Annotated in this window: 66 protein-coding genes (1 of these 66 running past the window's edge); 22 read left to right on the plus strand and 44 right to left on the minus strand. The window is 68.3% G+C overall.

The window, feature by feature from the left end:
• Positions 1-276 precede the first annotated feature (276 nt).
• A complete protein-coding gene (locus tag ACIBG6_RS21315) occupies positions 277-1,899 on the minus strand; it encodes an ABC-F family ATP-binding cassette domain-containing protein (RefSeq protein WP_399224152.1) in 1,623 nt (540 codons plus the stop codon).
• A gap of 56 nt (positions 1,900-1,955) precedes the next feature.
• Between ACIBG6_RS21315 and ACIBG6_RS21320 the strand changes: the two genes are divergently transcribed.
• Positions 1,956-2,951, plus strand: coding sequence for a hypothetical protein (locus ACIBG6_RS21320; RefSeq protein WP_399224153.1), 996 nt, complete (start codon positions 1,956-1,958; stop codon positions 2,949-2,951).
• Here the strand turns inward: ACIBG6_RS21320 and truA are convergent.
• The 38 genes from truA to ACIBG6_RS21510 form a co-directional block, all read right to left on the minus strand.
• Positions 2,922-3,779 (minus strand): tRNA pseudouridine(38-40) synthase TruA, encoded by an 858-nt coding sequence (truA, locus tag ACIBG6_RS21325; RefSeq protein WP_399224154.1) that lies wholly within the window; start codon positions 3,777-3,779, stop codon positions 2,922-2,924. The genes ACIBG6_RS21320 and truA overlap by 30 nt on opposite strands.
• 92 nt (positions 3,780-3,871) lie before the next feature.
• Positions 3,872-4,336, minus strand: a complete 465-nt coding sequence (gene rplQ / locus ACIBG6_RS21330; protein WP_024755424.1) for a 50S ribosomal protein L17 — start codon at positions 4,334-4,336, stop codon at positions 3,872-3,874.
• A 177-nt stretch (positions 4,337-4,513) separates the two neighbouring features.
• A complete protein-coding gene (locus ACIBG6_RS21335) occupies positions 4,514-5,536 on the minus strand; it encodes a DNA-directed RNA polymerase subunit alpha (protein WP_003966937.1) in 1,023 nt (340 codons plus the stop codon).
• Positions 5,537-5,670: 134 nt separating this feature from the next.
• Positions 5,671-6,075 (minus strand): 30S ribosomal protein S11, encoded by a 405-nt coding sequence (gene rpsK / locus ACIBG6_RS21340; protein WP_006376016.1) that lies wholly within the window; start codon positions 6,073-6,075, stop codon positions 5,671-5,673.
• A 66-nt stretch (positions 6,076-6,141) separates the two neighbouring features.
• Positions 6,142-6,522 carry a 30S ribosomal protein S13 gene (gene rpsM / locus ACIBG6_RS21345; RefSeq protein ID WP_017239590.1) on the minus strand — a complete coding sequence of 127 codons (381 nt, stop codon included), beginning with the start codon at positions 6,520-6,522 and terminating at the stop codon, positions 6,142-6,144.
• 205 nt (positions 6,523-6,727) lie between these two features.
• Entirely contained in the window at positions 6,728-6,841 is a 114-nt protein-coding gene (gene rpmJ / locus ACIBG6_RS21350; RefSeq protein WP_003956441.1) for a 50S ribosomal protein L36, read from the minus strand.
• A gap of 63 nt (positions 6,842-6,904) precedes the next feature.
• The gene (gene infA / locus ACIBG6_RS21355) at positions 6,905-7,126 is read right to left on the minus strand and encodes a translation initiation factor IF-1 (protein WP_003956442.1); all 222 of its coding nucleotides are present in this window, start codon (positions 7,124-7,126) and stop codon (positions 6,905-6,907) included.
• Positions 7,127-7,496: 370 nt separating this feature from the next.
• The gene (gene map, locus ACIBG6_RS21360; protein WP_399224155.1) at positions 7,497-8,348 is read right to left on the minus strand and encodes a type I methionyl aminopeptidase; all 852 of its coding nucleotides are present in this window, start codon (positions 8,346-8,348) and stop codon (positions 7,497-7,499) included.
• Between the two features lie 96 nt (positions 8,349-8,444).
• Positions 8,445-9,092 carry an adenylate kinase gene (locus ACIBG6_RS21365; protein ID WP_317598409.1) on the minus strand — a complete coding sequence of 216 codons (648 nt, stop codon included), beginning with the start codon at positions 9,090-9,092 and terminating at the stop codon, positions 8,445-8,447.
• Positions 9,092-10,411, minus strand: coding sequence for a preprotein translocase subunit SecY (gene secY / locus ACIBG6_RS21370; protein WP_399224156.1), 1,320 nt, complete (start codon positions 10,409-10,411; stop codon positions 9,092-9,094). Before secY ends, ACIBG6_RS21365 begins: the two co-directional genes overlap by 1 nt.
• A gap of 213 nt (positions 10,412-10,624) precedes the next feature.
• The gene (gene rplO / locus ACIBG6_RS21375) at positions 10,625-11,080 is read right to left on the minus strand and encodes a 50S ribosomal protein L15 (protein WP_024755416.1); all 456 of its coding nucleotides are present in this window, start codon (positions 11,078-11,080) and stop codon (positions 10,625-10,627) included.
• A 1-nt stretch (position 11,081) separates the two neighbouring features.
• Positions 11,082-11,264, minus strand: coding sequence for a 50S ribosomal protein L30 (rpmD, locus tag ACIBG6_RS21380; RefSeq protein ID WP_024755415.1), 183 nt, complete (start codon positions 11,262-11,264; stop codon positions 11,082-11,084).
• Positions 11,264-11,866 carry a 30S ribosomal protein S5 gene (gene rpsE, locus ACIBG6_RS21385; RefSeq protein WP_017239585.1) on the minus strand — a complete coding sequence of 201 codons (603 nt, stop codon included), beginning with the start codon at positions 11,864-11,866 and terminating at the stop codon, positions 11,264-11,266. Before rpsE ends, rpmD begins: the two co-directional genes overlap by 1 nt.
• A 45-nt stretch (positions 11,867-11,911) precedes the next feature.
• Entirely contained in the window at positions 11,912-12,295 is a 384-nt protein-coding gene (rplR, locus tag ACIBG6_RS21390; protein ID WP_329621704.1) for a 50S ribosomal protein L18, read from the minus strand.
• 3 nt (positions 12,296-12,298) lie between these two features.
• Positions 12,299-12,838: a 50S ribosomal protein L6 gene (rplF, locus tag ACIBG6_RS21395; RefSeq protein WP_024755414.1), complete on the minus strand. Its 540-nt coding sequence runs from the start codon at positions 12,836-12,838 to the stop codon at positions 12,299-12,301.
• 21 nt (positions 12,839-12,859) lie between these two features.
• The gene (rpsH, locus tag ACIBG6_RS21400; RefSeq protein WP_399224157.1) at positions 12,860-13,258 is read right to left on the minus strand and encodes a 30S ribosomal protein S8; all 399 of its coding nucleotides are present in this window, start codon (positions 13,256-13,258) and stop codon (positions 12,860-12,862) included.
• A 222-nt stretch (positions 13,259-13,480) separates the two neighbouring features.
• Positions 13,481-13,666 (minus strand): type Z 30S ribosomal protein S14, encoded by a 186-nt coding sequence (locus ACIBG6_RS21405; RefSeq protein ID WP_003948630.1) that lies wholly within the window; start codon positions 13,664-13,666, stop codon positions 13,481-13,483.
• Positions 13,667-13,671: 5 nt separating this feature from the next.
• The gene (gene rplE, locus ACIBG6_RS21410; RefSeq protein ID WP_267048073.1) at positions 13,672-14,229 is read right to left on the minus strand and encodes a 50S ribosomal protein L5; all 558 of its coding nucleotides are present in this window, start codon (positions 14,227-14,229) and stop codon (positions 13,672-13,674) included.
• On the minus strand, positions 14,226-14,537 hold the full coding sequence (rplX, locus tag ACIBG6_RS21415) for a 50S ribosomal protein L24 (protein ID WP_024755412.1): 312 nt from the start codon (positions 14,535-14,537) through the stop codon (positions 14,226-14,228). The genes rplE and rplX overlap by 4 nt, the downstream gene beginning before the upstream one ends.
• 2 nt (positions 14,538-14,539) lie before the next feature.
• Positions 14,540-14,908, minus strand: a complete 369-nt coding sequence (gene rplN / locus ACIBG6_RS21420) for a 50S ribosomal protein L14 (RefSeq protein WP_003956455.1) — start codon at positions 14,906-14,908, stop codon at positions 14,540-14,542.
• A gap of 106 nt (positions 14,909-15,014) precedes the next feature.
• A complete protein-coding gene (gene rpsQ, locus ACIBG6_RS21425; RefSeq protein ID WP_030214021.1) occupies positions 15,015-15,299 on the minus strand; it encodes a 30S ribosomal protein S17 in 285 nt (94 codons plus the stop codon).
• Positions 15,299-15,523, minus strand: a complete 225-nt coding sequence (gene rpmC, locus ACIBG6_RS21430; protein ID WP_030214018.1) for a 50S ribosomal protein L29 — start codon at positions 15,521-15,523, stop codon at positions 15,299-15,301. Before rpmC ends, rpsQ begins: the two co-directional genes overlap by 1 nt.
• Entirely contained in the window at positions 15,523-15,942 is a 420-nt protein-coding gene (gene rplP / locus ACIBG6_RS21435; protein ID WP_015035580.1) for a 50S ribosomal protein L16, read from the minus strand. The genes rpmC and rplP overlap by 1 nt, the downstream gene beginning before the upstream one ends.
• Positions 15,943-15,947: 5 nt before the next feature.
• Entirely contained in the window at positions 15,948-16,796 is an 849-nt protein-coding gene (gene rpsC / locus ACIBG6_RS21440; RefSeq protein ID WP_017239578.1) for a 30S ribosomal protein S3, read from the minus strand.
• Positions 16,796-17,143 (minus strand): 50S ribosomal protein L22, encoded by a 348-nt coding sequence (rplV, locus tag ACIBG6_RS21445; protein ID WP_024755410.1) that lies wholly within the window; start codon positions 17,141-17,143, stop codon positions 16,796-16,798. The genes rpsC and rplV overlap by 1 nt, the downstream gene beginning before the upstream one ends.
• A gap of 43 nt (positions 17,144-17,186) precedes the next feature.
• Entirely contained in the window at positions 17,187-17,468 is a 282-nt protein-coding gene (gene rpsS, locus ACIBG6_RS21450; RefSeq protein WP_024755409.1) for a 30S ribosomal protein S19, read from the minus strand.
• A gap of 12 nt (positions 17,469-17,480) precedes the next feature.
• Complete coding sequence (gene rplB / locus ACIBG6_RS21455) at positions 17,481-18,317, minus strand: 50S ribosomal protein L2 (protein ID WP_329621705.1); 837 nt, start codon at positions 18,315-18,317, stop codon at positions 17,481-17,483.
• A gap of 40 nt (positions 18,318-18,357) precedes the next feature.
• On the minus strand, positions 18,358-18,681 hold the full coding sequence (gene rplW / locus ACIBG6_RS21460; protein ID WP_024755407.1) for a 50S ribosomal protein L23: 324 nt from the start codon (positions 18,679-18,681) through the stop codon (positions 18,358-18,360).
• Entirely contained in the window at positions 18,681-19,331 is a 651-nt protein-coding gene (gene rplD / locus ACIBG6_RS21465) for a 50S ribosomal protein L4 (RefSeq protein WP_399224158.1), read from the minus strand. Before rplD ends, rplW begins: the two co-directional genes overlap by 1 nt.
• 7 nt (positions 19,332-19,338) lie before the next feature.
• Positions 19,339-19,983 carry a 50S ribosomal protein L3 gene (gene rplC / locus ACIBG6_RS21470; protein ID WP_024755405.1) on the minus strand — a complete coding sequence of 215 codons (645 nt, stop codon included), beginning with the start codon at positions 19,981-19,983 and terminating at the stop codon, positions 19,339-19,341.
• A gap of 11 nt (positions 19,984-19,994) precedes the next feature.
• Entirely contained in the window at positions 19,995-20,303 is a 309-nt protein-coding gene (gene rpsJ, locus ACIBG6_RS21475) for a 30S ribosomal protein S10 (protein ID WP_003948644.1), read from the minus strand.
• Between the two features lie 432 nt (positions 20,304-20,735).
• Positions 20,736-21,974, minus strand: a complete 1,239-nt coding sequence (locus ACIBG6_RS21480; protein WP_399224159.1) for an RNA polymerase sigma factor — start codon at positions 21,972-21,974, stop codon at positions 20,736-20,738.
• The gene (locus ACIBG6_RS21485; RefSeq protein ID WP_399224160.1) at positions 21,971-22,333 is read right to left on the minus strand and encodes a YciI family protein; all 363 of its coding nucleotides are present in this window, start codon (positions 22,331-22,333) and stop codon (positions 21,971-21,973) included. The genes ACIBG6_RS21480 and ACIBG6_RS21485 overlap by 4 nt, the downstream gene beginning before the upstream one ends.
• Positions 22,334-22,582: 249 nt before the next feature.
• Positions 22,583-23,776, minus strand: coding sequence for an elongation factor Tu (tuf, locus tag ACIBG6_RS21490; protein ID WP_317598385.1), 1,194 nt, complete (start codon positions 23,774-23,776; stop codon positions 22,583-22,585).
• Positions 23,777-23,926: 150 nt separating this feature from the next.
• Positions 23,927-26,056 carry an elongation factor G gene (fusA, locus tag ACIBG6_RS21495; protein ID WP_399224161.1) on the minus strand — a complete coding sequence of 710 codons (2,130 nt, stop codon included), beginning with the start codon at positions 26,054-26,056 and terminating at the stop codon, positions 23,927-23,929.
• A 39-nt stretch (positions 26,057-26,095) separates the two neighbouring features.
• Positions 26,096-26,566, minus strand: coding sequence for a 30S ribosomal protein S7 (rpsG, locus tag ACIBG6_RS21500; protein ID WP_024755400.1), 471 nt, complete (start codon positions 26,564-26,566; stop codon positions 26,096-26,098).
• Between the two features lie 2 nt (positions 26,567-26,568).
• Positions 26,569-26,940, minus strand: coding sequence for a 30S ribosomal protein S12 (gene rpsL / locus ACIBG6_RS21505; protein ID WP_003948652.1), 372 nt, complete (start codon positions 26,938-26,940; stop codon positions 26,569-26,571).
• Between the two features lie 357 nt (positions 26,941-27,297).
• Positions 27,298-27,747 carry a helix-turn-helix transcriptional regulator gene (locus ACIBG6_RS21510; RefSeq protein ID WP_329621710.1) on the minus strand — a complete coding sequence of 150 codons (450 nt, stop codon included), beginning with the start codon at positions 27,745-27,747 and terminating at the stop codon, positions 27,298-27,300.
• Positions 27,748-28,001: 254 nt separating this feature from the next.
• Here ACIBG6_RS21510 and ACIBG6_RS21515 point away from each other — a divergent pair, with 254 nt between their 5' ends.
• Genes ACIBG6_RS21515 through ACIBG6_RS21525 form a run of 3 tightly spaced genes read left to right on the plus strand, consistent with a single transcriptional unit; the run spans position 28,002 to position 29,306 of the window.
• Complete coding sequence (locus ACIBG6_RS21515) at positions 28,002-28,277, plus strand: WhiB family transcriptional regulator (protein WP_329621711.1); 276 nt, start codon at positions 28,002-28,004, stop codon at positions 28,275-28,277.
• Positions 28,270-29,100, plus strand: coding sequence for a hypothetical protein (locus ACIBG6_RS21520; RefSeq protein ID WP_399224162.1), 831 nt, complete (start codon positions 28,270-28,272; stop codon positions 29,098-29,100). Before ACIBG6_RS21515 ends, ACIBG6_RS21520 begins: the two co-directional genes overlap by 8 nt.
• Positions 29,094-29,306 (plus strand): hypothetical protein, encoded by a 213-nt coding sequence (locus ACIBG6_RS21525; protein WP_329621712.1) that lies wholly within the window; start codon positions 29,094-29,096, stop codon positions 29,304-29,306. Before ACIBG6_RS21520 ends, ACIBG6_RS21525 begins: the two co-directional genes overlap by 7 nt.
• A 51-nt stretch (positions 29,307-29,357) precedes the next feature.
• Here ACIBG6_RS21525 and ACIBG6_RS21530 read toward each other — a convergent pair whose 3' ends face one another.
• Entirely contained in the window at positions 29,358-30,185 is an 828-nt protein-coding gene (locus tag ACIBG6_RS21530; RefSeq protein ID WP_399224163.1) for a hypothetical protein, read from the minus strand.
• 260 nt (positions 30,186-30,445) lie between these two features.
• Between ACIBG6_RS21530 and ACIBG6_RS21535 the strand changes: the two genes are divergently transcribed.
• From ACIBG6_RS21535 to ACIBG6_RS21550, 4 genes are all read left to right on the plus strand, one after another.
• On the plus strand, positions 30,446-30,856 hold the full coding sequence (locus ACIBG6_RS21535) for a hypothetical protein (RefSeq protein ID WP_399224164.1): 411 nt from the start codon (positions 30,446-30,448) through the stop codon (positions 30,854-30,856).
• A 162-nt stretch (positions 30,857-31,018) separates the two neighbouring features.
• Entirely contained in the window at positions 31,019-31,630 is a 612-nt protein-coding gene (locus tag ACIBG6_RS21540; protein ID WP_399224165.1) for a phage tail protein, read from the plus strand.
• A gap of 86 nt (positions 31,631-31,716) precedes the next feature.
• A complete protein-coding gene (locus ACIBG6_RS21545; protein WP_329621716.1) occupies positions 31,717-32,007 on the plus strand; it encodes a hypothetical protein in 291 nt (96 codons plus the stop codon).
• Between the two features lie 113 nt (positions 32,008-32,120).
• Entirely contained in the window at positions 32,121-32,438 is a 318-nt protein-coding gene (locus ACIBG6_RS21550) for a hypothetical protein (protein WP_329625600.1), read from the plus strand.
• A gap of 27 nt (positions 32,439-32,465) precedes the next feature.
• Here the strand turns inward: ACIBG6_RS21550 and ACIBG6_RS21555 are convergent, their stop codons facing one another.
• A complete protein-coding gene (locus ACIBG6_RS21555) occupies positions 32,466-33,254 on the minus strand; it encodes a hypothetical protein (protein WP_399224166.1) in 789 nt (262 codons plus the stop codon).
• A gap of 302 nt (positions 33,255-33,556) precedes the next feature.
• Here ACIBG6_RS21555 and ACIBG6_RS21560 point away from each other — a divergent pair, with 302 nt between their 5' ends.
• From ACIBG6_RS21560 to ACIBG6_RS21625, 14 genes are all read left to right on the plus strand, one after another.
• Positions 33,557-33,769 carry a hypothetical protein gene (locus ACIBG6_RS21560; RefSeq protein ID WP_399224167.1) on the plus strand — a complete coding sequence of 71 codons (213 nt, stop codon included), beginning with the start codon at positions 33,557-33,559 and terminating at the stop codon, positions 33,767-33,769.
• A 91-nt stretch (positions 33,770-33,860) separates the two neighbouring features.
• On the plus strand, positions 33,861-34,832 hold the full coding sequence (locus ACIBG6_RS21565; RefSeq protein ID WP_399224168.1) for a hypothetical protein: 972 nt from the start codon (positions 33,861-33,863) through the stop codon (positions 34,830-34,832).
• Positions 34,833-34,863: 31 nt separating this feature from the next.
• Positions 34,864-36,063, plus strand: a complete 1,200-nt coding sequence (locus tag ACIBG6_RS21570; RefSeq protein ID WP_399224169.1) for a phage tail protein — start codon at positions 34,864-34,866, stop codon at positions 36,061-36,063.
• Positions 36,060-37,313 carry a tape-measure protein gene (locus ACIBG6_RS21575; RefSeq protein WP_399224170.1) on the plus strand — a complete coding sequence of 418 codons (1,254 nt, stop codon included), beginning with the start codon at positions 36,060-36,062 and terminating at the stop codon, positions 37,311-37,313. Before ACIBG6_RS21570 ends, ACIBG6_RS21575 begins: the two co-directional genes overlap by 4 nt.
• Positions 37,314-37,470: 157 nt before the next feature.
• A complete protein-coding gene (locus ACIBG6_RS21580) occupies positions 37,471-38,394 on the plus strand; it encodes a phage distal tail protein (protein WP_399224171.1) in 924 nt (307 codons plus the stop codon).
• A gap of 70 nt (positions 38,395-38,464) precedes the next feature.
• Entirely contained in the window at positions 38,465-39,661 is a 1,197-nt protein-coding gene (locus tag ACIBG6_RS21585; protein WP_399224172.1) for a hypothetical protein, read from the plus strand.
• A gap of 49 nt (positions 39,662-39,710) precedes the next feature.
• Positions 39,711-41,006: a hypothetical protein gene (locus ACIBG6_RS21590; protein WP_399224173.1), complete on the plus strand. Its 1,296-nt coding sequence runs from the start codon at positions 39,711-39,713 to the stop codon at positions 41,004-41,006.
• A gap of 33 nt (positions 41,007-41,039) precedes the next feature.
• Positions 41,040-42,188, plus strand: a complete 1,149-nt coding sequence (locus ACIBG6_RS21595) for a hypothetical protein (RefSeq protein ID WP_399224174.1) — start codon at positions 41,040-41,042, stop codon at positions 42,186-42,188.
• 12 nt (positions 42,189-42,200) lie between these two features.
• Positions 42,201-43,301, plus strand: coding sequence for a hypothetical protein (locus ACIBG6_RS21600; RefSeq protein ID WP_399224175.1), 1,101 nt, complete (start codon positions 42,201-42,203; stop codon positions 43,299-43,301).
• On the plus strand, positions 43,301-44,008 hold the full coding sequence (locus ACIBG6_RS21605; protein WP_399224176.1) for a hypothetical protein: 708 nt from the start codon (positions 43,301-43,303) through the stop codon (positions 44,006-44,008). Before ACIBG6_RS21600 ends, ACIBG6_RS21605 begins: the two co-directional genes overlap by 1 nt.
• Positions 44,009-44,039: 31 nt before the next feature.
• Positions 44,040-44,591 (plus strand): ATP-binding protein, encoded by a 552-nt coding sequence (locus ACIBG6_RS21610; protein WP_399224177.1) that lies wholly within the window; start codon positions 44,040-44,042, stop codon positions 44,589-44,591.
• Between the two features lie 85 nt (positions 44,592-44,676).
• Entirely contained in the window at positions 44,677-45,588 is a 912-nt protein-coding gene (locus tag ACIBG6_RS21615) for a peptidoglycan-binding protein (protein WP_399224178.1), read from the plus strand.
• A gap of 25 nt (positions 45,589-45,613) precedes the next feature.
• On the plus strand, positions 45,614-45,847 hold the full coding sequence (locus ACIBG6_RS21620; protein WP_384147964.1) for a hypothetical protein: 234 nt from the start codon (positions 45,614-45,616) through the stop codon (positions 45,845-45,847).
• Complete coding sequence (locus ACIBG6_RS21625) at positions 45,834-46,097, plus strand: hypothetical protein (protein ID WP_056651295.1); 264 nt, start codon at positions 45,834-45,836, stop codon at positions 46,095-46,097. The genes ACIBG6_RS21620 and ACIBG6_RS21625 overlap by 14 nt, the downstream gene beginning before the upstream one ends.
• Positions 46,098-46,178: 81 nt before the next feature.
• Here ACIBG6_RS21625 and ACIBG6_RS21630 read toward each other — a convergent pair whose 3' ends face one another.
• From ACIBG6_RS21630 to rplL, 3 genes are all read right to left on the minus strand, one after another.
• Positions 46,179-50,093, minus strand: a complete 3,915-nt coding sequence (locus ACIBG6_RS21630) for a DNA-directed RNA polymerase subunit beta' (protein ID WP_399224179.1) — start codon at positions 50,091-50,093, stop codon at positions 46,179-46,181.
• Between the two features lie 100 nt (positions 50,094-50,193).
• Positions 50,194-53,676 (minus strand): DNA-directed RNA polymerase subunit beta, encoded by a 3,483-nt coding sequence (rpoB, locus tag ACIBG6_RS21635; RefSeq protein WP_329621731.1) that lies wholly within the window; start codon positions 53,674-53,676, stop codon positions 50,194-50,196.
• A 549-nt stretch (positions 53,677-54,225) separates the two neighbouring features.
• On the minus strand, positions 54,226-54,547 hold the 3' portion of the coding sequence (rplL, locus tag ACIBG6_RS21640) for a 50S ribosomal protein L7/L12 (protein ID WP_399224180.1). 62 nt of this gene lie beyond the right edge of the window; only the last 322 of its 384 coding nucleotides appear in the window; its start codon lies off the right edge, out of view; the stop codon is at positions 54,226-54,228.

Here is a 54,547-nt window from a genome sequence, read left to right on the forward strand (position 1 = left end):
CCCCACGCCGCACTCGCACGACTCGGCCCCAAAGGGCCTCCCCGGCATCGCACGGCCGCGCCGGACTCCGTCCGCCGACCGAAGCCCGAACCCGCCACCGACCGCCCGAGGTCACCGCGCCCGCTCGACCCGCCGCTCGTCCCACACCGGCCCCGTCGACCTCTCCCCCACGCCGCACTCGCACGACTCGGCCCCAAAGGGCCTCCCCGGCATCGCACGGCCGCGCCGGACTCCGTCCGCCGACCGAAGCCCGAACCCGCCGCCGACCGCCCGAGGTCACCGCACCCGCTCGACCCGTCGCTCGTCCCACACCGGCTCCGTCGTCTCCCGTACGACCCCGTCCGAGCCGAAGACCAGGAACCGGTCGAAGCTCTTCGCGAACCAGCGGTCGTGCGTGACGGCCATCACGGTCCCGTCGTACGACTCCAGGCCGTCCTGGAGCGCCTCGGCCGACTCCAGGTCCAGGTTGTCCGTGGGCTCGTCGAGGAGCAGCGCCGTCGTCCCCGCCAGCTCCAGGAGCAGGATCTGGAACCGGGCCTGCTGCCCGCCGGAGAGCTTGTCGAAGGGCTGGTCGCCCTGCCGCTCCAGCTCGTACCGCCGCAGCATCGACATCGCCGCGCCCCGGTCCTTGGCGTGCTCGGTCCACAGGATGTCGACGAGCGGACGCCCGGCCAGCTCCGGGTGCGCGTGGGTCTGCGCGAAGTGCCCGGGCACGACCCGCGCGCCCAGCTTCCAGTCGCCCGTGTGGGCGACCGTCGGGTCCCCCGCGAGCAGCCGCAGGAAGTGCGACTTCCCGGAGCCGTTCGACCCGAGGACCGCGACCCGCTCCCCGTAGAAGATCTCCAGCGAGAACGGCTTCATCAGGCCGGTCAGCTCGAGGTTCTCGACGGTCACCGCCCGCACGCCGGTCCGGCCGCCGCGCAGCCGCATCCGGATGTCCTGCTCGCGCGGCGGCTCCGGCGGCGGCCCCGCCTCCTCGAACTTCCGCAGCCGGGTCTGCGCCGCCGCGTACCGCGAGGCCATGTCGTGGCTGACCGACGCCGCCTGCCGCAGGTTGAGGACGAGCTTCTTCAGCTGGGCGTGCTTCTCGTCCCAGCGCCGCTTCAGCTCCTCGAAGCGGGCGAAGCGCTCGCGCCGGGCCTCGTGGAAGGTGGCGAAGCCGCCACCGTGCACCCACACGTCCGAGCCGGCCGGGCCGGGCTCGACCGCGACGATCTTCTGGGCGCCCCGGGAGAGCAGCTCCCGGTCGTGGGAGATGAAGAGCACGGTCTTACGGGTCTCCCGCAGCCGCTCCTCCAGCCATCGCTTGCCGGGCACGTCGAGGTAGTTGTCCGGCTCGTCCAGGAGCAGCACCTCGTCGGGGCCGCGCAGCAGGTACTCCAGGACCAGCCGCTTCTGCTCGCCGCCGGAGAGCGTCCGCACCTCCCGGAACTGCGCCTTCTCGTACGGGACGCCCAGCGCCGCCATGGTGCACATGTCCCAGAGGGTCTCGGCCTCGTACCCCTGCACCTCGGCCCAGTCGCTGAGGGCCTGCGCGTACGTCATCTGCGCGGCCTCGTCGTCGACCGTCATGATCAGGTGCTCGGCCGCGTCGACCGCCTTCGCGGCCTCCCGGATCCGCGGCTGCGCCACCGAGACCAGCAGGTCGCGCACCGTGGACGCGTCCCGTACGGAGCCGACGAACTGCGGCATGACGCCCAGGCCGCCGCTGACGGTGACCGAGCCGCCGTGCGGCTGGAGCTCCCCGGAGATCAGCCGGAGCAGTGTGGTCTTGCCGGCGCCGTTGGCCCCGACCAGGGCGACGACCGCGCCCTCCCCGACCCGGAAGGAGGCGTCCCCGAGCAGGACCCGCCCGTCCGGAAGGTAGTACTCAAGATGTGCGGCCTCGACATGTCCCATGAGGTGCATTGTCACCGCACGCGTCCCCTTCGCCCAACCGGATTAGGATGCGCGGCATGAGCTTTGGGGGACCGCAGTGGCCACAGGAGCCGCAGCAGCAGGGGCAGGGACAGCAGGGCCACGGACAGCAGCCGGGGTACGGGCAGCAGCCGGAGTACGGGCAGCAGCCCGGCTACGGCGGGCAGCAGCCGTACGGCGGGCAGCCGGGCCAGGGACAGCAGCAGCCGAACCCCTTCCCGGGGGCGCAGGGCGGCGGGCCCACCCCTGACTGGGGCGCCCTCGCCGACGCCTCGGCCAGCAGCAACCGCCGCAGGCGCTGGCTGCTGATCGGCGGCGGGGCGCTGGCGACCCTCGCCGTGGGCGCGATCGTCGCCACGGCCGTCGTCTCCACGAACAAGACGAACGACGAGTCGAAGAACGGCGGGATCCCCACCGCCTCGGTCTCCCCCACCGGCTCCCCCACGCCCGAGCCGACGTTCTCCTCGGTCGCGCCGCCGCCCCCGCCGAACCCGAAGGACTACATCTCGGACCCGAAGAAGGACAAGGCCCCGCTCACCGTGGACGGCCTCTTCCCGGGCAAGAAGATGTCCATGAACGGCCGCCCGTACAAGAAGGGCGCCACCTCCGCCACGACGAACTGCGCGTCCGTCACCCAGGGCGGCCTCGGCGCCGTCCTCAAGAAGAACGGCTGCCAGAAGGTCCTGCGCGCCACCTACGTGAAGGACGGCGTGGCGATCACCGTCGGCGTGGCCGTCTTCCCCTCCGAGGCGGCGGCCCTCAAGGCGAAGGCCCAGGCCGACGGAGGCATCGCGCCACTCGCGGGCGCCGGCGTGAAGGAGTTCTGCCGCGCCACGGTCTGCCTGCGCCGCTCGAACTCCGTCGGCCGCTACGCCTACTTCACGCAGGCCGGCTTCGCCAACGGCAAGAAGGTCACCAAGGCCGACAAGCCGATCTTCCAGGCCAGCGACGACCTCGGGACCTTCGTCTTCAACCAGATCTACGCCCGCGGCCGGGCGCAGGCCTCAGCAGCAGCCAACGCTCCCGGGGAGTGACCGCTTGTTACGGGCCTCCTTGCTGCGCGCGGCAAGGAGGGCGTCCTCCGGGTAGCCGACCTCTTCGAGGGTGAGGCCGTGCGGCCGTACGACGTGGACGGCCGAGTCCCGTACCCCGGCGGCGAGCACCTTGCCGGGCCAGTCGACCGGCCGGTGGCCGTCGCCGACGAAGAGCATCGCGCCGACGAGCGAGCGGACCATGTTGTGGCAGAAGGCGTCCGCCTTCACGGTCGCTTCGAGGATGCCGTCGGGCCGCCGCTCCCACCGCAGCACCTGAAGGGTGCGGATGGTCGTGGCCCCTTCGCGCTTCTTGCAGTACGCCGCGAAGTCGTGCTCGCCGACGAGCGCGGTCGCTGCCTCGTTCATGGCGTCCATGTCGAGGGCCCAGTCGTGCCACAGGACGTGCCCGCGCAGGAGCGGGTCGACACCCCCGGGGTTGTCGGTGACGCGGTAGGCGTAGCGACGCCAGATCGCCGAGAAACGGGCGTTGAAGCCGGCGGGGGCCTCTTCCACCCTCCACACCCGTACGTCATGGGAGAGCCGCCCCGCGAGCCGCCTGAGCAGCTTGTCCCGGTGCTCCTCCCACAGCTCGACGGGCAGGTCGACGTGGGCGACCTGCCCGCGCGCGTGCACCCCGGAGTCGGTCCGGCCGGCGACGGTCAGCTCGTACGTCTCCGTGGCACGCGTCACGGTCCGCAGCGCGGCCTCGATATCGCCCTGCACGGTGCGCCGGCCCTGGGGCTGCTTGGCCCAGCCGGAGAACTCCTTGCCGTCGTACGAAAGGTCAAGGCGTACCCGTACGAACCCGTCCTGCACGTCATCGCTCACGCGGAACAATCCTCTCGAACCATCAACACACGGGAACGGGCCCGCACCCCCAGAGGGGTACGGGCCCGCACACGAGAAACTCGTCGGAACGCTTACGCGTCCTTCGACTCCTCGGCCGGAGCCTCGGCGGCCGCGTCGGCCTCCTTGACGGCGCGCACGGTGGCGGCCTCGGCCTCGGCGACGGTCGCCTTCTTGGCGATCTCGCCCTCGACCAGCTCGATCACGGCCATCGGGGCGTTGTCGCCACGACGGTTGCCGATCTTGGTGATACGGGTGTAACCACCCGGACGCTCCGAGTAGCGCGGGGCGATCTCGGTGAAGAGGGTGTGGACGATGCCCTTGTCGGTGATCGTCTGCAGCACCAGGCGACGGTTGTGGATGTCGCCCTTCTTCGCCTTGGAGATCAGGCGCTCGGCGACGGGACGCAGGCGACGGGCCTTGGCCTCGGTCGTCGTGATGCGGCCGTGCTCGAAGAGGGACTTCGCCAGGTTGGCGAGCAGCAGACGCTCGTGAGCGGCGGAACCGCCGAGGCGGGCACCCTTCGCGGGACGCGGCATGGTGTTTCTCCTTGGTGTCTGCCCCGGCCGTATCAGGTACCGAGGTCAGTATCCGAGCGGGCGGTCACCCGTCGGAGATCCGGACGCCCCCGAAGGGGCGCCCGGAGGGGGCGCGGGGAACTGCGCGACAAGCCACAGCGCTCCCGCACCAAGGGACCGGCAAGCGGCCCCGAGCTCTTAGTACTGCTCGGTCTCGACGAAACCGGCATCCGCGTCATCGTCCGCGCCGAAGGCGTCGGCCGCGGCGGTCGGGTCGAATCCGGGCGGCGAGTCCTTCAGCGCGAGGCCCATACCGGCCAGCTTCGCCTTGACCTCGTCGATCGACTTCGCACCGAAGTTGCGGATGTCGAGCAGGTCCGCCTCGGAACGCGCCACGAGCTCACCCACGGAGTGGATGCCCTCGCGCTTGAGGCAGTTGTACGAACGAACGGTGAGCTCGAGCTCCTCGATCGGCAGCGCCAGATCAGCGGCGAGCGCGGCGTCGGTCGGGGACGGGCCCATGTCGATGCCCTCGGCGTCGATGTTGAGCTCGCGCGCCAGACCGAACAGCTCGACCAGGGTCTTACCGGCGGACGCCATGGCGTCACGCGGACGCATGGCCTGCTTGGTCTCGACGTCGACGATCAGCTTGTCGAAGTCGGTGCGCTGCTCGACACGGGTCGCCTCGACCTTGTACGTGACCTTGAGCACCGGCGAGTAGATGGAGTCGACCGGAATGCGACCGATCTCCTGGCCCACCTGCTTGTTCTGGACGGCGGAGACGTAGCCGCGACCGCGCTCGACGGTCAGCTCCATCTCCAGCTTGCCCTTGCCGTTGAGCGTGGCGAGGACGAGGTCGGGGTTGTGCACCTCGACACCGGCCGGGGGCGCGATGTCGGCGGCGGTGACCAGACCCGGGCCCTGCTTGCGCAGGTACATCACGACCGGCTCGTCGTGCTCCGAGGAGACGACCAGCTGCTTGATGTTCAGGATGAGGTCGGTGACGTCCTCCTTGACGCCCGGCACGGTGGTGAACTCGTGCAGGACACCGTCGATGCGGATGCTGGTGACAGCGGCACCCGGGATCGAGGAGAGGAGGGTACGGCGGAGGGAGTTGCCGAGGGTGTAGCCGAAGCCCGGCTCCAGCGGCTCGATCACGAACCGGGAGCGGAACTCGTCGACGACCTCTTCGGTCAGCGACGGACGCTGAGCGATCAGCATGTCGTTATGTCCTTCTGTCGTGGACGCCCACTATTTGACGCCCGACGGGATGTAGCACCTACAAGGGTACGGGCGGCACGGCCCGAAGAGCCGTACCGCCCGAAGTCCTGGTCAAGCAGCCGTGCGTCGGAAGATCAGACGCGGCGGCGCTTGGGCGGACGGCAGCCGTTGTGCGGCGTGGGGGTGACGTCCTGGATCGAACCGACCTCGAGGCCCGTGGCCTGGAGGGAGCGGATCGCGGTCTCGCGGCCGGAGCCCGGACCCTTGACGAAGACGTCGACCTTGCGCATGCCGTGCTCCTGCGCGCGGCGAGCGGCCGACTCGGCGGCCATCTGCGCGGCGAACGGGGTGGACTTGCGCGAGCCCTTGAAGCCGACGTGGCCGGCGGAGGCCCAGGAGATCACGTTGCCCGCGGGGTCCGTGATCGAGACGATCGTGTTGTTGAACGTGCTCTTGATGTGCGCGTGGCCGTGAGCGACGTTCTTCTTTTCCTTGCGGCGCACCTTCTTGGCAGCGCCCTGACGACCCTTGGGGGGCATCTATTACTCCTACGGGAGGTGGTCGGTCCTACAGCGAAGACCGCTTGGTCAAGCGTCCGCTGAGGACTACTTCTTGCCCGGCTTCTTCTTGCCGGCGATGGCGCGACGCGGGCCCTTGCGGGTACGAGCGTTCGTGCTGGTGCGCTGACCGCGAACGGGCAGGCCACGACGGTGGCGCAGACCCTGGTAGCAGCCGATCTCGACCTTGCGGCGGATGTCGGCGGCGATCTCGCGGCGGAGGTCACCCTCGGTCTGGAGGTTGGCGTCCACGTACTCACGGATCTTGACGAGGTCTTCCTCGGCAAGGTCACGGACACGGGTGGACGGGTTCACGCCGGTCGAGGCGAGAATCTCCTCGGACCGGGTGCGCCCGATGCCGAAGACGTAGGTGAGTGCGACCACCACACGCTTTTCGCGCGGGATGTCAACACCGGAAACGCGTGCCATTCAATGGCTCCTGTGTTCTCGGGGGTCTGCTGCAGAACCGCTCCCGACCGCCGACTCTCCGAAGGATCGAAGAGTGGTACGTCCGGGTCCCCGGCCCCCGCCGGAGGTGCCGTCAACCGTGGAACACGGCCCGACGGGCTCTGCGTATGTACGTACTGCTATGCGTCGCGCGAAGAACTGCGAAATGCAGGTCGGTCGGCGTGCGTCAGCCCTGGCGCTGCTTGTGGCGCAGGTTGTCGCAGATGACCATGACCCGACCGTGACGGCGGATCACCTTGCACTTGTCGCAGATCTTCTTGACGCTCGGCTTGACCTTCATGGGATGTGAGGTTCTCCGGGTCAGTGCCACCACCCGCGCCGCGAGGCGGGGTGCGGGCAAGATCTACTTGTACCGGTAGACGATCCGGCCACGCGTCAGGTCGTACGGAGAGAGCTCCACGACGACCCGGTCGTCCGGAAGGATTCGGATGTAGTGCATCCGCATCTTGCCGGAGATGTGCGCGAGGACCTTGTGACCGTTCTGGAGTTCCACCTTGAACATGGCGTTCGGGAGGGACTCGATCACGGTGCCCTCGATTTCGATGGCACCTTGCTTCTTGGCCACGCTTCGCCTTTCGAATCGGCTACCTTGATCGACTCTCGCCGTCGTATGCGGACACACGGGTACACGAGAGCCGACGCATCAGTCTACGTCAGGCCCCTGGAAAAGACGAATCCGGGAAGTTTGCCCACAGTAGAAGATCATTACTCGAACGAGTACGCCGCCCCTGGCCCGGGCTACGCGAGGGGGTCCGGCGCCGCGACGACACCGAGCTCCGCCAGCTTCGCCTTACCGCCGACCCATCCCCGACGCAGCCCTCGCGGGCTCGGCGCCTGGGGCGCCTCACAAGCTTCGGCCTGCCGCGGTGGACTCCGTCCACCGGTCTCGGCACCACGCCCGTCCGCAGGAGCCCGGCAATCCCGAGGGCCCGACGCTACGCGAGGGGGTCCGGCGCCGCCGTCACGCCCAGCTCCGCCAGCTTCGCCTTACCGCCGTCGACCGCCGTGAGGACCAGCGGGCCCTGCTCGGTGAGGGCGATCGAGTGCTCCCAGTGGGAGGACCAGGTGCCGTCGGTCGTGACGACCGTCCAGTCGTCCTTGAGGACCTCGGTGTGCGGGGTGCCCAGGGAGACCATCGGCTCGATCGCCAGGCACAGGCCGGGGACCAGCTTCGGGCCCTTGCCGCGCTTGCGGGAGACGTAGTTCAGCAGGTGCGGGTCCATGTGCATCTCGGTGCCGATGCCGTGGCCGCCGTAGTCCTCGACGATCCCGTACTTCCCGAGGCTGTGCTCGCCGACCGACGGACGGGGCTGCCGCTTGATGTACGTCTCGATGGCCTTCGAGATGTCGACGAGCCGGTTACCGAGCTTCATCGCCGCGATGCCCGCCCACATCGACTCCTCCGTCACCCGGGAGAGCTCCACGAGCTCGGGCGCGTGCCCGGTGCCCACGAACGCCGTGTAGGCCGCGTCACCGTGCCAGCCGTCCACGATCGCGCCCGCGTCGATGGAGATGATGTCGCCGTCCTTCAGGACGGTCTTGCCGTCGGGGATGCCGTGGACGACGACCTCGTTCACCGAGGTGCAGATCGTCGCGGGGAAGCCGCCGTACCCGAGGAAGTTCGACTTCGCCCCGTGGTCGGCGATGACCTTCCGCGAGACCTCGTCCAGATCCCGCGTCGTGGCGCCCGGCACGGCCGCCTCGCGGGTCGCCGCGTGGATGGCCGCGACGACCAGCCCCGCCTCGCGCATCTTCGCGATCTGCTCGGGGGTCTTGATCTGCACCATCGTCGCGGGGCCTTTCTTGCGTGTACACGGGACAGAACAACGATACGGCCGCGGCGCCCTTCCCGGGCACCGCGGCCGTATCGAACGAACCAGGGGTTACTTCTTCAGCGCAGCCATCGCCTTGGCGGTGACCTCGTCCACCTTGCCGAGCGCCGAGATCGTCACGACCAGGTTCTGCGCCCGGTAGTAGTCGATGATCGGCTCGGTCTGCGTGTGGTAGACCTCCAGGCGCCGGCGAACCGTCTCCTCGGAGTCGTCGTCACGCTGGTAGAGCTCGCCACCGCAGGCGTCGCAGACGCCCTCGGTCTCCGGCGCGTTGTACGTCACGTGGAAGACGTGCGCACTGTCGTTGCGGCAGATGCGGCGACCCGCGATCCGCTTCACGACCTCGTCCTCGGGGACCTCCAGGTCCAGGACCGCGTCGAGCTGCATGTCCTCGGCCTTCAGGACCACGTCCAGGGCCTCGGCCTGCGCCACGTTCCGGGGGAAGCCGTCCAGCAGGAAGCCGTTGACGGCATCCGGCTGCGCCATGCGGTCCTTGGCCATCCCGATGGTCACCTCGTCGGGTACCAGGTCGCCGGCGTCCATGAACGCCTTCGCCTTCAGACCCAGCTCCGTGCCCTGAGAGATGTTGGCGCGGAACAGGTCACCCGTGGAGATGTGCGGGATGGCCAGGTTCCGGGCAAGGTACGCGGCCTGCGTTCCCTTGCCGGCCCCGGGCGGTCCGACGAGGACGATTCGCATCAGCGGAGGAACCCTTCGTAATTGCGCTGCTGGAGCTGGCTCTCGATCTGCTTCACGGTCTCCAGCCCCACACCCACGATGATGAGGATGCTCGTCCCACCGAAGGGGAAGTTGGCATTGGCGCCACCGAAGCCTGCCAACGCCATCGTCGGCACAAGAGCGATCAGACCCAAGTACAGCGAGCCCGGCCAAGTGATCCGGTTGAGCACGTAGCTCAGATACTCAGCAGTAGGTCGACCAGCCCGGATACCCGGGATGAAGCCACCATACTTCTTCATGTTGTCGGCAACTTCCTCGGGGTTGAACGAGATCGCCACGTAGAAGAAGGCGAAGAACACGATCAGGAGGAAGTACGTAGCGATGTAGTAGGGGTGGTCACCCTTGACGAAGTGGGCTTCGATCCAGGTCTTCCACCCTGCGGTGGAGTTCGAGAACTGCGCGATCAAGGCCGGGATGTAGAGCAGCGACGACGCGAAGATGACAGGAATCACACCTGCCTGGTTCACCTTCAGCGGGATGTATGTGGACGTACCGCCGTAGGAGCGCCGGCCGATCATGCGCTTCGCGTACTGCACGGGGATCCGCCGCTGGGCCTGCTCGACGAAGACCACGAGGGCCACCATCACGAAGCCGATGAGGATGACGGTGCCGAACTCGATCCAGCCCTTGGCGAGCTTGCCGCTCTCCTTGATGGCCCACAGGGCGCCCGGGAAGCCGGCGGCGATCGAGATGAACATCAGGATCGACATGCCGTTGCCGATGCCGCGGTCGGTGATGATCTCACCGAGCCACATGACGACGGCGGTACCCGCGGTCATCGTGAGGACCATCGTGGCGATCGTGAAGATCGACTGGTCGGGCACGACCTGGTCGGCGACGGCACAGCCGCTGAAGAGCGCACCGCTCTTGGCGGTGGCCACGAGGCCGGTGCCCTGGAGGATGGCGAGGGCGATCGTCAGGTACCGGGTGTACTGAGTGATCTTGGCGGTACCGGACTGACCCTCCTTCTTGAGGGCCTCCAGGCGCGGGATCACGACGGTCAGCAGCTGCAGGATGATGCTCGCCGTGATGTACGGCATGATGCCGAGCGCGAAGATGGTGATCTGCAGCAGCGCCCCGCCACTGAACATGTTGACCAGGCCGAACAGGCTGTTGTTGCCCTCGCTGGCCTGCTTGACACACTGCTGGACGGCCTCGTACTTGACGCCGGGGACCGGGATGTGGGCCCCGAGGCGGTACAGCACGATGATGCCGAGCGTGAAGAGCAGCTTCTTGCGCAGGTCGGGCGTCTTGAACGCCCGGGCGAACGCGGTGAGCACGGTGCCTCCTGCGACCCCCGCGCTATGCGTCAAGGGTGACGGTCTTGAGGTTCGACGATTAGGTATCGGTCATCAATCCCGTGCGGGCATACCGCACGGAGCCTAGACAGTGCACGCCACCTTACCGGCGACCATGCCCCCCTAGGAACGACCAATCGGGGATGCCCCTTTTGGGAGGCATCCCCGATCGGATGTTCAAGCCATCGAGTCGTCTTAGACGAGCTCGGTGACGGTGCCACCAGCGGCGGCGATCTTCTCCTTGGCGGAGCCGGAGACGGCGTCAACCGAAACCTGCAGCGCCACGGTGATCTCGCCGGTGCCGAGCACCTTGACGAGGCTGTTCTTGCGAACCGCGCCCTTGGCGACCAGGTCGGCCACCGTGACCTCTCCACCCTCGGGGTAGAGAGCGCCGAGCTTGTCCAGGTTCACGACCTGGAACTCGGTGCGGAACGGGTTCTTGAAGCCCTTGAGCTTCGGCAGACGCATGTGGAGGGGCATCTGCCCACCCTCGAAGCGCTGCGGAACCTGGTAACGGGCCTTCGTACCCTTGGTACCACGACCGGCCGTCTTACCCTTCGACGCCTCACCACGACCGACACGGGTCTTCGCGGTCTTGGCACCGGGGGCGGGACGGAGGTTGTGGGCCTTCAGCGGGCTGTTCTCCGCCATGTTATTCAACCTCCTCGACCGTCACGAGGTGGCGGACGGTGTGCACCATGCCGCGGAACTCGGGGCGGTCCTCCTTGACAACCACGTCGTTGACCTTCTTGAGGCCAAGCGAGCGCAGGGTGTCGCGGTGGTTCTGCTTGCTGCCGATGTACGACTTCGTCTGCGTGACCTTGAGGCGAGCCATTACGCACCCGCCCCAGCACGCGCACGGAGCAGAGCGGCGGGAGCGACGTCCTCGAGGGGCAGACCACGGCGAGCCGCGATCTCCTCGGGACGCTGCAGACCCTTGAGGGCCGCCACGGTCGCGTGCACGATGTTGATCGCGTTGTCGGAGCCGAGCGACTTCGACAGGATGTCGTGAACGCCGGCGCACTCCAGAACGGCGCGCACCGGGCCACCGGCGATAACACCGGTACCGGGGGAAGCAGGCTTCAGCAGGACAACGCCGGCCGCCTTCTCGCCCTGGATCGGGTGCGGGATGGTGCCCTGGATGCGGGGAACCTTGAAGAAGTTCTTCTTGGCTTCCTCGACACCCTTGGCGATGGCCGCGGGAACTTCCTTGGCCTTGCCGTAACCGACACCTACCGTGCCGTCGCCGTCACCGACGACAACGAGGGCGGTGAAGCTGAAGCGACGACCACCCTTGACAACCTTGGCGACGCGGTTGATCGCGACAACGCGCTCAACGTACGCGGTCTTCTCGGCGGCAGCGCCACCGTCGCGGCCCTTCCGGTCCCGCCGCTCGCCGCCACCGGCACCGCTTCCGCGGCGCTGGGGTCCAGCCATTGGATTACCTCTCTCTGTTACGTCCGTTAGTCCCGGAACCGGGGCTTAGAACTTCAGCCCGGCTTCGCGGGCGGCGTCAGCCAGAGCGGCAATGCGCCCGGCGTACCTGTTGCCACCACGGTCGAACACGACTGCCTCGACACCGGCGGCCTTGGCGCGCTCGGCGACCAGGGAACCGACCTGCTTGGCCTGCTCGGACTTGTCACCCTCGCCGCCACGGATCGACGCGTCCAGGTTCGACGCGGACGCAAGGGTGTGACCCTTGAGGTCGTCGATGACCTGAGCGGTGATACCGCGGTTGGAACGCGTCACGACGAGGCGCGGACGCTCCGCCGTACCCGACACGTTCTTGCGGATGCGGATGTGGCGGCGCTTCTTGGCAGCGCCCTTGTAGGCGTCGCCCTTGGCGATCTTCACACCGTATGCCATGGCTTACTTACCAGCCTTTCCGACCTTGCGGCGGATGACCTCACCCGCATACTTCACGCCCTTGGCCTTGTAAGGGTCAGGCTTGCGAAGCTTGCGGATGTTGGCGGCGACTTCGCCGACCTTCTGCTTGTCGATGCCCTCGACCGAGAACTTGGTCGGCGACTCGACCTTGAACGAGATGCCCTCGGGCGCCTCGACGAGGATCGGGTGGCTGTAGCCGAGCTGGAACTCCAGGTTGGAGCCCTTCGCGGCCACGCGGTAACCGACACCGCTGATCTCGAGCGCCTTCACGTAACCCTGGGTCACACCGGTGATCATGTTGGCCACCAGCGTGCGGGACAGGCCGTGGAGGGCCTTGTTCTGACGCTCGTCGTTCGGACGGTTGACGTTGAGCACGCCATCCTCGCCCTTAACGATCTCGATCGGAGCGGCGACGGTGTGGCTCAGGGTGCCCTTGGAACCCTTCACCGTGACCGTGCGGCCATCGATGGTGACGTCCACGCCGGCGGGAACCTGGATAGGCAGCTTGCCAATACGCGACATGAGCTTTCCTTCCTTTCCCGACTACCAGACGTAGGCGAGGACTTCCCCACCTACGCCCTTCTTGCCTGCCTGCTGGCCGGTCAGGAGGCCGTAGGACGTGGAGATGATCGCCACGCCCAGGCCGCCGAGAACCTTCGGCAGGTTGGTGGACTTCGCGTAAACCCGGAGACCGGGCTTCGAGATCCGCTTGATGCCCGCGATGGAGCGCTCACGGTTCGGACCGAACTTGAGCTCGAGGACGAGGTTCTTGCCGACCTCGGCGTCCTCGACCTTCCAGCCCGTGATGAAGCCCTCCTGCTGGAGGATTTCCGCGATGTGAGACTTGATCTTGCTGTGCGGCATCGTCACGGAGTCGTGGTATGCCGAGTTCGCGTTACGCAGACGAGTCAACATGTCCGCGATCGGATCAGTCATGGTCATGAATTGGCCTTCGGCCTCTCTCGCCGGGGTTTCCTGTATGCGCCATCCCTCTCCCCACACAGGGGCGGGACGGGTGCGGCGCGGGGACCTACGGCGTAGTAAGTCGTACGGGCGACGGACGCCCAACCCTCCTAGCCTAAGCCATGGAGGGATGGGCGACCGCCAACCCAGTGCTTACCGAGAGTCTCCGGTCATTCCCAACACCCAAAGGGTGGAAGGGAATTACCAGGAGCTCTTGGTCACGCCCGGCAGCTCGCCACGGTGAGCCATCTCACGAAGGCACACGCGGCACAGGCCGAACTTGCGGTACACGGAGTGGGGACGACCACAACGCTGGCAGCGCGTGTAGCCACGCACGCCGAACTTGGGCTTGCGAGCAGCCTTCGCGATGAGAGCCTTCTTCGCCATCTCGCTTACGCCTCCTTGAAGGGGAAGCCGAGGTGACGGAGAAGGGCGCGGCCCTCAGCGTCGTTGGTCGCCGTGGTGACCACGGTGATGTCCATACCCCGGACACGGTCGATCTTGTCCTGGTCGATCTCGTGGAACATGACCTGCTCCGTGAGACCGAAGGTGTAGTTGCCACGCCCGTCGAACTGCTTGGGGGACAGACCACGGAAGTCGCGGATGCGCGGAAGCGCGAGCGACAGGGTGCGGTCCAGGAACTCCCACATGCGGTCGCCACGGAGGGTGACGTGAGCACCGATCGGCTGACCCTCACGCAGCTTGAACTGCGCGATGGACTTGCGAGCCTTGGTGACGGCCGGCTTCTGACCGGTGATCGTGGTCAGGTCACGGACGGCACCGTCCATGAGCTTCGAGTCACGGGCGGCGTCGCCGACACCCATGTTCACCACGATCTTCACGAGGCCGGGAACCTGCATGACGTTCTCGTACGAGAACTCCTCACGCAGCTTGCCCGCGATCTCCTCGCGGTACTTCGTCTTGAGACGCGGAGTGGTGGTAGCCATCAGATGTCCTCACCCGTCCGCTTGGCAACGCGGATCTTGTTGCCCTCGTCGTCGAAGCGGAAACCGACACGCGTGACGACCTTCTTGCCGTCCTTCTCCACGACCAGCTGGACGTTGGAGACGTGGACCGGAGCCTCGGTCGTGACGATGCCACCGGCCTGCGACGGGCCGGCCTTGGTGTGCTTCTTGACCCGGTTGACACCCTCGACGAGGACGCGGTTCTCGCGGGGGAAGGCCGTGATGACCTTGCCCTGCTTGCCCTTGTCCTTACCGGTGATGACCTGGACCAGGTCGCCCTTCTTGATCTTCATGCTTACAGCACCTCCGGCGCGAGCGAGATGATCTTCATGAACTTCTTCTCGCGCAGCTCACGGCCGACCGGGCCGAAGATACGGGTGCCACGAGGGTCGCCGTCGTTCTTGAGAATGACAGCGGCGTTCTCGTCGAAGCGGATGTACGAGCCGTCCTGGCGGCGGCGCTCCTTGACGGTGCGAACGATGACCGCCTTGACGACGTCACCCTTCTTCACGTTGCCACCGGGGATCGCATCCTTGACGGTGGCGACGATGACGTCACCGATGCCCGCGTAGCGGCGACCCGAGCCACCGAGAACACGGATGCAAAGGATCTCCTTGGCACCAGTGTTGTCGGCGACACGCAGTCGCGACTCCTGCTGGATCACGTCTATCTCCTGATTTGTCTGCCGGTTCCCGGCGGGGTTGCGCTAAACGACTAGCGCAACCCCACCGAGCCTGGCGGAACTGACCTAAGGGAAACCCCTCAGGTAATTACTTGGCCTTCTCGAGGATCTCGATGACGCGCCAGTGCTTCGTCGACGACAGCTTCCGGGTCTCCATCAGGAGGACGCGGTCACCGATGCCGGCAGCGTTCTGCTCGTCGTGAGCCTTGAGCTTGTTCGTACGGCGAATGACCTTGCCGTACAGCGCGTGCTTGACGCGGTCCTCGACGGCGACGACGACGGTCTTGTCCATCTTGTCGCTGACGACCAGGCCCTCGCGGACCTTGCGAGCGTTGCGCTCGGTCTTCTGCTCAGTCACGTTGCTCTCGCTCATCAGGCGCTCTCCACCGTCTCGATGCCCAGCTCGCGCTCACGCATCAGGGTGTAGATCCGCGCGATGTCCTTGCGGACGGACTTGAGCCGCCCGTGGTTCTCGAGCTGGCCCGTCGCCGCCTGGAAGCGGAGGTTGAACAGCTCTTCCTTGGCCTCGCGGAGCTTGTTGAGAAGCTCCTCGTTGCCCAGTTCGCGCAGCTCGGACGCCTTGGTACCGGCGGTCATCACAGCTCACCTGCTTCGCGCTTAACGATCTTGCACTTCATCGGCAGCTTGTGGGCCGCACGGGTCAGGGCCTCGCGCGCGATCTTCTCGTTCGGGTAGGACAGCTCGAACATCACCCGACCGGGCTTGACGTTCGCGATCCACCACTCCGGCGAACCCTTACCGGAACCCATGCGGGTCTCGGCAGGCTTCTTGGTCAGCGGGCGGTCCGGGTAGATGTTGATCCAGACCTTGCCGCCACGCTTGATGTGGCGGGTCATCGCGATACGAGCAGCCTCGATCTGGCGGTTCGTCACGTACGCCGGCGTGAGGGCCTGAATGCCGTACTCGCCGAACGCAACCTGCGTACCACCCTTGCTCATACCCGAGCGCTTGGGGTGGTGCTGCTTGCGGTGCTTGACCCTACGGGGGATCAGCATGTCGGTCAGGCCTCCGTTCCGGTGCTCTCAGCCGGAGCGGCAGCGGCGGCGGGAGCGTCGGCCTTGGGGGCCTCGGCAGCCGGCGCGGACTGCTGCTGCGGCTTGCGGCCGCGGCCGCCACGCTCGCCACCGCGGCCACCACGGCCGGCCGGGCGGTCGCCAGCGCCGGCACCACGGGCCGGGCGGTTACCCGCACGGGCCGCAGCGTTCTCGGCGCGGACCTCGGCGATGTTCTTGACGTCGCCCTTGTAGATCCAGACCTTCACGCCAATGCGACCGAAGGTCGTCTTGGCCTCGAAGAAGCCGTAGTCCACGTTCGCGCGGAGCGTGTGCAGCGGCACACGACCCTCGCGGTAGAACTCCGAGCGGGACATCTCGGCGCCGCCGAGGCGACCGCCGCACTGGATCTTGATGCCCTTGGCGCCGGCCTTCATCGTGCCCTGCATGCTCTTACGCATGGCGCGACGGAAGGAGACGCGGGAGGAGAGCTGCTCGGCAACGGCCTGAGCAACCAGCTGAGCGTCCATCTCGGGGTTCTTGACCTCGAGGATGTTCAGCTGGACCTGCTTGCCCGTGAGCTTCTCGAGGTCACCGCGGATGCGGTCGGCCTCGGCGCCACGGCGGCCGATGACGATGCCGGGACGCGCGGTGTGGATGTCCACACGCACACGGTCACGGGTGCGCTCGATCTCAACCTTCGAGATGCCGGCGCGCTCCATGCCGGACGTCATCATCCGACGGATGGCGACGTCTTCCTTGACGTAGTCCTTGTACAGCTTGTCGGCGTACCAACGGGACTTGAAGTCCGTGGTGATGCCGAGCCGGAACCCATGCGGGTTAACCTTCTGGCCCATTACCGGGTTCCTTCCTTGCTGCTGACGACCACGGTGATGTGGCTGGTCCGCTTACGGATCCGGAATGCACGGCCCTGAGCACGCGGACGGAACCGCTTCAGGGTCGGGCCCTCATCGACGTACGCCTCGCTGATGACCAGCGAAGAGGCGTCAGTGTGGTCGTAGTTGTGTGCAGCGTTGGCAATGGCGCTGTCCAGCACCTTGCCAACCGGCACGCTCGCGGCCTGCGGGGCGAAACGCAGGACCGCCTGAGCCTCCGTGGCGTCCATGCCACGGATAAGGTCCACCACTCGGCGGGCCTTCATGGGCGTGACGCGGATGTACCGCGCCTGGGCCCTGGCTTCCATGGTTGTCCTTCCAGTGTCTGTCATGGTCGATTCCACCCCGCTACTAGCGGCGCTTCGACTTCCGGTCGTCCTTCACGTGACCCCGGAAGGTGCGCGTCGGCGAGAACTCGCCGAGCTTGTGGCCGACCATCGACTCGGTGACAAACACCGGAATGTGGGTCTTGCCGTTGTGCACCGCGATCGTGTGGCCGAGCATGGCCGGGATGATCATCGAGCGACGGGACCAGGTCTTGATGACGTTCTTGGTACCGGCTTCGTTCTGTACGTCCACCTTCTTTACGAGGTGTCCGTCGACGAAGGGTCCCTTCTTGAGACTGCGCGGCATCTAAACCCGCTCCTAGCGCTTCTTGTTCGTCTTGCGGCGGCGGACGATGTACTTGCTCGAAGCCTTCTTCGGCGAGCGAGTACGACCCTCCTTCTGACCCCACGGGGAGACCGGGTGACGACCACCGGAGGTCTTACCCTCACCACCACCGTGCGGGTGGTCCACCGGGTTCATCGCGACACCACGGACGGTCGGGCGAACGCCCTTCCACCGCTTACGGCCGGCCTTGCCCCAGTTGATGTTCGACTGCTCGGCGTTGCCGACCTCACCGATGGTGGCGCGGCAGCGGGCGTCGACGAGACGGATCTCACCGGACGGCATACGAAGGTGGGCCATCGTGCCCTCCTTCGCCAGCAGCTGCACGGACGCACCAGCGGAGCGCGCGAACTTGGCGCCGCCACCGGGACGGAGCTCGATCGCGTGGATCGTGGTACCGACCGGGATGTTGCGGAGGGCCAGGTTGTTGCCGGGCTTGATGTCCGCGCCGGGGCCGTTCTCGACCCGGTCACCCTGCGTCAGGTTCTTCGGGGCGATGATGTAGCGCTTCTCGCCGTCCGCGTAGTGGAGCAGCGCGATGCGCGCGGTGCGGTTGGGGTCGTACTCGATGTGAGCGACCTTCGCCGGCACGCCGTCCTTGTCGTGACGACGGAAGTCGATCACCCGGTAGGCGCGCTTGTGGCCGCCACCCTGGTGCCGAACCGTGATCCGACCGGTGTTGTTACGGCCGCCCTTGCTGTGCAGGGGGCGGACCAGCGACTTCTCCGGCGTGGACCGCGTGATCTCGACGAAGTCGGCTACGGAAGAGCCACGACGGCCCGGCGTAGTCGGCTTGTACTTGCGGATTCCCATTTCTCAGTCCTCGTCCGATTCCGGACGATCCAGACCGCCCTTAGGCGGTCGGACCGCCGAAGATGTCGATACGGTTGCCCTCGGCAAGGGTCACGATGGCGCGCTTGGTGTCCTTGCGCTTACCGAAACCGGCCTTGGTGCGCTTGCGCTTGCCCTGGCGGTTGATCGTGTTGACCCCGGTGACCTTGACCGAGAAGACCGCCTCGACGGCCTGCTTGATCTGGGTCTTGTTGGAGCCAGGCGCGACGATGAACGTGTACTTGTTCTCGTCCAGCAGGGCGTAGCTCTTCTCCGAGACAACCGGCTTGACGAGAATGTCGCGCGGGTCCGAGAAGGTCTTGCTGGTGACGACGGCCTCAGTCATCAGGCGTCGCTCCCTTCGGTCTCGTCGGTCTGGGGGCCAGACACGAAGGACTCGAGGGCGGCCTGGGTGAAGACCACGTCGTCGGAGACGATCACGTCGTACGTGTTGAGCTGGCCCGGCTCCAGGATGTGCACCTGGGGCAGGTTACGAGCGGACAGCCACGCGGCCTCGTCCGAGCGCTCGACGACCAGGAGCACGTGCTTGCGCTCCGAGATCTTGCCGAACAGCGTCTTGGCGGCCTTGGTGGAGACCTGACCCTCGACCACGCCGGTGACGACGTGGATGCGGGAGTGCGTGGCCCGGTCCGAGAGGGCACCGCGGAGGGCGGCGACCTTCATCTTCTTCGGGGTCCGCTGGGAGTAGTCACGCGGCTGCGGGCCGTGGACGACGCCACCACCGGCGAACTGCGGGGCGCGGGTCGAACCCTGACGGGCGCGGCCGGTGCCCTTCTGGCGGTAAGGCTTCTTGCCACCACCACGGACCTCGCCACGACGCTTGGTCTTGTGCGTGCCCTGACGGGCCGCGGCCAGCTGCGCGACGACGACCTGGTGGATCAGCGGAACGCTGACCTTGGCGCCGAAGATCTCCTCGGGGAGCTCGACGGTCCCGGTCTTGTCGCCTGCCGGCGAAAGGATGTCAATGGTGCTCATCGGTTCCTCAAACCCCCTTGGCCGCGGTGCGGACCAGGACGAGGCCACCGTTAGGGCCGGGGACGGCGCCCTTGATGAGCAGCAGACCCTTCTCGGCGTCAACGGCGTGGACGGTCAGGTTCTGGGTGGTCACACGCTCGTTGCCCATGCGACCGGCCATCTTCATGCCCTTGAAGACACGACCCGGGGTGGCACAGCCACCGATGGAGCCGGGCTTGCGGTGCACGCGGTGGGCACCGTGCGACGCCTTGCCACCACGGAAGTTGTGGCGCTTCATGACACCGGCGAAGCCCTTGCCCTTGCTCTTGCCGGTGACGTCGACCTTCACGCCGGCCTCGAAGAGCTCAGCGGTGATCTCCTGGCCGAGCGTGTACTCGGAGGCGTCAGCGGTACGGAGCTCCACCAGGTGGCGGCGCGGGGTGACGTCAGCCTTGGCGAAGTGACCCTTGAGGGGCTTGTTCACCTTGCGAGGGTCGATCTCGCCGAAGGCGATCTGGACCGACTCGTAGCCGTCGACGTCGTTCGTACGGACCTGGGTCACGACATTCGGGCCGGCCTTGACGACGGTCACCGGGACGACCCGGTTGTTCTCGTCCCAGACCTGCGTCATGCCGAGCTTCTCGCCCAGGATGCCCTTGATGTTCTTAGCCATCTCGCGCGCCCTCAGAGCTTGATCTCGATGTCAACGCCCGCCGGGAGGTCGAGACGCATGAGCGAGTCAACCGTCTTCGGCGTGGGGTCGAGGATGTCGATGAGGCGCTTGTGCGTGCGCATCTCGAAGTGCTCGCGCGAGTCCTTGTACTTGTGCGGCGACTTGATGACGCAGTACACGTTCTTCTCAGTGGGCAGCGGCACCGGGCCCGCGACCGACGCACCAGTGCGCGTCACCGTCTCGACGATCTTCTTCGCCGAGGAATCGATGACCTCGTGGTCGTAGGCCTTGAGCCGGATGCGGATCTTCTGTCCCGCCATGGCTACTAGTAGTCCTGTCTCTCGTAACGCTCTGGACTCGGGGGTTCTCTTGACTCTGTCTCCGACCCACGCGGTCGGGCGTGTCGCACTCCCTCTACGCAGAAATCCCGAAGGATTTCCCAACCAAGGGGGTGCGGTCCCAGAACCGCGAGCCGGGGGCAGAACACCACCCGAGTGCCTGGCCTGCACCCCGCTGACGCTTCCCGGAAGATTCCCGTACGTCCGCTCCTGAGAAGGAGCGACGAGTACTGTGGGACTCGCTTCCGGTCCTCCCGACGGGAGGCGCGCAGCATCGGCACTCAACCGAGCAACCCCGACAGTCTGCCATACGGGACCTTCCGGCCGCCAATCGGGGGCGAAGACTGTACCCCACGTCACGTACGGGCAAGCGTCGGGGCGCACGCGTCGTCCCGGACGCCCCTCGCGTTCCCCTCATCCCAACCGGCGTGCCCGCTCCGTCAGATGGCGGCGTTCGGGCGCGCTCGTCGCGTGCCGGGCCGCCTCGCGGTAGGCGGCCGCCGCGTTCGCGTCGTCGCCGAGGAGTTCGAGGAGGTGCGCGCGCGTCGCGAGGAGCCGGTGGTGGTGGGCGAGGCGCTTGTCCTCCGCCAGGCCGGCGAGCAGCTCCAGGCCCGCTTCCGGGCCGTGGACCATCGCGACCGCGACCGCGCGGTTCAGCGTGATCACCGGGTTCTCCCCGGTCCGCTCCAGGAGCTCGTACAGGACGAGGATCTGCGGCCAGTCGGTGGCCTCGGCGGACTCCGCCTCGTCGTGCACGGCCGCGATCGCCGCCTGGAGCTGGTGCGGGCCGACCTGCCCCTTCGCGAGCGTACGGCTGATCAGATCGACGCCCTCCGCGATCAGCCGGCCGTCCCAGCGGCCCCTGTCCTGCTCGGCGAGCGGCACGAGCTCCCCCTGCGGGCCCGTGCGGGCCGGGCGGCGGGCGTCGGTGAGGAGCATGAGCGCGAGCAGGCCCGCCGTCTCGGTGTCCTCGGGGACGAGCCGGTGCAGGAGCCGGGTGAGCCGGATGGCCTCGGTGGAGAGCTCGGGCGCGGTGAGGTCGTCGCCGGCGCTGGCCGTGTAGCCCTCGTTGAAGATCAGGTAGAGGACGTGCCGCACCTCGGTGAGCCGGGCCGTCCGGTCCTCCCCCTCGGGCTGGGCGAGCCCGCCTCCGGCCGCCTTGATCGTCTGCTTGGCCCTGCTGATGCGCTGCGCCATGGTCGTCTCGGGGACGAGGAAGGCCGCGGCGATCTGCGCGGTGGTGAGGCCGCCGACGGCCCGCAGGGTGAGCGCGATGCGGCTCGCGGGGGTCAGGTCGGGGTGGGTGCAGAGGAAGAGCAGCGCCAGGGAGTCGTCCTCGTCGCCCGTGGGGGCGTCCGCCGCCCGGGCGACGAGCTCGGAGTCCGGCGTGGCGAGCGAGAGGGAGTCCTCGCGGCGCCGGCGCGCGGCCTCGTTGCGTACCAGGTCGATGTACCTGCGCTGGGCGACGGTGAGCAGCCAGCCGCGCGCGTTGTCGGGGATCCCGCCCTCGGGCCACTGCCGCGTGGCGGCGATGAGCGCCTCCTGGACGGCGTCCTCGCCGAGGTCGAAGTCGCCGTACCGCCGGACGAGCGCGCCGAGGACCCGCGGCGCGTACGCGCGCAGCAGGTCCTCGATCTCATGGCTCCCGGTCACACGTCCGCCGCGGAGTCGTGCAGGATCGGCCAGAGCTCGACGGGGTCGACGTCCGCGAAGGGCATGTCGGCGGCGATCTGCTGGGCGCGCTCCGGGCCGTCGCAGTCGAGCAGGTAGAAGCTGGCCAGGTACTCCTTGGTCTCCAGGTACGGGCCGTCGGTGACCACGGGGGCGCCGCCCTCGCGGCGGACGAGCAGGGCGGCGGCCGCGTCGGCGAGTCCGTACGCGCCGATCAGCTCGCCGCTCTCCCGGTACTTCCGGTTGAAGGCCTCCTGCTTGGCGATCGCCTCGGGCCAGGCCTCGGCCGGGAACGACTCCCACTTGGCCTGGTTGCCGTAGATCATCGCGACGTACTTCATCTCGGGTGTCCTCCCCGTCTCACGCGCCCCTGTGGCGCGCTGTCACCCATGGGTCGAGGCCGTCCGCGCGGCCACGACATCGGACGACAGTATTTCTCGAACTTTCCCAAAGATCTTTTTCGGCGGTGCACGGCGGTGCACGGCGGTCCACGGCGGTGCCGGGAACCGCCGGGAACGCGAGAAGGCCCCGCACCTTTCGGTGCGGGGCCTTCTCTGTGGAGCTCGTGGAGCTACCGGGTCACTTCAAGATCAGGCAGTGATCGAGACGACCTGGCCGGCGCCGACGGTCCGGCCACCCTCACGGATGGCGAACTTGAGGCCCTCCTCCATGGCGATGGGCTGGATCAGCTCAACGCTCATGGCGGTGTTGTCGCCCGGCATGACCATCTCGGTGCCCTCGGGGAGGGTAACGACGCCGGTCACGTCCGTGGTACGGAAGTAGAACTGCGGGCGGTAGTTGTTGAAGAACGGGGTGTGACGGCCACCCTCGTCCTTCGACAGGATGTAGGCCTGGGCCTCGAAGTTCGTGTGCGGCGTGACCGAACCCGGCTTGATGATGACCTGGCCGCGCTCGACGTCCTCGCGCTTGATGCCACGGAGGAGCAGACCGACGTTCTCACCGGCCTGGCCCTCGTCGAGCAGCTTGCGGAACATCTCGATACCGGTGACCGTGGTGGTGGTCTTCTCGGTCTTGATACCGATGATGTCGACGGTCTCGTTGACCTTGAGGACACCACGCTCGATACGACCGGTGACGACGGTGCCACGACCGGTGATCGTGAAGACGTCCTCGATCGGCATGAGGAACGGCTTGTCGACCTCGCGCTCGGGCTGCGGGATCGACTCGTCGACGGCCTTCATGAGACCGAGGAGAGCCTCGCCCCACTCCTTGTCGCCCTCGAGCGCCTTGAGCGCCGAGACGCGGACGACCGGAAGGTCGTCGCCCGGGAAGTCGTACTCGGAGAGGAGCTCACGCACCTCGAGCTCGACGAGCTCCAGGATCTCCTCGTCGTCCACCATGTCGGCCTTGTTCAGGGCGACGACGATGTACGGAACGCCGACCTGGCGGGCCAGGAGCACGTGCTCCTTGGTCTGCGGCATCGGGCCGTCGGTGGCCGCGACCACGAGGATGGCGCCGTCCATCTGCGCCGCACCCGTGATCATGTTCTTGATGTAGTCCGCGTGACCGGGGCAGTCAACGTGGGCGTAGTGACGCGACTCGGTCTGGTACTCGACGTGCGCGATCGAGATGGTGATACCGCGCTGGCGCTCCTCGGGAGCCTTGTCGATCTGGTCGAAGGCCGAGGCCTCGTTCAGGTCCGGGTACGCGTCGTGCAGCACCTTGGTAATGGCGGCCGTGAGGGTCGTCTTACCGTGGTCAATGTGACCGATGGTGCCGATGTTGACGTGCGGCTTAGTCCGCTCGAACTTTGCCTTCGCCACTGAATCCTCCTGCGGAGTGGTTCTGTACGCCTTGCTTCATCGGCGCCAGGTGATCTTTGCTGGGATGCCATCCACCGGGGCCCGATTCCTCGGGTTTCGGGGCCGAGCCCCGGCGACTGGTGTCAAGCCTAAAGCGTGAACTCGGGAGAGTTACTCGCCCTTGGCCTTCGCGATGATCTCCTCGGCGACGTTCCGCGGAACCTCGGCGTAGGAGTCGAACTGCATCGAGTAGCTTGCGCGACCCGAGGTCTTGCTGCGGAGGTCTCCGACGTAGCCGAACATCTCCGAGAGGGGCACGAGGCCCTTCACGACGCGAGCGCCGCTGCGCTCCTCCATGGCCTGAATCTGACCACGGCGGGAGTTGATGTCGCCGATGACCTCACCCATGTAGTCCTCGGGCGTGGTGACCTCGACGGACATCATGGGCTCGAGGATGACCGGCGAAGCCTTACGCGCGGCCTCCTTGAAGGCCTGCGAACCGGCGATCTTGAACGCGAGTTCGGAGGAGTCGACCTCGTGGTAGCCACCGTCGAGAAGGATGACGCGGACGCCAGTCATCTCGTAGCCGGCCAGGATGCCGAACTGCATGGCCTCCTGCGCACCCGCGTCGACCGAAGGGATGTACTCCTTCGGGATGCGGCCACCGGTGACCTTGTTCACGAACTCGTACGTGGCGTCGCCGTCCGTGATCGGCTCGATCGCGATCTGCACCTTGGCGAACTGACCGGTACCACCGGTCTGCTTCTTGTGGGTGTAGTCCACGCGCTCGACGACCTTGCGGATCGTCTCGCGGTACGCGACCTGCGGCTTGCCGACGTTCGCCTCGACCTTGAACTCGCGACGCATACGGTCGACGAGGATGTCGAGGTGGAGCTCGCCCATACCACCGATGATGGTCTGGCCGGTCTCCTCGTCCGAGTGCACCTGGAAGGAGGGGTCCTCCTCCGCGAGACGCTGGATGGCGACACCCAGCTTCTCCTGGTCACCCTTGGACTTGGGCTCGATCGCGACCTGAATGACCGGCGCCGGGAAGTCCATGGACTCCAGGATGACCGGGTTCTTGTCGTCGCACAGCGTCTCACCGGTGGTGGTCTGCTTCAGGCCCATGACGGCGACGATGTCGCCGGCGCCCACCGAGTCGATCTCCTCACGCTTGTTCGCGTGCATGCGGTAGATCTTGCCGATGCGCTCCTTCTTGCCCTTGACGGAGTTCAGCACCGCGGTGCCGGCCTCCAGGCGACCGGAGTAGATCCGGACGAAGGTGAGCTTGCCGAGGTGCGGGTCGCTCGCGATCTTGAACGCGAGGGCCGACAGCGGCTCGTCGTCGGACGGCTTGCGCTTGACGACCAGCTCCGCGTCCTTGACGTCGTGGCCCTCGATGGCCTCGACGTCCAGGGGGGAGGGAAGGTAGCGCACGACCGCGTCGAGCAGGGGCTGGACGCCCTTGTTCTTGAACGCGGTGCCACAGAAGACGGGGGTGACCGTCTTCTCGCCGCCACCCTTGCCGGAGGCAATGGTGATGCGACGGACGGCGGCGTAGAGCTGCTCCTCGGTGGGCTCGATGCCCTCGAGGAAGAGCTCCATGAGCTCCTCGTCGTTCTCGGAGACGGACTCGATCAGCTTGCCGCGGTACTCATCGGCGAGCTCGGTCAGGTTCTCCGGGATGTCGACGACGTCGTACATCTCGCCCTTGGACGCGTCCGCGGACCAGACCAGGGCCTTCATGCGGACGAGGTCCACAACACCCTGGAAGTCCATCTCGGCGCCGATGGGCAGCTGCATGACGATCGGGACCGCGCCGAGGCGGTTCACGATCATGTCGACGCAGCGCAGGAAGTCGGCGCCCGTACGGTCGAGCTTGTTGACGAAGCAGATACGCGGGACGCCGTAGCGGTCCGCCTGTCGCCAAACGGTCTCGGACTGGGGCTCGACGCCGGCCACACCGTCGAACACGGTGACAGCACCGTCGAGCACGCGCAGCGAACGCTCCACCTCGACGGTGAAGTCGACGTGACCCGGCGTGTCGATGATGTTGATCGTGTGATCGACATTCTCGAGCGGCCAGTGGCAGGTCGTCGCGGCGGACGTGATCGTGATGCCGCGCTCCTGCTCCTGCTCCATCCAGTCCATCGTGGCAGCGCCGTCGTGGACTTCACCGATCTTGTAAGAGACGCCGGTGTAGAACAGGATCCGCTCGGTGGTGGTCGTCTTGCCCGCGTCGATGTGCGCCATGATGCCGATGTTGCGCACCTTGGCAAGGTCAAGCGAAGTGGTAGCCATATCGGCTCAGTCTTCTCTCGGTCTCGATGTGGGTTGCGACTACCAGCGGTAGTGCGCGAAGGCCTTGTTGGACTCGGCCATCTTGTGCGTGTCCTCGCGCTTCTTGACAGCAGCGCCGAGGCCGTTGGAGGCGTCGAGCAGCTCGTTCAGAAGGCGCTCGGTCATGGTCTTCTCGCGACGGGCGCGGGAGTAACCGACGAGCCAGCGGAGGGCCAGCGTGGACGCGCGGCCCGGCTTGACCTCGATCGGCACCTGGTAGGTGGCGCCACCGACACGGCGGGACTTGACCTCGAGGGACGGCTTGACGTTCTCAAGCGCGCGCTTCAGCGTGATGACCGGGTCCTGGCCGGTCTTCTCGCGAAGACCCTCCATGGCGCCGTACACGATGCGCTCGGCGGTGGAACGCTTGCCGTCAAGCAGGATCTTGTTGATCAGCGAGGTGACAAGAGGAGAGCTGTAGACCGGGTCGATGATGACCGGGCGCTTCGGGGCGGGGCCCTTACGAGGCATTCTTACTTCTCCTTCTTGGCGCCGTAGCGGCTGCGAGCCTGCTTACGGTTCTTGACGCCCTGCGTGTCGAGGGAACCGCGGATGATCTTGTAACGAACACCCGGCAGGTCCTTCACACGGCCACCACGCACGAGCACGATGGAGTGCTCCTGCAGGTTGTGACCCTCACCCGGGATGTAGGCCGTGACCTCGATGCCCGAGGTCAGACGCACACGCGCGACCTTACGGAGGGCCGAGTTCGGCTTCTTCGGGGTGGTCGTGAACACACGCGTGCAGACGCCACGACGCTGAGGGGAACCCTCGAGTGCGGGCGTCTTGTTCTTCTCGACCTTGTCCTGCCGGCCCTTACGGACCAGCTGCTGGATCGTAGGCACTACTTCTCCGGTTTCTGTGTGCCGTCGGTGAAACTAACCTGAAACACTCGCCGACCCACGCGGTCGGGTGTGTCGAATCTCGCGGACCTCCGCCGAAGGCGGAAAAGGCGCGGATCACGGTGGCCGTTTCGCGGACTCGCCGTGCGGCGGAAGACACGCACACGAGCCCAGGCACACCCCAGGCACAAGGCTTGAGCGTACCTATCGCACGGACTCCGGTCAAAACAAATGCCGCCGCGCCCGGAGCTCCGGGCGCGGCGAGGCGGGGCGGGGCGCCCCGGGCCGCCCTACGGAAGGCCCCCGGAGAGGGGTCGCCGGGGTGGAACCCGGCGACCCGGAGCGCCCGGATGGTCGCGGTCAGTCGCGCGCGGTGCGCCGTGCCTCGACGGCGGCGGGGTCGTCCAGGCCCTCCTCGTCGGGCTCCAGGAACTGGTTCACGACCTTGACGAAGACGCCCAGGCGCTCGTCGGGCACGCCCAGCCAGCGGGCGAAGTCCTCCATGGTCGGCTGCCAGTCGTTGGGCGGCAGCAGGTCCGCCGCCAGCGGCAGCTCCTCGGGGGTGACCCGGCCGGACCGGATCAGCATGTCCCGCACGGAGACCCCGAGGAGCGGGGCGATCCGGCGCATCGTCTCCAGGTCGGGCATGCTCTGCCGCTGGAGCAGGCGCGTCACGGCGGCGCGGTGCACCCCGGCCTCGTCCGCGATCCGGGACTTGCCTCCGCCGCGGGGACTGTCGATGTCGTATCCGCGCGCTCTCATCAGGCCTTCGACCCAGCCCGCGAATTCGTCGAGCCCTTGACTGGTCATGTGTGTACCGCTCCCTTACTCCCCACCCTCCGGATTCCATACTTTAGCGTGCTTGCGCGCACAGAATTACGTGCTTTCGGGCACGCAATCGTGTCGAATCGATGAAGACCCGGCCAGGGCATCACCACAACTTTGTTGCGCGCTCGCACGCAACGTGTAAGGCTGCTCATCGCCGCACTCGCCGGCCCCCTGAGCCCCAGAAGCCCCACCGGCCCCATGGACGCCCCGGTGGCCCCGGACCGTGGAGAAACCTCTTGTTCCCGACCGACCCGTCCCCCTGGCAGGCCTCCGCCGCGTGCGCCGGCCTCTCCCCGTCCGTCGTCTTCGCCCGCCGGCCCAAGGACGCGGCCCCGGCGCTGCGTGCCTGCGCCGACTGCCCCGTCCGCCGCGAGTGCGAGGCGGCCGTGGCCCCGGCCGAGAGCTACTTCGACGGCGTCTGCGCGGGCCGTCTGTGGCGCAACGGCCGCCCGGCGGACGCCCAGCGCGTCGCGAAGGCGGTCGCGATGGCGGGGAGTCGCCGCCGTGGCTGACCTCACCGACGTCACCGAGCCCGCCGAGCCCGCCGCCCGTACCGCCGGCCTTTCCGACCGTACGGACCGCACGGACCGCACGGACCGCACGGACCGTACGGACCGCACCGTCGAGCTCGTCCTGCGGGACATCACCCTCTGGACCGCCTCCCTCGTACGGCAGTTCCCCGAGCTCTCCGAAGAGCTGGCCCCCGGCCGCCGCTCCCCCGCCGGGACCGCCCCCACCGCCCCGCACCCCGGTTGCGACGAGCTCATCCGCGAGGAGCGGCGCGAGGCGCTGCTCCTCGAACAGCGGCACGGCCTCTCCGTCCCCGGGCACGGCGCCGCCCCGATCCGGCTCCACATCTCCGACGCCATCCGGGACATCACCGACGGCGTGGTGGAGCTGGAGGACGCGGTCTGCGCCCGGCTCGCCCTGCCGCGGCCGCGCCGGGCCGGGGTGATCGAGCGGCTGCGGCGGATCGTCGGGCTGCTCGACGCCGTCGCCGCCCATCCGGTCCTCGCCCGGCACGTCCGGGACGAGATCCGGCGGATGGCCCGCCGCTGCGCGCGGACGCTGGGCGACGCGGAGACGATCGTCCGGGTCTCGGGGCGCTGCCCGTGGTGCGACTCGGTGTCGCTGCGGGCGTTCCCCGACCGACGGGCGGTGCTGTGCGTGAACCCGGCGTGCGTGTGCACGGACGAGGCGTGCGGCTGCCAGGACGACCCCGCGTACCGGCACCTGTGGCCGGAGAGCGGGTGGGCGGAACTGACGGAGGCCTCGGGGACCCGTGCCGAGGAGATCGAAGCGGCGATGGACGACACGAAGGAGATCCCGTGCTGAGTTCCCCCTCCCTGCCCGCGCTGCCCGCGCTGATCCCCGGGCCGCTCGCCGCCGAGGAGGCCGGGGTCGCCCCCGCGACGATCCGCAAGTGGGTCCAGCTGGGCCATCTGCGGGCCGCGGGCAAGGCGGGCCGCGCCCAGCTCTTCCGCCTGGAGGACGTCTTCGCGGCGGAACGGCTGGCCCGCCGCCGTACGCGTACCGCCTGACCGTTCGTCACCGAAGCGCCCCGATTCCGGATCCGGAGTCGGGGCGCTTCGTCATGCCCTCAGGAAGGCGCGCAGGGAGCCGGCCAACGTCTCGGCGAAGCGCTCGCGGACCGGCTCGGGGACGCGGTCGAGGGAGAGGTACGGATTGAGGTCCTCCAGCTCGACGAGGAGCAGCCCGCCCTCCGGGGTGCGGCAGGCGTCGACGCGCTGGATGCCGTGGTCGAGGGTGTTCCAGTCGACGAAACGGCGGGCGAAGACGAGGTCCTCCGCGGTCGGTTCGTACGGCTCCAGGACCCAGCGGCGCTCGGGGTCGGGGGCGTACAGGGCGTACTGGAAGAGGTCGTCGACGAAGTAGAAGGAGACCTCGTACCGGAAGTCGATGCGGGGCTGGACGAGTAGCTCGCCGTACGGGAGGGCGGCGAGCTCCTCGTACGCCACGAAGCGCAGACCTATGGAGTCGGCGCCGGCCTTGGGCTTGACCGCGTACTCCGTGGCGTCGGGCAGCCGGTGGAGGTCCTCGGGGCGGTCGGCGGTGGGGATGACGGGGTACCCGGCGGCGGTGAGGTCGAGCAGGTACTGCTTGCCGGCCATGTCGCCGCGCCCGTGGAGGGGGTTGTAGACGCGGGTGCCGAGGGCCAGGGCCCGCTCGCGGAAGGCCTCGTACTCCTTCTGGTAGGCGAGGACCGGGCCGCTGTTGCGGACGACGACGGCGTCGAAGCCCTCCATGAGGGCGGCGGCGTCGAGCGGGTGGCAGAGGGCGAGGTCGAAGTCGGCGCGCAGCCGGGCGGTGAGGTGGATGTCCTCGTCGCCGTAGCGCCGCCCCTTGGCCGGGTAGGCCAGGTCGGTCACGTAGAGCAGGCGGGGGCGGTCGGCGGTCACGGGCGGCTCCCTCGGTTCGGTGGCGGCCAACCTATCGAGCGGGTCGTCTCCGGACTCCGGGAGATCTCCCCTCCGTTCTAGTTGCGTGCGCGCACGATCGCTGTCACAGTTGGTGCAGCGGCGGAGCTGCGCCCGCAGGACGGGACGCGGCTCCGCCGTCCGCCGTCCGGGCGCGCTGCCGCGCCCCGCCCCCCTCCCGCCGGAGCGCCCCGGGCGGCACCCCGTCCCGCCATCCCTCCCCTCTCCCGAGGAGAACCGTCATGACCACTCCCCCGAGTGCTTTCCCGGACGTCGAGAAGCTGGTCGTCGACGTCCTCAAGGCCGACCCCGCCCTGGCCGGCGCGACCATCGCGGTCAACGCGCCGGCCGGCTTCGACGGCACCCAGAGCGCCGTCCTGGTGAACCGCCGCGGCGGCGCCTGGATCGGCGACCAGCACGTCGACATGCCGCTGATCGAGTTCGAGGTGTACGGGCCGAGCAAGACCGCCGCCCACGCCCTCGCCAACGCGGCCCGGCGGTGCCTGCTCGCCACCATCGGCAAGCGGCTCGGCGCCGGCAACGTCGTCCACGACGTGGAGGAGCAGGACGGGCCGCGCTGGCTGCCCGACTACCTCTACCGGGGCGCCAACCGCTACCTCTGCGTGATCCGCCTCTCCCTGAGCGTCTTCTAGCCGCTCCCCCTGAGCATCCTCCGAGCCGTTCCGGCTCCCTGACGGACGCTCACCCCACAGACCAGGCCTCGCCGTCCGGCGGGGCCTTTGCCGTACCCGGACCGGATGTCCGGGAGCGGTCGTCACCCCTCTCAACCCATCACCCCAAGGAGAAACACCACCATGGCTGGAAACAACTCTGCCGAGATCCGCGTCGCAGGTACCGGCAAGCTCTACGTGGCCGACGCCGGCACCCCCGCCCCGGCCACCTTCGGGACCGACGCCGCCGTCGACTGGTCCGGTGCGGGCTGGAAGGACCTCGGTTTCACCACCGGCGACGGCGTCACCTTCTCGAAGAAGGACAAGCTGGAGGCCATCGACTCGTGGCAGTCGGTGTCCCCGGTGCACTACATCTACTCGGCCCGTGACCTCTCGCTGAAGTTCTCGCTGCTCCAGTTCAACGAGGACACGCTGCCGTTCTTCATGGGCGGTGGCGCCGTCAAGGCGGAGCCGACCCCGGCGGTCGACACCTACCGCTACGAGATCGCCGAGCGTCCGTTCGCCGACGTTCGCGCCCTCGGCCTGGAGTTCACCGACGTGAAGGCCGGTGGCACGACCGCGGTCACGTACCGCTTCATCATCCCGCGCGGCCAGGTCACGGCCTCCGACGACATCAAGCTGGGCCGCAAGGCGGCCTCCCAGCTGGGTGTCACCTTCTCCGCCATGTCGAAGGGCGACGGCAAGCCGCTGGCGACCTTCCTCATGAAGGACAGCCAGTACTCCGCGACTGTCTGATCCCTTCGCCAGGGGCGGGACGGCACACCGCCGTCCCGCCCCACCCCTCTCCTCTTCACTCACTCGAACAAGGAGTACGCATCACCATGGCCCGTTTCGACGTCAACGCAGCCCGCGCCCAGCGACAGGAGGCCCACGGACGCAAGTGGTCCTTCGAGCTGGACGGCGAGACCTACACCCTTCCGACCGAGCTCAGCCGCGCCACCGCCAAGGCGCTGCGCAAGCTCGACGACAACGACGTGGACGGCCTTCTCGCACTCCTGATGGGTGAGGAGCAGTTCGCGCGCTTCGAGCAGCACGACGTGACCGTGCAGGACATCGCCGCCATCCTGGAGGCCTACGGCAAGGAGACCGGGCTCGGCCTGGGGGAAGACTGAGCCTCGTCGAGTTCGTCGACGAACACGCCGAGGCCCTTGAAGCGGACTTCCTCCGCTACTACTCCACCGATCTGCTCGACTGGCACCGCGGCGAGCTCTCCAGCCGCCGGGTCCTGCTGCTGATCAAGCACCTGCCACGGGACAGCGCGCTCCAGCACGAGCTCCACGGCGAGGCCGCCGAGTGGTCGATCACCGACCATCTGCTGGCGGCCACGGTCGACCATCTCGCCGTCGCCAACTGGATGTTCGCCTGCGTCAACACGGGCGAGGACGGCGATCCGCCCGAGGCGCCCAAGCCCGTCCCCCGTCCGGGAAGCACGGACGAGGACGGGGAGGAAGGCGCGGAGGGCGCGGACCAGGACGGGCGGAACACGCCCGCCGGGGAGGACGAAGGAACGTCTCCCCACGCCCTCGCCCGGTTCTTCGGGTGATCCCGCGGCCCCCGGAGCCCCCTCCCGTCAGGGAGTGGGCTCCGGGGGCGCTTCCTGTGCTCGCTCGGCGGCCATGTCCTCGGCCAGGGCCCTGGCCCGGTCGGACAGCCGGCGCCCCTTGCTCGCGCGCGCGTCGGGTACGTCGGGTTCGGCGTCCGGCCCGGGTTCGTGGCCGGGTTCCGGGTCACGGCGGTCTGCGGGCGACACGGGCTGGACCGGCACCCCGGCGAGCGGCGGGACGATCGGACGCCCGCCCTTGCCGCGGACGACCTTCCGTACCGGCTGGGCGTTCCGGCGGGTACGGCTCTCCTGGGCGGTCAGCAGGACCTCGGGTTCCGCGTCCCGTTCGGGTCCCGGCCGGTGCTCCGGTTCGGGCTCGGAGCGCTGGTCGAACAGCTCGCGCTCCTTGCGGACCCGCGCCTCGGCCTCGACGACGGCCGCGGGCGGTTCGAGGAGCCGGGCGAAGGGCAGCGCGATGACCCGGGCGCCCTCCTGGCCGACGTCCGTACGGCGCTGGGGGCGGCGGATTCCACGCGCGTCACCCTGCCCCTGTGCGTAGGCGTCGGCGACGCGCTTCTCGTACTCCCTGCGGATACGGGGGAGTTCGTCCGACACCGCCTCGGCCCAGCCGGCGGTGAACGCGGCGGTCTCCCGGCGGTCGATCTCGGCCCGCGGGATCACGACGAGTTCGTCGGGCGCGTACCCGGCGAGGTGGACGAGCTCCGAAAGGTAGGCGAACAGGTGGGGCAGATCGGGGTGGGCGTCGAGCCAGTCGACTACCCGTTCCCCCCGGTTGGCGCCCGGCTCCGTTTCCATGCGTCAGTACTGCCTTCCGCCCCCTGGGGTCCCCGCGCGCCCCTCGCGCCCCTCGCGCCCCGAAGTGGTCGGCCCCAGGAATGCGTCCTCCAGGTTACCCGGTCGAACGCATGACCCGATCAAGGGCCAACCCGTACGCGGAACGCTGAATGAGACACACCGTCAGCAGTTTCCCGCTCGACAAACCTCGAACAGATGTTCCACACTCTGTTCGCACAGCAGTTCGAACACGTGGTGCCCCCGCTCCTCACTCCGCGGCGCCGCCACACCCGCACGGGCAAGCAACCGGAAGGCAGGCGTCCATGACCCAGCAGGCCGAGGCATCGCGACCGCAGATCCCTCTCCAGGACCGCCTCCGCCAGCTCCTCGACGGACCCGCCGCCCTCGACAAGAGAGCGTTGCTCGGCACGCTGTACGCCGAGGTCTCCCGCTACGAGACCCAGGCGTACGCGGCGGGCTGGAACGACGCGCTCGCGACGGTACGCCGCGGACCCCGCCGGGGCGAGGACGCCTAGCCGCCCCCGCTGCCCCAGACGAACGAGCCCCTGCCGGAACCGGCGGGGGCTTTTCGGCGCTTGGCCCTCACGGGCCGGAAGCGGAGCAACCATGTCCACCCTCAAATTCGACCCAGCGAAAACGATTCCCGAACTCTCGGAGAACCTGAGGGACCACCACCAGTACCTCTCGAAGATCGACGGCGACCCGCTGCCCACGACCGGCTGGATAAAGCAGCAGCTGGCCCCCGTCAACAAGCTGGTCGCGGACCTCAAGGCACAGCAGGACAAGGTCGCCGAGGAGGTCGTCAAGCCCACCTGGGAACAGACCCTGGAGAAGCTGGGCCTCGGGCCGGTGGCCGAGATCATCAAGAAGGGCATCGAGGGGGGCATCGGGGCCGCCATCGTCGCCGGCATCGTCGGCCTCGGCGGCATCATCGTCCCCCTCCTCATGATCGCGCTCGGCGCCTTCCTGGTCTTCAAGCTGCAGAAGTGGCACGCCTCCAGGAACGCCAACAACGAGACGGTCGGCATGCGTCCCGACGGCAGCTTCGGCCGACGGAACTTCACGGACATCCAGAACGAGCGAAACGGCGTCGCCGGCGGCATGGCCGACCTCCCGGCGAACGCCAACTTCGACGGCCTGCGCGACCAGCTGACGCAGCTGAACCCGCACCTGGAGACGTTCAACAAGCACGCCCCCGACTTCGTCACGCATTTCAAGAAGCTGCCGACCGAAAGCAAGGCCACCAAGGCGGCGAAGGGCGTCAAGGCCGTCGCCGAAGCCGTCGCCGGCGTCAACCACCAGGCGATGCCCCTGGTCTCCAGCGGCATGGGAAAGATCACCGGCGCCGTGCGGAACTCGGATCCCAAGAAGACCGCCGACTTCGCCAAGGCCATCGGGCAGGTGAAGTCCGCCATGGACGGCCTCGACGTGGACAAGGTCCCCAAGGTGGCGACCTTCCAGAACGCGGCCAACGCGGCCAAGGAACTCGCCCAGCACGCCGGGACCCTCTCCGGGCGGATGCGCGACTTCGCCACGGCCGTCCGTGACCTCAACCGCGAGATGAACCCGGCCACCTGATCCCCGCCCCACCCCGAAAGGAGGTACATCCATGTCCCTCGTCAGAAACCTGAAGAACGCGTCCACCGGCCTCGGCTCCCTCAAGACCCAGGCATCCGGCGCCGCCACGTCCGTCAAGAAGGTCGGCGACGCCGGCAAGGCGGCGAACGGCCAGCTCAAGAACCTCAAGACCGCCGCCCAGGGCTCCACCGGCCAGCTCAAGAACCTGAAGACCGCCTCGGACCAGGCCGAGCGCGCCATGAAGAAGGCCGGCGACACCGCGCAGTCGGCCGGCGGCAAGCTCGGCAAGTACGAGTCGGGCGCCGGCAAGGCCGCCAAGGGCCAGGACAAGCTCAACAAGTCCATGAAGGGCAACATCCTCGCCCGGCTCCTCGAACTCTTCATGCCGCTCATCGAGAAGATCGTCGAAATGGCGATGCGCTCGAAGACGATGCAGACGGTCATGAAGAAGGCGTTCGACGCCATCAAGACCGTCATCAGCGCCGTCATGAAGGCCATCGGGCCGATCATGAAGAAGGCCGGCGACCTGATCAAGACGGTCTGGAACGGCATCAAGACCGCCATCTCCACCGTCGTCAAGGCCGTCGCGACGGTCATCAAGACCTACGTGAACATCTGGAAGTCCGTCATCACCACGGTGATGAACGCGATCAAGACCGTCATCAGCGGGGTCTGGAAGGGCATCAAGGCCGTCATCACGCCGGTCGTCGACTGGATCAAGACCGCCATCCCCAAGGCGTTCAGCGCCGTCAAGGAGAAGATGTCGGACATCTGGAACGGCCTGAAGGACATCGCGTCCCGGGCGTTCGACGGCATCAAGAGCGGTGTGAAGGGCCCCATCAATTCCGTCATCGGCCTCATCAATTCGATGATCGGAAGCCTCAACCGCGTCAAGGTCAGCGTCCCCGGCTGGGTCCCGGTCGTCGGCGGCAAGACCTTCGGCGTCAACCTGCCGACCATCCCCATGCTCGCCACCGGTGGTGTCGTCATGCCCCGCCACGGCGGTGTCCCGGCGATCCTCGCCGAAGCCGGCGAGGCCGAGGCCGTCCTCCCGCTCTCCAAGCTGGACCGGCTGCTCGCCCTCACCGCCCAGCGCGCCCGCACGGCCGCCGGCCCCCAGCTCGGCCGGGAGGGCGCCGGACTGCACATCGAGCACTACCACGCCGCCCGCAACAACGACCCCCAGTCCACGGCGGATGCCCTGATGTACCTGGCGAAGGCACGCGGATGAGTGCCGTCGCAGCCATGCCGAACTTCCGCGGGGTCATCGCACCGATGGGCAACCTGCGGCGGGGGATCGACGGGGCGGGCGGCTCACTGAGAAAGCTCAGGCAGGACGTCCGACATGCCGCGCGGGGTGCGGGCGACCTCAACACCGCGGCCCGCAACGCCGGAACCGCCCTGCGGAACCTCGGCCGCGACGCCTCCGGCGCCGCCACCGCCGTGACCAAGATCCGCCGCTCCACCGCCCCCGCCGGCGTCAAGCGGTTCGGCACCGCCGCCGGCAAGGCCCGGACCGCCGCCGCCAAGATCGGCACCGGCGTCGGCGCGATCCTCGCCCTCCTGATCCCGATGCTCCCCGTCACCGACGTCATCACCAAACTGATGGGCACCTTCGGCACCGTCATGACCGTCGCCTCGGTCGCCATGACCGCCATCAACGTCGCCATGCGGGCCAACCCGCTCGGCTTCGTCGTCGGCATCATCGTGCCCATCGCGGCGGCCATCATCGAGTTCGCGCTGAACTCCGAGACCGGCCAGCAGATCATGCAGCAGGTCTTCGAGCGCGCCCTCGCGGTCATCGAGGAGATCTGGGCGTTCCTCGCCCCGTTCGTCGAGATGATCGGGACGGCGGTCGGGACCTACTTCGAGGGGTACCTGGCCCTGATCACCGGAGTGATCACGGGCATCGGCGTCGTCATCGGCGGGGTGTCGCAGCTCGGCACCGCCGTCTCCTCGGCGTGGAACGCACTGCGCGGGATCGCCTCGGGCGCGATGGACGGCATCAAGAACGCCGTACGACCGGTGGTCTCCTGGATCACCGACTCCGTCCCCGGCTTCTTCCGGACCGCGAAGGACGCGGTCTCCGGGGCCCTGCGCGGGATCGGCGATCTGATCGAGGGCGCCCTGAGCACCGTGATCGGGGTCGTCAAGGGACCGATCAACGGCCTGATCGCCTTCGTGAACTGGATCATCGACGGCCTCGACAAGCTCAGCTTCGAGATCCCCTTCACCGACAAGAAGTTCGGCGTCGACCTCGACAAGATCCCGATGCTCGCCGACGGCGGCATCGTCTTCCCCGGCGGCGACACGGACGAGTACCGCATCGATTCGCTCTCCCAGCTGGAGAACCGCCGTGTCCCGGCCCTGTCCGAGCCGCCCCGCCGACCGCACCGGATCAGGGAGTTCCACGAGGCGCCGGGCGCCGGGCCCCGGTCGGCCGCCGAGGACCTGCTCTTCCTCGCGACCGCCCGCGGCTGATCGGCCGCCGCCGCCGGACGGCCACGCGCCACCGAGCGAAGGCCCGCGCACGCGCCACCGAGCGCAGGCCTGCCCCGAGCAAAGGCACGCCCCTGAGCGACCGCCCGCCCCTGACACACCCCGCCGACCTCCCATCAGAAGTGAGGTGACGGCCCCCATGGCCGAGACCACCACCGCATACGCCGGAAACACCTACACCGCCGACCTCGCGCCCGGCTCACTGATCACCCAGGACGGACAGATCCAGTGGGCCGGGCTTCTCATCGGACCCGGCACGCCGTTCAACGTCGACAAGTCCGGTCTGTCCGGCTGGGAAGACCTGCCCGAGTACGACTCCTCCGACGCCGACCGGCCGACCTCCCACGGAGCCTGGCCGGGCTCCCGGTTCGCCAAGCCGCGCAAGGTCGGCGGCACGATCGTGCTGATCCCGGAGTTCAACCAGGCCGCCGAGGCCGTCCGCGCGCTGCGCCAGGCGCTCGCCCTCCTCGACGAGGAGCGCTGGCTCACGGTCCGGCTGCACGGCGAACTGCTCGCCGTCCGCGCCCGGATCGCCCAGCGCGTCGTCCCCGCCGACCAGGGCTTCGCCACCCAGGGCAGCTCGCGCATGTCCGTCCAGTGGCTGGCGTCCGACCCGCGCCGGTACGGCGTCACCGAGCAGATGGTCAGCACGACGCCCCCGCAGCCCGAGCGAGGTCTCGAATGGCCCCTCACCTGGCCGCTCACCTGGGGCGAGGCCAAGAGCACCGGTGACGCCGTCGCCGAGAACACCGGTTCCGCCCCCTGCCACCCGGTGATCGTCTTCCGCGGCCCGTGCTCCGTCCCCACCGTCACCGAGCGGACCACGCGCCGCCGGCTCCGGTACGCGATCGACCTGGCCGCCGGCGACGAACTCGTCGTCGACACCGGCGCGGGCACGGTCATGCTCAACAACTCCGCGTCCCGCCGGCACACCGCGATGGCCGACTCCAACCCGGAGGAGCTGTTCGCGCTCGAACCGGGCCGTACCGAGCTGTCCTTCCGGCCGGACTCGGCCACCCCGGACGCCACGATGACGGTCCGCTGGCGCAGCGCCGAATGGTGACCCGCCACCTCTGAACGCCCCCGCCCCCACCCCTGATCCCGCCGCCCCGACCGTCACGGAGAGGTGACCCATGACCGTACGCGCCGCTTGGCTCCAGACCACCGGCCAGACCCGCGAGGACACCCGGCTCGCCCTCGCCGCCCTGCTCACCCCCAGTGGCCAGAGCGCCGAGGAGACCCCGCTGCGCTCGCGAGCGGGCATCGTGCCGGGCGGATTCGTCCTCACCGGCAGCTCGCCCATGCAGTGCACCATCGGCACCGGACGCGCGATCGTCCAGGGCAAGGACACCGCCCAGGGCGCCTACCTCGTCGCCGTCACCTCCCCGGAGATCCTCACCATCGCCGACGGCGACCCGATGTACGACCGGATCGACCTGATCGAGCTGGCCGTCGTCGACGACGCCTACGACCGCACCGGCGCCACGGAGGCGGTGGTACGCCTGGTCAAGGGCGCCCCCGCCGCCTCCCCCACCGCCCCGGCGAGCGGACCGGGCAGCACGATCCCGCTCTACACCGTCCTCGTACCGAAGGGCATCTCCGCCGGCGCCGGCGGCATCCAGTGGACGACCTCGGCGGTCACCACCCTGCACTGGCCGGTCGTGGCCCTCGGCGGCATCCTGCCCGCCAGCGGCTTCAAGGGCGCGTACGTCGGCCAGTACCGCGACACCGCCGGACTCCTCCAGCGCTGGGACGGCACGACCTGGGTCTCGTACCCCAAGCCCATCGGCGGCATCGCCCCGAGCACCACGACCAACGGCGCCTACACCGGCCAGTACCGGGACAACGGCGGCGGACTGCAGCGCTGGAACGGCGCCTCCTGGCAGTACGTCGAAGGCGCCTCGACCGTGCTGTTCGGCGCCACGCAGTGGCTGGCCGCCCAGGCGCAGAGCGTCGCCCCCAACACCTGGACCGTGCTCAACCTGCCCACCGTCGAGGTCGACGACGCCACTGCCTGGACCACGAACAACACCTATACCGTGCCGCGCACCGGCTGGTGGCGGGTCTCCGCACACGCCACCTGGGCCAACGAATCCCAGACCGGCATGCGCGGCGCCCGCGTCTCGGTCGCCGGCGTCGGACAGGGCCGACTGACCTGGCTCACCCCCGCCGGCAACGGCGCCATATCCGTGGGCGGCAGCGGCCTGATCCGACTCGTCGCCGGCGAGACCCTCCAGCTCTCCGGCTTCCACAACCACACCGCGGCGATCAAGACCCTCGGCGGCTCGGGCTACGCCTGCACCCTCGCCGCCGAATGGATCAGGTCCTGACTCCCCCGCACGCCGAACCGTCCCTCGACTCCTCGAACGGAGAATCCCCATGAACCTGCGCAGCAGCTGGGTCGCCGAGACCGGCCAGACCCGTGAGGACACCCGCCTCACCCAGACCGGCGTGACGACGCTGACCAACCCCGTCCAGGTCCGTTCCGGCGTCCTGCCGGGCTCGTACACCGGCGAGTACCGGCTGTCCGGCTTCTGGACGAAGGGCGAATCCGCCATGACGGCGCTCGTCTCCGAGGGCCGGGCCGTGGTCCAGGGCGAGATCTCCCAGGGCGTCTACCCGGTGACCCTGCCGAGCTCCGTGGTCGTCACCTTCGATCCGGGCGACGCCCAGTACGGCCGCATCGACCTGATCGTCGTCCGGATCTACGACAACCTCTACGACTCCTCGAACCGCAACGAGGCGAAGGTCGAGATCATCAAGGGCGTCCCCGCCCAGGCCCCGCAGACCCCGGCCGTCCCGCCGCGCTGCCTCGCGCTGTACGAGGTGACCGTCCCGGCCACCGTCAGCGCGGGCAACGGCGGCATCCCGTGGGCCACCGCCCTCAAGGACCTGCGCACCCCGGTCGTCGGCCTCGGCGGCATCCTCCCCGTCGAGGGCCCGGTCTTCCCGGGCGCCTACCCGGGCCAGTACCAGGACTCGGGCGGCGCCCTCCAGCGCTGGGACGGCAGCGCCTGGGTCCCGTACCCGTCCGCGCTCGGCGGCATCGCCCCGGCCGGCATGGTCACCACCGCCAGCTACACGGGCCAGTACCGGGACGCCGGCGGCACGCTCCAGCGCTGGGACGGCAACGCCTGGGTGCCGATGGGCGGCATCGCCCCGGCCGGCACCGCCACCACGGGCAGCTACACGGGCCAGTACCGGGACACCACGGGCGGCCAGCTCCAGCGCTGGAACGGCGCGGCGTGGGCGCCGGCGGTGCCCGGGCCGTACTTCGTCGACAACAGCGACTACGGCGACACCACGTCGCTCACATGGACCTCGACACTCGCGGGACGCGCCACGAACCCGCTCACGCTCAACTTCGTCGCCCCGCCGTCGAGGTCCGTCGCGGTCAGCTTCGGCGCCCGCATGAAGTCGCACAGTGCCGACCACTACGCGTTCATGGCACTCAAGCTCACCCAGGGAGCCACGGTCGTGGGCGACCTCGACGACGAGTACGCGACGGTCGCCGCCAGCCCGCACCTGATCTCGGTGGCCACCACGCGCCGGCTGTCGAACCTGACCGCGGGCGCGACGTACTCCCTCACGGCCTTCTTCAAGATGGTCACCAACTCCACGGCTCTCAAGGGTGGTTTCGACAACACGTTCATCAAGGTCGACCCGCTTCCGTAACCGCCGCCCGCCACGACCTCTCCGGGAGAACCCATGACCTTGCACACCGGGTGGCTCGCCCCCACAGGACAGACCCGCCAGGCCACCCGCCACATCGCCGTCGGTGCCACCACGCCGGCCACTCCGCTCACCGCCCGCTCCGGCATCCTGCCCGGCACCAACGACGGCAAGTACCGCGTCGGTGGCCTGTGGATGAGCGGCAGCGGCCCGATGACCGCCACCGTCTACGCCGGCCGGGCGGTCGTCCAGGGCCCCGCCGTCCAGGGCCCCTACTCCGTCACGCTCGACCAGGACACCGTCATCACCTTCGCCGACGGCGACCCGCTGAACGACCGGATCGACCTCGTCGTCCTGCGCGTGTACGACGACCAGTACGACAGCTCGCAGCAGAGCAAGGCCGCCATCGAGATCGTCAAGGGCACCCCGTCGGCCGTCCCCGCGGCCCCGGCGGCGCCCCCGGTCTCCCTGCCCCTGTTCAGCGTCAAGGTGGTGGCCGGCACCTCCGCCGGCTCCAACGGCATCCTCTGGTCGGGGACCGGCATCGTCACCGACCTGCGCGTCACGACGGCGAGCGTCGGCGGCATCCTGCCCGTCTACAACAACGCGGCCGTGGCCGGCGCCTACCCGGGCCAGTACCAGGACAACGACAACTCGCACTTCCTCCAGCGCTGGGACGGCACCGGCTGGATCGCGTACCCCAAGGAGGTCGGCGGCATCGCCGCCAACGGGACGCTGGCCGCGGGTAGTTACGTCGGACAGTTCCGCGAGGCGAACGGCGTACTCCAGCGCTGGAACGGCAGCGTCTGGGCGAACTACCACCCGCCGCACGACCACGAGACCATCACCACCGGCGCCACCGCGCTGACCGGCTGGAGTCTGTCGTCGTTCTGGGCACGCCGCACCCGCAACGGCGTCGTCATGCTCCGCCTCAGCGTCATCCGCGCCGGTACGGACATCACCGCCAGCGCCAGCGGCGGCATCGCCGACTTCCCCCTCGCCACCCTGCCGGCGGGCTGGTCCCCGGCCACGACGATCGACGCCGTGGCCTCCAACAGCATCGGTTCCGGCACCGCCACGATCTACAGCTTCAGCAACGGGCAGGTCACTCTGCGCGACTGGAGCGCCAACGGCGTCATAGGCAACACCTCGGGACTCAACGTCTCCGCCACCTACGTCCAGTAAGGGAGGAACACGATGGCACTCGACACCCCTTACCGGGCGATCTTCTGCGACCTGCTGACCGACCAGACCATCGACATCCTGCCCCTGCGGGACGTCCAGTTCGACGACTACATCGGCAAGGCCGGCTCCCTCTCCGGCACCATCCCCATCCCCGACCGGGCGATCGCCGCGCGCGTCCGCCAGGTCCAGGAGGGCCGCACCGCGGTCTACCTGGAGCGCGGCGGCGACCTGTGGTGGGGCGGCATCATCTGGACCAGCACGCTGCAGAGCAGCGAGCGCGGGGTGCTGACCCTGTCCATCCAGGCCGCGACCTTCGACTCGTACGCCGCGCGCCGCCGTATCCGCACGAAGATCGACATCACGACGCCCACCGACCAGCTGGAGATCGCCCGCAAGCTCTGGGACGAGCTCCAGAAGGCCGTCGGCGGCAAGATCCGCGTCGAAGCCGGGGAGGAGGTCTCCCCGGTCAAGCGGACCGCGAGCTGGCGCAAGGGCGACGAGATCCTCTACTCGGAGGCGCTCGAACAGCTCGCCTCCCTCGACGACGGCTTCGAGCACCAGATCATGGTCTACCGGGATCCGGTCGACGGGCGGCGGATCCGGCAGCTCCGGCTCGGCGCCCCCAAGATCCGTACCGGCGCCACCGACCTGGTCTTCGACCGGCCCGGCACGATCCTGTCGTACTCCTTCCCGCGTGACGCGACCCGCGGCGGCACCACCGCCATGGCACGCGGCGCGTCGATCAACTCGAACGCCGCCGCCGAGTCCCGGCCGCTGTTCTCGGGAGAGAAGGAATCCCCGCTGATCAAGGGCGGCTGGCCGCGGATCGACCTGTCGTCGGACCACAACGAGATCACCTCCCAGGCCACCCTGGAGAAGATGGCCACCGCCGAGCTCGCCCAGGCCGCCGGCGCCGTCGTGATCCCCGAGATCACCATCCGGCTCGGCGGGGTGGTGCCGCCGGCGCTGCTCGGCCGCACCGCCCGGATCCGGATCACCGACGAGTGGCACACCCCCGGCCTCGACGCCCGCTACCGCATCATCGGCGTCAAGGTCAGGCCGCCGGAGCGCGGCCGCCCCGACACCGCCGAGCTCTACCTTGAGGAGGCCTGATGCCCCAGCTGCCCGAGGACATCATCGACCGGCTCACCCAGATGGAGCGCCGGATCCAGGCGCTGTCGACCGCGGTCAACACCCGGCCCGCCATGAACGAGGTCACCGACGGCGCCCTCAACGTCAAGCTGCCGAACGGGACCTCCGTCCTCCAGGTCGGCAAGTGGGACGAGGACCCGGAGAAGAGCGAGTACGGGCTGGCGATGCGCCGCCAGACCGGCGAGCTGGCCATCGCGCTCTACAACGGCAGCGGCAGCGACACCACCAAGCAGGTGCTGCGGCTCTACGACTCGTACCTCCACGAGATCTTCTCGGACGACATCTCCGCCGGCGGGCTCGCCCGACCCTGGCTCGCGATGCTGCCGCCGCAGGACGTCACCTACACGCGGTGGCCGCAGACCACCTCCACGGCGTGGACGACGATCGCCCGTTCCTACAACCCGGTCTGGCAGCCGCGGATGCGCCTGCAGATGGAGACCCGGGTGACGGGAACGGGCGCGACCGGCGAGGTGAAGGTCGTCGTCGACAGCGCCACCCAGTTCGGCGGGACCGTCGCCGCGGGCAGTCTCTTCGACGTCACCGACACGCTCGTCAGCGACATGACGACCCGCTTCGGCACCACCGCCAAGATCGAGATCCAGGCCCGGGTCGTCGGCACCGGCACCGTCTACGCCAAGCCGATGCTCATGTACGGCACCCAGAGTTGAGCCACCCCGCCCACCACGGAGAGGAACCCGCATGATCATCGACCCGGCCCAGCCCTGGGGCGTGGCCATCGACTACGCCGGCCGCGCCACCGTCACCGACGGCGGCCACACCGTCGACGTCCGCATCCACGACACCACGATGGGCGGCCCGCTGGAGGTCGACCCGATGACCGGCGAGTACCCGCAGGTCTACGTCACCGCCCAGCTCGGCGAGGCCGGCGCGGCCGGCTCCTCGCTGCGCGGCAGCGGGCTCGTCATCCTCAACGCGCAGGGCGGCCTGCCGGTCGTCCCGAACCAGGAGGCCGTACGCGACGCCGTCGCCGCCGCGCTCACCGACTTCGAGACGCGCCGGACGGCCTACGCCGCACTCTGCGCCACCTGGGCACCCCCGGCCCCGGACCCGACGCCCACCCCGGAGCCGGACCCGACGCCGGAACCGACCCCCACCCCGGAACCGGAGCCGACCCCGGAGCAGCCCTCCAAGGAGCCGACCCCGGAACCCGCCTCGGACGCCGCCTCGGAACCGGCCCCGGAGCCCGCCGCCGAGCCGTCCAAGGACCCGGAGCCCACCCCGGCCCCGTAGCCCCGGCCGCGTAGCCACGGCCCCCGCCCCACCCGTACGTACGCCCGCCCGAGTGCGGGCCTTCTTCATGTCCGGAGGACACCAGATGGCCACTCCCCTCTCCGCGGACCGGCTCCTCGCCGCGCTCCGCGCCGAAGGCGTCACCGTCGTCGAACACCCCGGCTGGCGCACCCACAACCGCAATCACACCGGTGCCTGGGGCCCCGTCACCGGCGTGATGATCCACCACACCGTCTCCACCGGCACCGCCTCCTCCGTCGAGCTCTGCTTCAACGGCTACGAAGGCCTGCCCGGACCGCTCTGCCACGGCGTCATCGCCAAGGACGGCACCGTCCACCTCGTCGCCAACGGCCGCGCCAACCACGCCGGCGGCGGCGACCCGTCCGTCCTCCAGGCCGTGATCAGCGAGACGTACGGGGACCGCCCCCCGGCCCCCCGCGCGCACCAGGGCACCCCGAACGCCGTCGACGGGAACTCCCGCTTCTACGGCTTCGAGTGCATCAACCTCGGCAACGGCACCGACCCCTGGCCGGCCGCCCAGCTCGACGCGATCGAGCGGGTCTCCGCCGCCCTCTGCCGCGCCCACGACTGGGGCGCCAGGTCCGTCATCGGCCACCTGGAGTGGTCCGACTGGAAGAGCGACCCCAAGGGCTTCGGCATGCCGACGATGCGCGACCGCGTCCAGGCCCGCCTCAACAAGGCCCCCGTCAAGAACACCCCCGCCTCCGGCAAGCCCGCCCCGCCCCGCCTCCAGCCCTTCCCGGGCACCTCGTTCTTCCGCAAGGAGACGAGCTCCCCGATCATCACGGCGATGGGCCGCCGCCTCGTCGCCGAGGGCTGTTCCGCGTACGGCGTCGGCCCCGGCCCCCGCTGGAGCGAGGCCGACCGCCGCAGCTACGCCAAGTGGCAGCACAAGCTCGGCTTCCGCGGCTCCGACGCCGACGGCGTCCCCGGCGCCGCCTCCTGGAACGCGCTGAAGGTCCCGTACACGAAGTAGCCCCGTACCGGAGAGGAGACCCCCGATGTCCGATGCCGCCAAGCGCACGGCCCGCACCGTCCTCCAGTCCGCCGTCGGCATCGCCGTCGTGCTCCCCGCGATCGTCGACGCGTCCGGCGTCCCCGCGACCCTCCCCTGGGTCGCCGGGGCGCTGGCCGTCGCCGGCGGACTGGCCCGGGTGATGGCCCTCGACGCGGTGCAGACCCTGCTGCCGTCCTGGCTGCGCAGCTCCCCGGGAGGTGCCGATGACCGAGTCTGATCCGAACGACCCCGTCGCCGTCGCCCTCGAACTGGAACGCCTCCGCGGCACCCTGGAGGCCGGCTTCGCCCGCGTCGACGGCTCGCTCGCGCTGCTCGTCCAGCGCAGCGACCAGACCGACAAACAGCTGGCCGACCACGAGGCCCGGCTCGACGCCCTGGAGCGTGCCCGCTGGCCGCTGGCCAGCATCGCCGCGCTCACCGCGAGCGCCGGCGTGCTCGTCGCGGTCTGGGAACTGGCCGCCAGGTGACGAAGCCCCGCTGACCCCTCTTGTGAATGCCGAAGGGCGGCCACCCCGCAATCGGGGTGACCGCCCTTCGGTTCGCACTACTTACTGGTTGTACGGACCGTAGTCGTAGTCCTCCAGCGGAACGGCCTGGCCGGAGCCCGAGCCGAACGGCGAGTAGTCGATGTCGTCGTAGCCGACGGCCGAGTACATCGCGGCCTTGGCCTCCTCGGTCGGCTCCACCCGGATGTTGCGGTAGCGGGCGAGGCCCGTACCGGCCGGGATGAGCTTACCGATGATGACGTTCTCCTTGAGGCCGACCAGGGAGTCCGACTTGGCGTTGATCGCCGCGTCGGTCAGAACCCGGGTCGTCTCCTGGAAGGACGCCGCCGACAGCCACGACTCGGTGGCGAGCGAGGCCTTGGTGATACCCATCAGCTGCGGACGGCCGGAGGCGGGGTGACCGCCCTCGGTGACCACACGACGGTTCTCGGTCTCGAACTTCGAGCGCTCGACGAGCTCGCCCGGCAGCAGCTCCGCGTCGCCGGACTCGATGATCGTCACGCGGCGCAGCATCTGCCGGATGATGATCTCGATGTGCTTGTCGTGGATCGACACGCCCTGCGAGTTGTAGACCTTCTGGACCTCGGCGACCAGGTGGATCTGGACCGCACGCTGACCGAGGATGCGCAGCACGTCGTGCGGGTTGGTGGCACCCACGGTGAGCTTCTGGCCCACCTCGACGTGGTCGCCCTCGCCCACGAGCAGACGGGCACGCTTCGAGATCGGGAACGCCGTCTCGTCGGTGCCGTCGTCCGGGGTGACGACGATCTTCTTGGTCTTCTCGGTCTCCTCGATACGGATGCGGCCGGCCGCCTCCGAGATCGGGGCGACACCCTTGGGCTGACGAGCCTCGAAGAGCTCGACGACACGGGGCAGACCCTGGGTGATGTCGTCACCGGCCACACCACCGGTGTGGAAGGTACGCATCGTCAGCTGGGTACCGGGCTCACCGATGGACTGGGCGGCGATGATGCCGACCGCCTCACCGATGTCGACCAGCTTGCCGGTGGCGAGCGAACGGCCGTAGCAGAACGCACACGTACCGACGGCGGACTCACAGGTCAGGACCGAACGGGTCTTGACCTCCTCCACGCCCGCGTTGACGAGGGCGTCGATGAGCACGTCACCCAGGTCGACGTTGGCCGGCGCGATGACCTTGCCGTCGACGACGACGTCCTCGGCGAGCATCCGCGCGTACACGGAGGTCTCGACGTCGTCCGTCTTCCGCAGGACACCGGTCTCGTCCTTGGCCGCGATCCGCAGCTTCAGACCGCGCTCGGTGCCACAGTCCTCCTCGCGGATGATGACGTCCTGCGAGACGTCCACCAGACGACGGGTCAGGTAACCCGAGTCGGCGGTACGCAGGGCGGTGTCGGCGAGACCCTTACGGGCACCGTGCGTCGAGATGAAGTACTCGAGGACGGTGAGGCCCTCACGGAACGACGCCTTGATGGGACGCGGGATCGTCTCGTTCTTGGCGTTCGACACCAGACCACGCATACCGGCGATCTGACGCATCTGCATCATGTTTCCTCGGGCACCCGAGTCAACCATCATGAAGATGGGGTTCGTCTTGGGGAAGTTCGCGTTCATCGCCTCGGCAACCTCGTTGGTCGCCTTGGTCCAGATCGCGATGAGCTCCTGCGTGCGCTCTTCCTTGGTGATCAGGCCGCGCTCGTACTGCTTCTGGACCTTCTCGTCCTGCGCCTCGTAGCCCTTGACGATCTCCTTCTTCGCCTCGGGAACGACGACGTCGGAGATGGCCACGGTGACACCGGAACGGGTCGCCCAGTAGAAGCCCGCCGCCTTCAGGTTGTCGAGCGTCGCCGCCACGATGACCTTGGGGTAGCGCTCGGCGAGGTCGTTGACGATCTCGGAGAGCTGCTTCTTGCCGACGGAGTAGTCGACGAACGGGTAGTCCTCGGGAAGCAGCTCGTTGAAGAGCGCGCGACCCAGGGTCGTCCGCAGACGGAACGAGTCACCCTGCTGCCACTCACCGGCGGCGACACTGTCCTCGCCGTCCTCCGTGACCGGGGGAACCCAGCCGCGGGGAGCGACGGTGCCGACGGGGAAGCGGATGTCGATCTCGGACTGCAGCGCCAGCTCGCCGGCGTCGAACGCCATGATCGCCTCGGCCGTGGAGCCGAACGCGCGGCCCTCGCCCTTGGTGTCACGGAGCTCGCCGTCGGTGGTCAGGAAGAACAGACCGAGGACCATGTCCTGGGTCGGCATCGTGACCGGACGGCCGTCGGCCGGCTTCAGGATGTTGTTCGAGGACAGCATCAGGATGCGGGCCTCGGCCTGCGCCTCCGCGGAGAGCGGCAGGTGCACGGCCATCTGGTCACCGTCGAAGTCCGCGTTGAACGCGGTGCAGACGAGCGGGTGGATCTGGATGGCCTTGCCCTCGACCAGCTGGGGCTCGAAGGCCTGGATGCCGAGGCGGTGCAGCGTGGGCGCACGGTTCAGCAGAACCGGGTGCTCGGCGATGACCTCTTCGAGGACGTCGTACACGACCGTGCGGCCGCGCTCGACCATCCGCTTGGCGCTCTTGATGTTCTGCGCGTGGTTCAGGTCGACCAGACGCTTCATCACGAACGGCTTGAAGAGCTCCAGCGCCATGGCCTTCGGCAGACCGCACTGGTGCAGCTTCAGCTGCGGACCGACGACGATGACGGAACGCGCGGAGTAGTCCACACGCTTGCCGAGCAGGTTCTGACGGAAACGACCCTGCTTGCCCTTCAGCATGTCGCTGAGGGACTTCAGCGGACGGTTGCCGGGGCCCGTGACCGGGCGACCACGACGGCCGTTGTCGAAGAGGGCGTCGACCGCCTCCTGGAGCATCCGCTTCTCGTTGTTCACGATGATCTCGGGGGCACCGAGGTCGAGCAGACGCTTCAGACGGTTGTTGCGGTTGATCACACGGCGGTACAGGTCGTTCAGGTCGGAGGTCGCGAAGCGGCCACCGTCCAGCTGCACCATCGGACGCAGGTCCGGCGGGATCACCGGCACGCAGTCGAGAACCATGCCCTTGGGGCTGTTCGCGGTCTGCAGGAACGCGGAGACGACCTTGAGGCGCTTGAGCGCACGGGTCTTCTTCTGGCCCTTGCCGGTACGGATGATCTCGCGGAGGCGCTCGGCCTCCTCCTCGAGGTCGAACGACTCGAGGCGCTTCTGCAGAGCGGCGGCACCCATCGAACCGTCGAAGTACGTGCCGAAGCGGTCACGCAGCTCGCGGTAGAGGAGCTCGTCGCCCTCCAGGTCCTGGACCTTGAGGTTCTTGAAGCGCGACCAGACCTCGTCCAGACGGTCGATCTCGCGCTGCGCACGGTCGCGCAGCTGCTTCATCTCGCGCTCGGCACCCTCGCGCACCTTGCGGCGCACGTCGGCCTTCGCACCCTCGGCCTCGAGCTCGCCGAGGTCGTTCTCGAGCTTCTTGGCGCGGGCCTCCAGGTCGGAGTCGCGACGGTTCTCGATCTGCTGACGCTCGACGGAGACGTGCGCCTCGAGGGAGGGCAGGTCACGCGTACGACGCTCGTCGTCGACGAACGTGATCATGTACGCCGCGAAGTAGATGACCTTCTCGAGGTCCTTCGGGGCGAGGTCGAGCAGGTATCCGAGGCGCGACGGAACGCCCTTGAAGTACCAGATGTGGGTGACGGGAGCGGCGAGCTCGATGTGGCCCATCCGCTCACGACGCACCTTGGCGCGGGTGACCTCGACGCCACACCGCTCACAGATGATGCCCTTGAAGCGGACACGCTTGTACTTGCCGCAGTAGCACTCCCAGTCCCGGGTCGGACCGAAGATCTTCTCGCAGAAGAGTCCGTCCTTCTCGGGCTTGAGCGTGCGGTAGTTGATGGTCTCCGGCTTCTTGACCTCGCCGTGGCTCCACTGACGGATGTCGTCAGCGGTAGCCAGACCGATCCGGAGCTCGTCGAAGAAGTTGACGTCGAGCACTATGCGTCAATCCCTCTCAGGGTTGTAAGTCTTGGGGTCTGGAACGGGGGTCCTGGGGCCGGCCGGGGGTTCATCGCTGAACCCCCGGTCCGGACTCCCGTCAGACCTCTTCGACGCTGCTCGGCTCGCGCCGGGACAGGTCGATACCGAGCTCCTCCGCTGCGCGGAAGACGTCCTCGTCGGTGTCGCGCATCTCGATGGACATGCCGTCCGAAGAGAGCACCTCCACGTTGAGGCACAGGGACTGCATCTCCTTGATGAGCACCTTGAAGGACTCGGGGATGCCGGGCTCAGGGATGTTCTCGCCCTTGACGATGGCCTCGTAGACCTTCACGCGGCCGGTCACGTCGTCGGACTTGATCGTCAGCAGCTCCTGGAGGGCGTACGCGGCGCCATAAGCCTCAAGCGCCCACACCTCCATCTCACCGAAGCGCTGGCCACCGAACTGGGCCTTACCACCCAGCGGCTGCTGGGTGATCATCGAGTACGGGCCGGTCGAACGCGCGTGGAGCTTGTCGTCGACCAGGTGGTGCAGCTTGAGGATGTACATGTAGCCGACCGAGATCGGCTCCGGGAACGGCTCGCCGGAGCGGCCGTCGAACAGCCTCGCCTTACCGGTCGGGAGCACCATGCGCTCGCCGTCGCGGTTCGGGATGGTGTGGTTCAGCAGACCCGCGAGCTCGTCCTCACGCGCACCGTCGAAGACGGGGGTGGCGACGTTGGTGCCCGGGGCGACCTGGTCGGCGCCGATCGCCTGGAGGCGCTGCGCCCACTCGTCCGCGAGGCCGGAGACGTCCCAGCCGCGGCTGGCGAGCCAGCCGAGGTGGATCTCCAGGACCTGTCCCGGGTTCATTCGGGACGGGACACCCAGCGGGTTGAGGATGATGTCGACCGGCGTGCCGTCCTCAAGGAAGGGCATGTCCTCGATCGGAAGGATCTTGGAGATGACACCCTTGTTGCCGTGACGGCCGGCGAGCTTGTCACCGTCGGTGATCTTGCGCTTCTGGGCGACGTAGACGCGGACCAGCTGGTTCACGCCCGGGGGAAGCTCGTCGCCCTCCTCGCGGTCGAAGACGCGGACGCCGATGATCTTGCCGATCTCGCCGTGCGGCACCTTCAGCGAGGTGTCACGGACCTCACGGGCCTTCTCACCGAAGATCGCGCGGAGCAGGCGCTCCTCCGGCGTCAGCTCGGTCTCACCCTTGGGCGTGACCTTGCCGACGAGGATGTCGCCGGCGACGACCTCGGCACCGATACGGATGATGCCGCGCTCGTCGAGGTCGGCGAGGACCTCCTCGGAGACGTTCGGGATGTCCCGGGTGATCTCCTCCGGGCCGAGCTTGGTGTCACGGGCGTCGACCTCGTGCTCCTCGATGTGGATCGAGGAGAGGACGTCGTCCTGCACGAGGCGCTGCGACAGGATGATCGCGTCCTCGTAGTTGTGACCCTCCCACGGCATGAACGCCACGAGCAGGTTCTTGCCGAGCGCCATCTCGCCGTCTTCGGTGGCGGGACCGTCGGCGAGGACCTGGCCCTCGATGACGCGGTCGCCCTCGTCGACGACAACCTTCTGGTTGACCGAGGTGCCCTGGTTCGAGCGCGAGAACTTGTGCAGGCGGTACGTGATGTACGTGCCGTCGTCGTTGGCGACCGTGACGTAGTCGGCCGACAGCTCCTGGACGACACCGTCCTTCTCGGCCTTGAGCACGTCGCCGGCGTCGGTGGCACAGCGGTACTCCATGCCGGTGCCGACGAGCGGGGCCTCCGACTTGATCAGCGGCACCGCCTGACGCATCATGTTCGCGCCCATGAGGGCACGGTTGGCGTCGTCGTGCTCGAGGAACGGGATCATGGCCGTCGCGACCGACACCATCTGGCGCGGCGAGACGTCCATGTAGTCCACCTCGGACGGCAGGACGTAGTCGACCTCACCGCCACGCTTACGCACCAGGACGCGGTTCTCGGTGAGCCGCATGTCGTCGTTGAGCGCGGCGTTGGCCTGCGCGATGACGAAGCGGTCCTCCTCGTCGGCGGTGACGTAGTCGACCTCGTCGGTGACCTGACCGTCGATGACCTTGCGGTACGGCGTCTCGATGAAGCCGAACGCGTTGACGCGGCCGTACGAGGCGAGCGAACCGATCAGACCGATGTTCGGGCCTTCCGGGGTCTCGATCGGGCACATGCGTCCGTAGTGGGACGGGTGCACGTCTCGGACCTCGAAGCCGGCCCGCTCACGGGACAGACCACCAGGGCCCAGCGCCGAGAGACGACGCTTGTGCGTCAGACCCGACAGCGGGTTGTTCTGGTCCATGAACTGCGACAGCTGCGAGGTGCCGAAGAATTCCTTGATCGACGCCACGACAGGGCGAATGTTGATCAGGGTCTGCGGCGTGATCGCCTCGACGTCCTGGGTCGTCATGCGCTCACGCACGACGCGCTCCATACGAGCCAGACCCGTGCGGACCTGGTTCTGGATGAGCTCGCCGACGTTACGCAGACGACGGTTGCCGAAGTGGTCGATGTCGTCGGTCTCGACGACGATCTCGTTGCCGTTCTCGCCGATCGTCTCGGTCTCGCCCGCGTGGAGCTTGACCAGGTACTTGATCGTGGCGATGACGTCGTCGGTGGTGAGCACGCCGGCGTCCAGCGGCTCGTCGGCGCCGAGCTTCTTGTTCACCTTGTAGCGGCCGACCTTCGCGAGGTCGTAGCGCTTCGGGTTGAAGTAGAGGTTCTCGAGCAGCGTCTGAGCGGCCTCACGGGTCGGCGGCTCGCCCGGACGCAGCTTGCGGTAGATGTCGAGCAGCGCGTCGTCCTGGCCCTGGGTGTGGTCCTTCTCCAGGGTGGCGCGCATGGACTCGTACTCGCCGAACTCCTGCAGGATCTGCTCGGTGGTCCAGCCGAGAGCCTTCAGCAGAACGGTGACCGACTGCTTGCGCTTGCGGTCGATGCGGACACCGACCAGGTCGCGCTTGTCGATCTCCATCTCCAGCCAGGCACCCCGGGACGGGATGATCTTGGCGGAGAAGATGTCCTTGTCGGACGTCTTGTCGATCGAGGAGTCGAAGTAGACACCCGGCGATCGGACCAGCTGCGACACCACGACACGCTCGGTGCCGTTGATGACGAAGGTGCCCTTGTTGGTCATGAGCGGGAAGTCGCCCATGAAGACCGTCTGAGACTTGATCTCGCCGGTCTCGTTGTTGGTGAACTCGGCGGTGACGAAGAGCGGGGCACCGTACGTGAAGTCACGGTCCTTGCACTCGTCGATCGAGTTCTTCGGCGGCTCGAAGCGGTGGTCGCGGAAGGTCAGCGACATCGACCCGGAGAAGTCCTCGATCGGCGAGATCTCCTCGAAGATCTCTTCCAGGCCGGACTTCGTGGGGACGTCCTGTCCCGACTCAAGGGCAGCCTCGACGCGAGCCTTCCAGGCGGCGTTACCGAGCAGCCAGTCAAAGCTCTCGGTCTGCAGCGCGAGGAGGTTCGGAACCTCGAGGGGCTCCTTGATCTTTGCAAAGGAGATGCGCAGCGGGGCGGTGCTTGCGCCGTTGTTCGTATTGGTCGAGGCGTTGCGCGAGGCGGCCAAGAGGGGGTCCTTCCGAGGGCTCGGACTCACTACGCGCGTACCGGTCCCCAGCAATGCTTTGCGGCAGACTTTTCCTGAGATGACCAAAAGGCCAGTTCAGACGGGGTCGGTCCACGAAGCGGATGCGAAGGTATGCCCCGGGTGACGGGCAGGGGGCAGCTAACAGGCAGCGCAAAGGGTCAGTGTAGCCACTTGGCTCACTGATGTCCAGGGCGAATAATTCGCGACCCTCGTTGCTCTCAACTCCGCGGTACCTCGCGCCGTGCGGCGCACCTCGATACTGCCCGTTCAGTCGTCGATCCATGCCTCGGATACGGATCGTTGTGACGACGCGTCCTGAGAATTGCGCGCTGCGTGCGGTTCGTCAAGGCCCCCCGGTCTGCGGGGCGCACGGCGAAGATCACCATACTCCGCCTCCGGCGGCCTCAGGGGCCCCCGCCACGCCCTTCCCGGGGAACGCCGAAAGGCGACCACCCACAAGGGTGATCGCCTTTCGGTGCTCCCGCGTTACACGGGGGCAGGAGTCAGCTACAGCGACTCGAAACGGTCTTACTTGACCGTGACGGAGGCGCCGGCGGCCTTGAGGGACTCGGCGGCCTTCTCGGCAACGTCCTTCGCGACCTTCTCGAGGACGGCCTTCGGGGTGCCGTCGACGAGGTCCTTGGCCTCCTTGAGGCCCAGGGAGGTGAGCTCACGCACGACCTTGATGACCTGGATCTTCTTGTCGCCGGCACCCTCGAGGATGACGTCGAACTCGTCCTGCTCCTCGACAGCCTCGGCACCGGCGGCCGGGGCGCCCGGGCCGGCAACGGCGACGGCCGCGGCGGCGGTGACGTCGAACTTGTCCTCGAAGGCCTTAACGAACTCGGAG

Source organism: Streptomyces sp. NPDC050842 (assembly GCF_044456565.1).
Classification (GTDB): Bacteria; Actinomycetota; Actinomycetes; order Streptomycetales; family Streptomycetaceae; genus Streptomyces.

Coding starts and splice junctions, on each gene's coding strand:
- ACIBG6_RS21315 (WP_399224152.1), bottom strand. CDS start 1,899: ATGGGACATGTCGAGGCCGCACATCTTGAGTACTACCTTCCGGACGGG.
- ACIBG6_RS21320 (WP_399224153.1), top strand. CDS start 1,956: ATGAGCTTTGGGGGACCGCAGTGGCCACAGGAGCCGCAGCAGCAGGGG.
- rplQ (WP_024755424.1), bottom strand. CDS start 4,336: ATGCCGCGTCCCGCGAAGGGTGCCCGCCTCGGCGGTTCCGCCGCTCAC.
- ACIBG6_RS21335 (WP_003966937.1), bottom strand. CDS start 5,536: ATGCTGATCGCTCAGCGTCCGTCGCTGACCGAAGAGGTCGTCGACGAG.
- rpsK (WP_006376016.1), bottom strand. CDS start 6,075: ATGCCCCCCAAGGGTCGTCAGGGCGCTGCCAAGAAGGTGCGCCGCAAG.
- rpsM (WP_017239590.1), bottom strand. CDS start 6,522: ATGGCACGCGTTTCCGGTGTTGACATCCCGCGCGAAAAGCGTGTGGTG.
- rpmJ (WP_003956441.1), bottom strand. CDS start 6,841: ATGAAGGTCAAGCCGAGCGTCAAGAAGATCTGCGACAAGTGCAAGGTG.
- map (WP_399224155.1), bottom strand. CDS start 8,348: ATGGTGCAGATCAAGACCCCCGAGCAGATCGCGAAGATGCGCGAGGCG.
- ACIBG6_RS21365 (WP_317598409.1), bottom strand. CDS start 9,092: ATGCGAATCGTCCTCGTCGGACCGCCCGGGGCCGGCAAGGGAACGCAG.
- rplO (WP_024755416.1), bottom strand. CDS start 11,080: ATGGCGGAGAACAGCCCGCTGAAGGCCCACAACCTCCGTCCCGCCCCC.
- rpmD (WP_024755415.1), bottom strand. CDS start 11,264: ATGGCTCGCCTCAAGGTCACGCAGACGAAGTCGTACATCGGCAGCAAG.
- rpsE (WP_017239585.1), bottom strand. CDS start 11,866: ATGGCTGGACCCCAGCGCCGCGGAAGCGGTGCCGGTGGCGGCGAGCGG.
- rplR (WP_329621704.1), bottom strand. CDS start 12,295: ATGGCATACGGTGTGAAGATCGCCAAGGGCGACGCCTACAAGGGCGCT.
- rplF (WP_024755414.1), bottom strand. CDS start 12,838: ATGTCGCGTATTGGCAAGCTGCCTATCCAGGTTCCCGCCGGCGTGGAC.
- rpsH (WP_399224157.1), bottom strand. CDS start 13,258: ATGACCATGACTGATCCGATCGCGGACATGTTGACTCGTCTGCGTAAC.
- ACIBG6_RS21405 (WP_003948630.1), bottom strand. CDS start 13,666: ATGGCGAAGAAGGCTCTCATCGCGAAGGCTGCTCGCAAGCCCAAGTTC.
- rplX (WP_024755412.1), bottom strand. CDS start 14,537: ATGAAGATCAAGAAGGGCGACCTGGTCCAGGTCATCACCGGTAAGGAC.
- rpsQ (WP_030214021.1), bottom strand. CDS start 15,299: ATGAGCGAGAGCAACGTGACTGAGCAGAAGACCGAGCGCAACGCTCGC.
- rpmC (WP_030214018.1), bottom strand. CDS start 15,523: ATGACCGCCGGTACCAAGGCGTCCGAGCTGCGCGAACTGGGCAACGAG.
- rplP (WP_015035580.1), bottom strand. CDS start 15,942: ATGCTGATCCCCCGTAGGGTCAAGCACCGCAAGCAGCACCACCCCAAG.
- rpsC (WP_017239578.1), bottom strand. CDS start 16,796: ATGGGCCAGAAGGTTAACCCGCATGGGTTCCGGCTCGGCATCACCACG.
- rplV (WP_024755410.1), bottom strand. CDS start 17,143: ATGGAAGCCAGGGCCCAGGCGCGGTACATCCGCGTCACGCCCATGAAG.
- rpsS (WP_024755409.1), bottom strand. CDS start 17,468: ATGCCGCGCAGTCTCAAGAAGGGACCCTTCGTCGACGGACACCTCGTA.
- rplB (WP_329621705.1), bottom strand. CDS start 18,317: ATGGGAATCCGCAAGTACAAGCCGACTACGCCGGGCCGTCGTGGCTCT.
- rplW (WP_024755407.1), bottom strand. CDS start 18,681: ATGACTGAGGCCGTCGTCACCAGCAAGACCTTCTCGGACCCGCGCGAC.
- rplD (WP_399224158.1), bottom strand. CDS start 19,331: ATGAGCACCATTGACATCCTTTCGCCGGCAGGCGACAAGACCGGGACC.
- rplC (WP_024755405.1), bottom strand. CDS start 19,983: ATGGCTAAGAACATCAAGGGCATCCTGGGCGAGAAGCTCGGCATGACG.
- rpsJ (WP_003948644.1), bottom strand. CDS start 20,303: ATGGCGGGACAGAAGATCCGCATCCGGCTCAAGGCCTACGACCACGAG.
- ACIBG6_RS21485 (WP_399224160.1), bottom strand. CDS start 22,333: ATGAAGTACGTCGCGATGATCTACGGCAACCAGGCCAAGTGGGAGTCG.
- fusA (WP_399224161.1), bottom strand. CDS start 26,056: ATGGCTACCACTTCGCTTGACCTTGCCAAGGTGCGCAACATCGGCATC.
- rpsG (WP_024755400.1), bottom strand. CDS start 26,566: ATGCCTCGTAAGGGCCCCGCCCCGAAGCGCCCGGTCATCATCGACCCG.
- ACIBG6_RS21510 (WP_329621710.1), bottom strand. CDS start 27,747: ATGACCAGTCAAGGGCTCGACGAATTCGCGGGCTGGGTCGAAGGCCTG.
- ACIBG6_RS21535 (WP_399224164.1), top strand. CDS start 30,446: ATGACCACTCCCCCGAGTGCTTTCCCGGACGTCGAGAAGCTGGTCGTC.
- ACIBG6_RS21540 (WP_399224165.1), top strand. CDS start 31,019: ATGGCTGGAAACAACTCTGCCGAGATCCGCGTCGCAGGTACCGGCAAG.
- ACIBG6_RS21545 (WP_329621716.1), top strand. CDS start 31,717: ATGGCCCGTTTCGACGTCAACGCAGCCCGCGCCCAGCGACAGGAGGCC.
- ACIBG6_RS21555 (WP_399224166.1), bottom strand. CDS start 33,254: ATGGAAACGGAGCCGGGCGCCAACCGGGGGGAACGGGTAGTCGACTGG.
- ACIBG6_RS21560 (WP_399224167.1), top strand. CDS start 33,557: ATGACCCAGCAGGCCGAGGCATCGCGACCGCAGATCCCTCTCCAGGAC.
- ACIBG6_RS21565 (WP_399224168.1), top strand. CDS start 33,861: ATGTCCACCCTCAAATTCGACCCAGCGAAAACGATTCCCGAACTCTCG.
- ACIBG6_RS21570 (WP_399224169.1), top strand. CDS start 34,864: ATGTCCCTCGTCAGAAACCTGAAGAACGCGTCCACCGGCCTCGGCTCC.
- ACIBG6_RS21575 (WP_399224170.1), top strand. CDS start 36,060: ATGAGTGCCGTCGCAGCCATGCCGAACTTCCGCGGGGTCATCGCACCG.
- ACIBG6_RS21580 (WP_399224171.1), top strand. CDS start 37,471: ATGGCCGAGACCACCACCGCATACGCCGGAAACACCTACACCGCCGAC.
- ACIBG6_RS21585 (WP_399224172.1), top strand. CDS start 38,465: ATGACCGTACGCGCCGCTTGGCTCCAGACCACCGGCCAGACCCGCGAG.
- ACIBG6_RS21590 (WP_399224173.1), top strand. CDS start 39,711: ATGAACCTGCGCAGCAGCTGGGTCGCCGAGACCGGCCAGACCCGTGAG.
- ACIBG6_RS21595 (WP_399224174.1), top strand. CDS start 41,040: ATGACCTTGCACACCGGGTGGCTCGCCCCCACAGGACAGACCCGCCAG.
- ACIBG6_RS21600 (WP_399224175.1), top strand. CDS start 42,201: ATGGCACTCGACACCCCTTACCGGGCGATCTTCTGCGACCTGCTGACC.
- ACIBG6_RS21605 (WP_399224176.1), top strand. CDS start 43,301: ATGCCCCAGCTGCCCGAGGACATCATCGACCGGCTCACCCAGATGGAG.
- ACIBG6_RS21610 (WP_399224177.1), top strand. CDS start 44,040: ATGATCATCGACCCGGCCCAGCCCTGGGGCGTGGCCATCGACTACGCC.
- ACIBG6_RS21615 (WP_399224178.1), top strand. CDS start 44,677: ATGGCCACTCCCCTCTCCGCGGACCGGCTCCTCGCCGCGCTCCGCGCC.
- ACIBG6_RS21620 (WP_384147964.1), top strand. CDS start 45,614: ATGTCCGATGCCGCCAAGCGCACGGCCCGCACCGTCCTCCAGTCCGCC.
- ACIBG6_RS21625 (WP_056651295.1), top strand. CDS start 45,834: ATGACCGAGTCTGATCCGAACGACCCCGTCGCCGTCGCCCTCGAACTG.